47 protein-coding genes, 2 pseudogenes and 1 riboswitch (1 of these 50 only partly in view) are annotated in these 57,671 nt (G+C 73.2%); of the genes and pseudogenes, 34 read left to right on the top strand and 15 right to left on the bottom strand.

Annotation, left to right across the window (positions count from 1 at the left end; genetic code table 11):
* Positions 1-151 precede the first annotated feature (151 nt).
* On the bottom strand, positions 152-1,372 hold the full coding sequence (locus tag AB0G84_RS28345; protein WP_361326657.1) for a glycosyltransferase family 4 protein: 1,221 nt from the start codon (positions 1,370-1,372) through the stop codon (positions 152-154).
* 237 nt (positions 1,373-1,609) lie between these two features.
* On the opposite strand from AB0G84_RS28345, the gene AB0G84_RS28340 reads away from it, so the two are divergent.
* Positions 1,610-2,368: a response regulator transcription factor gene (locus tag AB0G84_RS28340; protein WP_361326654.1), complete on the top strand. Its 759-nt coding sequence runs from the start codon at positions 1,610-1,612 to the stop codon at positions 2,366-2,368.
* 1 nt (position 2,369) lies between these two features.
* A complete protein-coding gene (locus AB0G84_RS28335) occupies positions 2,370-3,899 on the top strand; it encodes a HAMP domain-containing sensor histidine kinase (protein ID WP_361326651.1) in 1,530 nt (509 codons plus the stop codon).
* A gap of 217 nt (positions 3,900-4,116) precedes the next feature.
* Here the strand turns inward: AB0G84_RS28335 and AB0G84_RS28330 are convergent, their stop codons facing one another.
* Together AB0G84_RS28330 and AB0G84_RS28325 are read right to left on the bottom strand one after the other, a co-directional pair.
* Positions 4,117-5,079 (bottom strand): M56 family metallopeptidase, encoded by a 963-nt coding sequence (locus tag AB0G84_RS28330; RefSeq protein WP_361326648.1) that lies wholly within the window; start codon positions 5,077-5,079, stop codon positions 4,117-4,119.
* A complete protein-coding gene (locus tag AB0G84_RS28325; protein WP_361326645.1) occupies positions 5,076-5,504 on the bottom strand; it encodes a BlaI/MecI/CopY family transcriptional regulator in 429 nt (142 codons plus the stop codon). The genes AB0G84_RS28330 and AB0G84_RS28325 overlap by 4 nt, the downstream gene beginning before the upstream one ends.
* Positions 5,505-5,657: 153 nt before the next feature.
* Here AB0G84_RS28325 and AB0G84_RS28320 point away from each other — a divergent pair.
* The 4 genes and pseudogenes from AB0G84_RS28320 to AB0G84_RS28305 form a co-directional block, all read left to right on the top strand.
* A pseudogene (locus AB0G84_RS28320) lies at positions 5,658-6,281 on the top strand (DedA family protein); the annotation flags it as partial.
* A 505-nt stretch (positions 6,282-6,786) separates the two neighbouring features.
* Positions 6,787-7,392: a phosphatase PAP2 family protein gene (locus AB0G84_RS28315; RefSeq protein ID WP_361326642.1), complete on the top strand. Its 606-nt coding sequence runs from the start codon at positions 6,787-6,789 to the stop codon at positions 7,390-7,392.
* Entirely contained in the window at positions 7,389-8,159 is a 771-nt protein-coding gene (locus tag AB0G84_RS28310) for a phosphatase PAP2 family protein (RefSeq protein WP_361326639.1), read from the top strand. Before AB0G84_RS28315 ends, AB0G84_RS28310 begins: the two co-directional genes overlap by 4 nt.
* 350 nt (positions 8,160-8,509) lie before the next feature.
* Entirely contained in the window at positions 8,510-8,833 is a 324-nt protein-coding gene (locus AB0G84_RS28305) for a hypothetical protein (protein WP_361326636.1), read from the top strand.
* A 124-nt stretch (positions 8,834-8,957) separates the two neighbouring features.
* Here the strand turns inward: AB0G84_RS28305 and AB0G84_RS28300 are convergent.
* The 6 genes and pseudogenes from AB0G84_RS28300 to gcvT form a co-directional block, all read right to left on the bottom strand.
* Positions 8,958-9,062 (bottom strand): annotated as a pseudogene (locus AB0G84_RS28300) (DNA-binding protein); the annotation flags it as partial.
* A 125-nt stretch (positions 9,063-9,187) separates the two neighbouring features.
* Positions 9,188-10,570, bottom strand: a complete 1,383-nt coding sequence (locus AB0G84_RS28295) for an L-serine ammonia-lyase (protein ID WP_361326633.1) — start codon at positions 10,568-10,570, stop codon at positions 9,188-9,190.
* Positions 10,571-10,673: 103 nt separating this feature from the next.
* The gene (locus AB0G84_RS28290) at positions 10,674-12,326 is read right to left on the bottom strand and encodes an APC family permease (RefSeq protein ID WP_361326630.1); all 1,653 of its coding nucleotides are present in this window, start codon (positions 12,324-12,326) and stop codon (positions 10,674-10,676) included.
* 237 nt (positions 12,327-12,563) lie between these two features.
* Positions 12,564-13,823, bottom strand: coding sequence for a serine hydroxymethyltransferase (gene glyA / locus AB0G84_RS28285; protein WP_361326627.1), 1,260 nt, complete (start codon positions 13,821-13,823; stop codon positions 12,564-12,566).
* Positions 13,824-13,892: 69 nt separating this feature from the next.
* Positions 13,893-14,270, bottom strand: a complete 378-nt coding sequence (gcvH, locus tag AB0G84_RS28280; protein WP_361326624.1) for a glycine cleavage system protein GcvH — start codon at positions 14,268-14,270, stop codon at positions 13,893-13,895.
* Positions 14,271-14,400: 130 nt separating this feature from the next.
* Positions 14,401-15,528, bottom strand: a complete 1,128-nt coding sequence (gene gcvT / locus AB0G84_RS28275; RefSeq protein WP_361326621.1) for a glycine cleavage system aminomethyltransferase GcvT — start codon at positions 15,526-15,528, stop codon at positions 14,401-14,403.
* Between the two features lie 151 nt (positions 15,529-15,679).
* Positions 15,680-15,775, bottom strand: a riboswitch (glycine riboswitch).
* A gap of 269 nt (positions 15,776-16,044) precedes the next feature.
* On the opposite strand from gcvT, the gene AB0G84_RS28270 reads away from it, so the two are divergent.
* From AB0G84_RS28270 to AB0G84_RS28230, 9 genes are all read left to right on the top strand, one after another.
* On the top strand, positions 16,045-16,713 hold the full coding sequence (locus tag AB0G84_RS28270) for an AAA family ATPase (RefSeq protein WP_361326679.1): 669 nt from the start codon (positions 16,045-16,047) through the stop codon (positions 16,711-16,713).
* Between the two features lie 226 nt (positions 16,714-16,939).
* Positions 16,940-17,737 (top strand): enhanced serine sensitivity protein SseB, encoded by a 798-nt coding sequence (locus AB0G84_RS28265; RefSeq protein WP_361326618.1) that lies wholly within the window; start codon positions 16,940-16,942, stop codon positions 17,735-17,737.
* Positions 17,738-17,798: 61 nt separating this feature from the next.
* Positions 17,799-18,599 (top strand): enhanced serine sensitivity protein SseB C-terminal domain-containing protein, encoded by an 801-nt coding sequence (locus tag AB0G84_RS28260; RefSeq protein ID WP_361326615.1) that lies wholly within the window; start codon positions 17,799-17,801, stop codon positions 18,597-18,599.
* 448 nt (positions 18,600-19,047) lie between these two features.
* Positions 19,048-20,046 carry an ABC transporter permease gene (locus AB0G84_RS28255; RefSeq protein WP_361326612.1) on the top strand — a complete coding sequence of 333 codons (999 nt, stop codon included), beginning with the start codon at positions 19,048-19,050 and terminating at the stop codon, positions 20,044-20,046.
* A gap of 125 nt (positions 20,047-20,171) precedes the next feature.
* Positions 20,172-21,923, top strand: coding sequence for an ABC transporter substrate-binding protein (locus AB0G84_RS28250; protein ID WP_361326609.1), 1,752 nt, complete (start codon positions 20,172-20,174; stop codon positions 21,921-21,923).
* Between the two features lie 78 nt (positions 21,924-22,001).
* Complete coding sequence (locus tag AB0G84_RS28245) at positions 22,002-23,012, top strand: ABC transporter permease (protein ID WP_361326606.1); 1,011 nt, start codon at positions 22,002-22,004, stop codon at positions 23,010-23,012.
* An 86-nt stretch (positions 23,013-23,098) separates the two neighbouring features.
* Entirely contained in the window at positions 23,099-24,154 is a 1,056-nt protein-coding gene (locus AB0G84_RS28240; RefSeq protein WP_361326676.1) for an ABC transporter ATP-binding protein, read from the top strand.
* Positions 24,155-24,183: 29 nt separating this feature from the next.
* Positions 24,184-25,335, top strand: a complete 1,152-nt coding sequence (locus tag AB0G84_RS28235; RefSeq protein ID WP_361326673.1) for a dipeptide ABC transporter ATP-binding protein — start codon at positions 24,184-24,186, stop codon at positions 25,333-25,335.
* 109 nt (positions 25,336-25,444) lie between these two features.
* The gene (locus tag AB0G84_RS28230) at positions 25,445-26,854 is read left to right on the top strand and encodes a M1 family metallopeptidase (RefSeq protein ID WP_361326603.1); all 1,410 of its coding nucleotides are present in this window, start codon (positions 25,445-25,447) and stop codon (positions 26,852-26,854) included.
* Between the two features lie 10 nt (positions 26,855-26,864).
* On the opposite strand, the gene AB0G84_RS28225 is transcribed toward AB0G84_RS28230, so the two are convergent.
* On the bottom strand, positions 26,865-27,500 hold the full coding sequence (locus AB0G84_RS28225) for a trimeric intracellular cation channel family protein (RefSeq protein ID WP_361326601.1): 636 nt from the start codon (positions 27,498-27,500) through the stop codon (positions 26,865-26,867).
* Between the two features lie 96 nt (positions 27,501-27,596).
* Between AB0G84_RS28225 and AB0G84_RS28220 the strand changes: the two genes are divergently transcribed.
* The 5 genes from AB0G84_RS28220 to AB0G84_RS28200 all read left to right on the top strand — a co-directional run bounded on the left by AB0G84_RS28220 (position 27,597) and on the right by AB0G84_RS28200 (position 36,381).
* Complete coding sequence (locus AB0G84_RS28220; protein ID WP_361326599.1) at positions 27,597-28,445, top strand: thioesterase family protein; 849 nt, start codon at positions 27,597-27,599, stop codon at positions 28,443-28,445.
* Between the two features lie 137 nt (positions 28,446-28,582).
* Entirely contained in the window at positions 28,583-29,038 is a 456-nt protein-coding gene (locus tag AB0G84_RS28215; RefSeq protein ID WP_361326596.1) for a CU044_2847 family protein, read from the top strand.
* The gene (locus AB0G84_RS28210; RefSeq protein ID WP_361326593.1) at positions 29,035-31,233 is read left to right on the top strand and encodes a trypsin-like peptidase domain-containing protein; all 2,199 of its coding nucleotides are present in this window, start codon (positions 29,035-29,037) and stop codon (positions 31,231-31,233) included. Before AB0G84_RS28215 ends, AB0G84_RS28210 begins: the two co-directional genes overlap by 4 nt.
* A 52-nt stretch (positions 31,234-31,285) precedes the next feature.
* The gene (locus tag AB0G84_RS28205) at positions 31,286-32,299 is read left to right on the top strand and encodes a MoxR family ATPase (RefSeq protein ID WP_361326590.1); all 1,014 of its coding nucleotides are present in this window, start codon (positions 31,286-31,288) and stop codon (positions 32,297-32,299) included.
* Complete coding sequence (locus AB0G84_RS28200; RefSeq protein WP_361326587.1) at positions 32,296-36,381, top strand: SAV_2336 N-terminal domain-related protein; 4,086 nt, start codon at positions 32,296-32,298, stop codon at positions 36,379-36,381. The genes AB0G84_RS28205 and AB0G84_RS28200 overlap by 4 nt, the downstream gene beginning before the upstream one ends.
* On the opposite strand, the gene AB0G84_RS28195 is transcribed toward AB0G84_RS28200, so the two are convergent.
* Positions 36,359-37,246 (bottom strand): alpha/beta hydrolase, encoded by an 888-nt coding sequence (locus tag AB0G84_RS28195; protein WP_361326585.1) that lies wholly within the window; start codon positions 37,244-37,246, stop codon positions 36,359-36,361. The genes AB0G84_RS28200 and AB0G84_RS28195 overlap by 23 nt on opposite strands.
* Positions 37,247-37,425: 179 nt before the next feature.
* Here AB0G84_RS28195 and AB0G84_RS28190 point away from each other — a divergent pair, with 179 nt between their 5' ends.
* Positions 37,426-38,595 carry a cysteine desulfurase family protein gene (locus tag AB0G84_RS28190; RefSeq protein WP_361326582.1) on the top strand — a complete coding sequence of 390 codons (1,170 nt, stop codon included), beginning with the start codon at positions 37,426-37,428 and terminating at the stop codon, positions 38,593-38,595.
* 78 nt (positions 38,596-38,673) lie between these two features.
* Here the strand turns inward: AB0G84_RS28190 and AB0G84_RS28185 are convergent, their stop codons facing one another.
* Both AB0G84_RS28185 and AB0G84_RS28180 read right to left on the bottom strand, forming a co-directional pair.
* Positions 38,674-39,321, bottom strand: coding sequence for a response regulator transcription factor (locus AB0G84_RS28185; RefSeq protein WP_361326579.1), 648 nt, complete (start codon positions 39,319-39,321; stop codon positions 38,674-38,676).
* On the bottom strand, positions 39,306-40,562 hold the full coding sequence (locus AB0G84_RS28180) for a sensor histidine kinase (RefSeq protein WP_361326576.1): 1,257 nt from the start codon (positions 40,560-40,562) through the stop codon (positions 39,306-39,308). Before AB0G84_RS28180 ends, AB0G84_RS28185 begins: the two co-directional genes overlap by 16 nt.
* 230 nt (positions 40,563-40,792) lie before the next feature.
* Between AB0G84_RS28180 and AB0G84_RS28175 the strand changes: the two genes are divergently transcribed.
* Positions 40,793-41,233 carry a hypothetical protein gene (locus AB0G84_RS28175; RefSeq protein ID WP_361326573.1) on the top strand — a complete coding sequence of 147 codons (441 nt, stop codon included), beginning with the start codon at positions 40,793-40,795 and terminating at the stop codon, positions 41,231-41,233.
* A 63-nt stretch (positions 41,234-41,296) separates the two neighbouring features.
* Here the strand turns inward: AB0G84_RS28175 and AB0G84_RS28170 are convergent, their stop codons facing one another.
* Positions 41,297-42,034, bottom strand: a complete 738-nt coding sequence (locus tag AB0G84_RS28170) for an N-acetylmuramoyl-L-alanine amidase (protein WP_361326570.1) — start codon at positions 42,032-42,034, stop codon at positions 41,297-41,299.
* Positions 42,035-42,079: 45 nt separating this feature from the next.
* Between AB0G84_RS28170 and mnmA the strand changes: the two genes are divergently transcribed.
* Together mnmA and AB0G84_RS28160 are read left to right on the top strand one after the other, a co-directional pair.
* The gene (gene mnmA, locus AB0G84_RS28165; protein WP_361326567.1) at positions 42,080-43,207 is read left to right on the top strand and encodes a tRNA 2-thiouridine(34) synthase MnmA; all 1,128 of its coding nucleotides are present in this window, start codon (positions 42,080-42,082) and stop codon (positions 43,205-43,207) included.
* A 236-nt stretch (positions 43,208-43,443) separates the two neighbouring features.
* Positions 43,444-44,199, top strand: coding sequence for a hypothetical protein (locus AB0G84_RS28160; protein WP_361326564.1), 756 nt, complete (start codon positions 43,444-43,446; stop codon positions 44,197-44,199).
* An 85-nt stretch (positions 44,200-44,284) separates the two neighbouring features.
* Here the strand turns inward: AB0G84_RS28160 and AB0G84_RS28155 are convergent, their stop codons facing one another.
* The gene (locus AB0G84_RS28155) at positions 44,285-44,779 is read right to left on the bottom strand and encodes a cupin domain-containing protein (RefSeq protein ID WP_361326562.1); all 495 of its coding nucleotides are present in this window, start codon (positions 44,777-44,779) and stop codon (positions 44,285-44,287) included.
* An 80-nt stretch (positions 44,780-44,859) separates the two neighbouring features.
* Here AB0G84_RS28155 and AB0G84_RS28150 point away from each other — a divergent pair, with 80 nt between their 5' ends.
* The 10 genes from AB0G84_RS28150 to AB0G84_RS28105 form a co-directional block, all read left to right on the top strand.
* Positions 44,860-45,711 carry a LysR family transcriptional regulator gene (locus AB0G84_RS28150; RefSeq protein ID WP_361326559.1) on the top strand — a complete coding sequence of 284 codons (852 nt, stop codon included), beginning with the start codon at positions 44,860-44,862 and terminating at the stop codon, positions 45,709-45,711.
* A 288-nt stretch (positions 45,712-45,999) separates the two neighbouring features.
* Complete coding sequence (locus tag AB0G84_RS28145; RefSeq protein WP_361326556.1) at positions 46,000-46,740, top strand: VC0807 family protein; 741 nt, start codon at positions 46,000-46,002, stop codon at positions 46,738-46,740.
* A gap of 416 nt (positions 46,741-47,156) precedes the next feature.
* Positions 47,157-48,533: an NADP-specific glutamate dehydrogenase gene (gene gdhA, locus AB0G84_RS28140; RefSeq protein WP_361326553.1), complete on the top strand. Its 1,377-nt coding sequence runs from the start codon at positions 47,157-47,159 to the stop codon at positions 48,531-48,533.
* 168 nt (positions 48,534-48,701) lie between these two features.
* A complete protein-coding gene (locus tag AB0G84_RS28135) occupies positions 48,702-49,259 on the top strand; it encodes a TIGR00730 family Rossman fold protein (protein ID WP_361326550.1) in 558 nt (185 codons plus the stop codon).
* A gap of 44 nt (positions 49,260-49,303) precedes the next feature.
* The gene (locus AB0G84_RS28130) at positions 49,304-49,993 is read left to right on the top strand and encodes an SDR family oxidoreductase (RefSeq protein ID WP_361326547.1); all 690 of its coding nucleotides are present in this window, start codon (positions 49,304-49,306) and stop codon (positions 49,991-49,993) included.
* A gap of 37 nt (positions 49,994-50,030) precedes the next feature.
* Positions 50,031-50,471 (top strand): MarR family transcriptional regulator, encoded by a 441-nt coding sequence (locus AB0G84_RS28125; RefSeq protein WP_361326544.1) that lies wholly within the window; start codon positions 50,031-50,033, stop codon positions 50,469-50,471.
* 174 nt (positions 50,472-50,645) lie between these two features.
* On the top strand, positions 50,646-52,067 hold the full coding sequence (locus AB0G84_RS28120) for an MFS transporter (RefSeq protein ID WP_361326541.1): 1,422 nt from the start codon (positions 50,646-50,648) through the stop codon (positions 52,065-52,067).
* A gap of 114 nt (positions 52,068-52,181) precedes the next feature.
* On the top strand, positions 52,182-53,195 hold the full coding sequence (locus tag AB0G84_RS28115; RefSeq protein WP_361326538.1) for a methionine synthase: 1,014 nt from the start codon (positions 52,182-52,184) through the stop codon (positions 53,193-53,195).
* 31 nt (positions 53,196-53,226) lie between these two features.
* Positions 53,227-55,443 (top strand): NAD-dependent DNA ligase LigA, encoded by a 2,217-nt coding sequence (gene ligA / locus AB0G84_RS28110; RefSeq protein ID WP_361326535.1) that lies wholly within the window; start codon positions 53,227-53,229, stop codon positions 55,441-55,443.
* A gap of 156 nt (positions 55,444-55,599) precedes the next feature.
* A protein-coding gene (locus AB0G84_RS28105; protein ID WP_361326532.1) for a bifunctional diguanylate cyclase/phosphodiesterase crosses the window boundary here: on the top strand, positions 55,600-57,671 show its 5' portion. Its footprint extends 37 nt past the window's final position; the window shows 2,072 of its 2,109 coding nt (coding positions 1-2,072); it begins with the start codon at positions 55,600-55,602; its stop codon lies beyond the right edge, outside the window.

Here is a 57,671-nt window from a genome sequence, read left to right as displayed (position 1 = left end):
ACAGGGGGCGAGGCGGGGGCGTACGGGGTGAAGCGGGGTGAAGGGGTGCGGGCCGGGGCGAACGGTGGTGGGCGGGGCAGCCGGGCGTAACGGCGCGGGGCCGGTCCGTCGCCCGGACCGGCCCCGCGCCCCCAGAGGCGTACGGCGTTCGTCAGCGCCGCAGCGCCCGCCGCAGCAGTCGACGGGCCCGGGAGCGGGCGCGGCCCAGGGTGCGCTGCCAGGCGCGGCGGGTGCGGGTGGCGCGCAGCTCCTGGAAGAGCAGGCGGTAGCGCTCGGCGATCGGCTCGGGGTCGTAGCGGTGTGCGCTCTCCAGCGCGGCCTCGGCCATCTTCTGGCGGCGGTGGGGGTCCTCGATCAGGTCGACCAGGCCGGCGGCGAGCGCCTGCCCGTCGCCGGCCGGCACGAGCAGCCCGTTGCGGCCGTCGTCGATGATCTCGGCGGGGCCCAGCGGGCAGTTGGTGCTGACGACCGGTACCCGGCAGCGCATCGCCTCGACGAGCGTCATCCCGAACGACTCGGCGTCCGAGGCCGATGCCACGATCGAGGCCTTGGCGAACTCCGCCTCGATCGGCGACCGCGGACCGGTCAGCTCCGCCCGCTCGTTCAGCCCGAGTCCGTCGATCAGCCCCTGGAGCCGTTCGCGCTCCGCGCCGCCGCCGTGTATCCGCAGCCGCCAGTCCGGGTGCTTGGCGGCGACCGCGGAGAAAGCCTCGATCAGCAGGTCGAAGCGCTTGCCGCGGACCAGCCGCCCGGCCGCGGCGATCACCTTCGCGGTGCCCTCGGACGGCGGCCCGGCCGGCGCCGGCACGATGTTGGGCACCGCCAGGACCCGTACGCCCGGCAGCGGCATCCGCGCCCGGTAGACGGCGGCGTCCGCCTCGGTCGTGGTGACCAGGGCGTCCAGCGTCCGGTAGTGCCGGGCGAGTTCGGCGCGCAGCCGCTTGCCGTGCGCGTCGTGGCGCAGGTGCTCCTGGGCTATCCGCAGCGTCTGCCGGGGGGCGAAGCGGGCCAGGTAGACGTTGATGCCGGGCCGGGTGCCGATCAGCACGTCGGCGTCGGTGCCGCGCAGGAACTCCGCGGCGCGCAGGTCGGTCAGCCGGCTGTACTGGTGGTGCCGCTTCTCGGCGAGCGGGAAGTCCTCGGCGGGCTCGGCGAACAGCGGATGAGCCATGTCCTCGCTGCCCACCCGCGTGTCCACCAGGGGGATCAGCCGCACCCGGGGGTCCGGCGTGAACCGCGGGACCTCACGGTGGCGCATCATCGAGACGATCTCGACGTCGTGCCGGTCGGCGAGCGCGGCCGCGAGGTTGAACGTGGTGCGAACCGTGCCGCCGATGGCGTAGGCGTTGTGCAGCAGGAGGGTGATCTTCATACGGAGTGGTGTTCTTCCCGAGGTGTGCCCGTCGTTCCGACCGGCGGGGACCGCCGCCGTGGCGGGGGTGCCGTGACCGGCCCGTCCGGCACGGGGCAACCGTGGCGGTAAGGGGTAAGCCGCGGGCGTGGTACGGGTGAGAGACCGGTAAGAAGCATGGGTGAGAGCCGGGTAAGAAACCCGGTGGCGGACCGCCCGCCCGCCACCGCCCCCAGATGACCTTGGCAGACTTGCCGGGTGACCCATTCCGTACTGCTGGCCGAGGACGACCGCCCCATCCGCACCGCGCTGGAGCGTGCCCTGACCCTGGAGGGGTACCGGGTCACCGCCGTCGCCGACGGCATCCAGGCGCTGGCCGCCGCGCACCGCGAGCGGCCGGACGTGATCCTGCTGGACGTGATGATGCCCGGCATCGACGGGCTCCAGGTGTGCCAGGTGCTGCGGGCCGAGCAGGACCGCACCCCGATCCTGATGCTGACCGCCCGGGTCGAGACGGCCGACCGGATCGCCGGCCTGGACGCCGGGGCCGACGACTACGTGGTCAAGCCGTTCGAGGTCGAGGAGGTCTTCGCCCGGCTGCGGGCGCTGCTGCGGCGGACCGGGGCGGGCGAGCCCATGACGTCCGGCCCCGGGAACGAGGCCGCCGGTGAGCCGGGGGAGACGGCCGGCGGGTACGACGCCCGGCTGGCCGACAGCGGTGTGGTTGAGGCCGCCGACCTGCGGATCGACGGCCCCTCGCGCCGGGCCTGGCGCGGTGAGCGCGAGCTGGAGCTGACCCGGACCGAGTTCGAACTGCTGGAGCTGCTCGCCCGTAATGCCGGGATCGTCCTGGACCACTCCACGATCTATGACCGGATCTGGGGCTATGACTTCGGGCCCGGCTCGAAGAACCTCGCCGTCTACGTGGGCTATCTGCGGCGCAAGGTCGATGTGCCGGGCAGCCGGCCGCTGATCCACACCGTCCGGGGCGTCGGCTACGTCCTGCGGGAGGACTGAGGTGACCGGGCCGGGTGGCCGCAGCGCAGCCGCCGGGCGCCGCCGGCTGCGCTCCCGGCTCCGCGCCCGGATACGTGCCTGGTGGCGCGGCGGCCGGGCCGCCTGGCTGCGCACCCGCAGGCCCGCCAGTCTGCGCACCGCCTTCGCGGTGGCGTTCGCGGTGGGGGCCGCGGCGGTGACCGTGCTCGTCGGCTTCCTCAGCTACGACGCGGCGGCCCGGCTGGTGCGGGTGGATGAGAAGTCGGTGTTCTCCCAGGTGGTCCGCGATCTGCGGACCCAGGTGCAGGAGAAGCCGTTCCAGCCCGCCGACTATGCGAGCTCCGACCCCGACCACGACGGGCCGCGCGACGACCTCACCCGGCCCACCCGTACGGACGTGCAGATCCTGGGTGCCGGCGGCCGGGTCGTGGAGGCCGGGCGGCCGGCGCTGCCCGCCGGGCCCGAGGAGCGCCGGATCGCCACCGCCCGGCAGGCCGGCCACCACATCGAGCGCGAGGCGGACGTCGGCGACGAGGAGTACCACGTCGCGACCGTCGCGCTCGGCGGCGGGCGCGGGGCGGTCCAGGTCGCCCAGAAGTTCAGCGAGACCGAGGACCTGCTCTCCGCGCTCCAGCAGCGCACCGCCCTGCTCGCCGCCGCGGTCATCGCGCTGTCCGGTGGGGCCGGCTGGTGGCTGGCGCGCCGGATCACCGGCCGGTTGGTGCGGCTGACCTCGGTCGCCGAGAGCGTGGCCGAGCACGGGCGGCTGGACGTACCGGTGCCGGTGGCGGGCCGGGACGAGGTGGCCCGGCTGGGACGGGCCTTCGACGACATGCTGGGGCGGCTGGCCAGCGCCGTCCAGGACCAGCAGCGGCTCGTCCAGGACGCCGGCCATGAGCTGCGCACCCCGCTGACCTCGCTGCGGACGAACATCTCGCTGCTCAAGCGGTTCGACGAGCTGCCGCCGGAGGCCCGCGAGGAGCTGCTCGCCGACCTGGCCGGCGAGGCCAGGGAGCTGAGCGACCTGGTCAACGAGCTGGTCGGGCTGGCGGCCGGGCAGGGCGACGACCCGTTGGCCGAGGTGAGCCTGGCCGAGGTGGCGGAGAAGGCGGCCGCGTCGGCCCGCCGCCGCACCGGCCGGGAGATCACCGTGACGAACGTCCGCCCGGCGGTCGTCGAGGGCCGCCCCGCCGCGCTGAACCGGGCGCTGAACAATCTGCTGGAGAACGCGGCCAAGTTCGACGCGGGCGGCACCGAACCGATCGAGGTGCTGGTCACCGGCGTCCGCATCGAGGTCCTCGACCGCGGCCCCGGCATCGCGGAGGCCGACCTGACCCGGGTCTTCGACCGCTTCTACCGGGCACCGGCCGCACGGGGCCTGCCCGGTTCCGGCCTCGGCCTGGCCATCGTCCGGGAGATCGCCACCGCGCACGGCGGGCACGCCTTCGCCGCCCACCGCCCGGGCGGCGGCGCCACCCTGGGCTTCACCGTGGGCCGGGGCAAGCCCCTGGCAACGGGCCCCGGGGACGACACCGAGCGTCGGCTCGGCTGACCGGCGGCGGGTGTAGGGCTGGCTGGGCGGCGGCGGGTGTAGGGCTGGCTGGGCGGCGCCGGGCGTAGGGCAGGCTGAGCGGCGCTGGGCCTGGCCCCCGCCCGGCCGGCAGTGCGGACCCCGCGGCACCGGTCGACGTCCGTCCCCTCCGGCAACCCGGCGCCCGTCCCCTCCGGCAACGCGACCTCCGCCCCGCCGATGCCGGGCGGGTGCCCGTTCAGTGCGCCGCCGCCTCGCCCTGGGCCACCTCCACCGTCTGGTGCAGATCCGCTGCAGCGTCCAGGGCCGAGGCCGCGGAGAAGCCGACACAGGCGAGCAGGGCCGCGGCGACCAGCCGGCGGCCGCGGAAGCCGCGGTGTGCCGGGGCGTGTTCGGCCGCCCGCTCGGGGGTGAGCAGCGCCGCGACCCGGCGGGGCACCGGACCGGCGGTCGCGCCGAGCACCGCGGCGGGACGGGGCGGAGCCGGGGCATCCGGGCGGGCGGCCAGCGCGGCGCGGCCGATGGCGCGGGCGGTGACCGTCCGGTCGCCCACCCGGGCCGCGGCTACCTCGTCGGCCCAGCGCTCCAGGGCGTACGCCAGCGGTGCACGCAACGCGCGGAGCAGCGGATGGCAGGCCGCGGCCAGGGCGGCGGTGAGCAGGAAGAGGTGGTGGCGGCCCGCCAGATGGGCCCGCTCATGCGCCAGCAGGGCCTCCCGCTCGGCAGCCGGCAGCGCCCGGAGCATCCCGGCCGTGACCACCACCCGGCCCGGCCGGCCGGGCAGGGCGTAGGCGTCGGGTGCGGGGTCGGGCAGCACGCACAGATCGCCGGAGACGGGGTGGGCCGCGGTGCTGCGACGGGCCCGGCGCAGCTCGGCGTGGTGCCGGCCGGTGCGGCGCACCACGGCCACCGCACAGGCGGTGAGCAGGGCGCCGGCCACCGCCGCGGCGGGGACCGAGACGGCCGGGTCGTCGCCGAGCAGGGGGAGCGAGAGGTGCCCCAGCGCGGCCACCGGCGGCAGCCGCAGCGCCCCGGCGGCCACCAGCAGCCCGAGCGCCGCGGTGGTGCAGCCGGCCAGTAGGGCGGCGCAGCCGGTCAGCAGCCAGGCCGCGGCCCGCGGCGGCAGCGCCTCGGCCAGCCGTCGCGCGGCCGGCACCGCGAGCAGCGGCATCAGCAGCGGGATCCATACGGCGATGATCATGGGGCGCCCTCCGGATCGGACGGCGGGTCGGCGTCCGGTGCCCCGGCCGTGTCGTCGCCCGCCGCCTCCAGCAGGGAGCGCAGCAGTTGCTCGTCCTCGGGGGTCAGCTGGGAGATGAAGCGGGCCAGGGCGGTGCCCCGGTCGTCCTGCTTGTCGAGTTCGCTGCGCATCCGCCGGGCGGTCAGCCCCGCGGAGTCCTGTATCGGGGAGTAGACGAAGCCCCGTCCCGCCCTGGAGCGGGACACCGCGCCCTTGTCGTGCAGCCGGGTCAGGATCGTCGTGACGGTCGTACGCGCCAGCCGGCCGCCGAGCGCGCTCTGCACCTCGGCGGGGCTCAGCGGCGCCTGCGCCGCCCAGAGCGCCGCGAGCACGCCGGCCTCCAGCTCGCCCGAGGGGCGCCGCTGCACGGGTGATCTCTCCGACATGGAACGCCCTCCGGCGGTTCGTCGTCTACAGTTCCGTAGACCGTCTACGTGACTGTAGTCGGTCGGGCCGGCCGCCCGGCAGGCCCGCAACCCATTATGGGAGGGCTCACCGACATGGCCGCAGCCGCCGCATATGCGCAGGTGACCTGGGGGATGGTGGGCCTCGGCCAGGCCGTGAACCCGCTCGACGCCGGGTCGCTGCTCGCGGCCTTCGGGGCCCTGGGCATCGCCGCCGTCCTCTTCGCCGAGACCGGACTGCTGGTCGGCTTCTTCCTGCCCGGTGACTCCCTACTCTTCACCGCCGGACTGCTGTGCGCCCCCGGCGCCGGCGGCGCCGTCCACCTGGCCCTGCCGCAGGTCCTGGCCGCGGCGGCGGCCGGCACCCTGGCCGGTTCGCAGACCGGCTACTGGATCGGCCGGCGCGGCGGGCGCGGCCTGCTCGCCCGCAGCCGCGCCCGCAGGCTGCACGAGGGTGCCGCCCGCGCCGAGGAGTACCTGGCCCGCTACGGCCACGCCAAGGCCATCGTCCTCGCCCGTTTCGTACCCGTGGTGCGCACCGTTCTCAACCCGCTGGCCGGCGCGCTGAACGTGCCCGTCCGCACCTTCACCCGCTGGCAGATCACCGGCGGCCTGGTCTGGACGCTCGGCCTCACCCTCGCCGGCTACGCCCTCGGCTCCTCCGTGCCGAACGTCGATCGCTATCTGCTGCCGCTGGTCGCCCTCGTGGTGCTGGTCTCGCTGACCCCGCTCGCCCTCGAAGTCCTCCGCTCCCGCCGCAGCCCGACCCCGGCCCCAACCGGCACCGACACCCCGGCCCCGACCGGCACCGATACGCCGGCCCCGACCGGCACCGACACCCCGGCCCCGACCGGCACCGATACGCCGGCCCCGACCGGCACCGACACCCCAGCCCCGACCGGCACCGATACGCCGGCGCCGACCGGCACCGATACGCCGGCCTCGACCGGCACCGACACCCCAGCCCCGACCGGCACCGATAGGCCGGCCCCGACGGGCACCGATAGGCCGGCGCCGCCGGGCCGTTGACCCGCACCGCGCTGCACGCCGCCCACCGCAGCCGGCCCGCACGCGTCCACCGGATCCGCACCTGCGTCGCACGCCGTACCGGCACCGTGCACCGGACCGCACTGCGCACCGGACCGCACAGCCCACCGGACCCGCACTTCCCACCGCGCACCGGACCCGCACTTCCCACTGCGCACCGGACCCGCACTTCCCACCGCCCAGTGCATCCGCACCGCCCACCGCCAAGGAGCACCCCGTGAACCACCTCGCCTTCGGCGGAGCCTCGATCGACGGCGGGGCCTACACCCGCATCACCGTCCTCGCCCGGGACACCCCCCACGGCCTGGACACCCTCATCGCGTACTTCAGCGACTACGGGCTCGCCCTCTTCGCCGCCCTGATGCTGGTCGCCTGGTGGCGGGCCCGGCACCGTGGCCCGGACGCCATGGCGCGGGCGCTGGCCCTGCCCGTCGTGGTGATCGCCGCCTACCTGCTCAACGACCTCGTCAAGAGCCTCTTCGCCGAGCAGCGGCCCTGCCGGACGCTGTCCGTGTTCACCGTCGAGGCCTGCCCCGGGCCCGGCGACTGGTCCTTCCCCAGCAACCACGCCGCCATAGCCGCGGCCGCCGCGGTCGCCCTCCTCCTGTGCGACCGGCAGCTCGGCCGGATCGCGGTGCCGGCCGCACTGCTGATGGCCGCCTCGCGCATCTGGATCGGGGCGCACTATCCGCACGATGTCGTCGCCGGCCTGCTGACCGGTGCGCTCATCGCTTACGGGCTCACCCCGCTGGCCGGCCGAGCGGCACCCGCCGTCGACCGGATCCGCGCCACCCGCCTGCGCCCTCTGGTGGCCGCACGATGACCGGCGACGAACGGGACCCGGGCCCGGAGCCGGAGCGGGAACCCGGGCCGGAGGCGGGGCGGCGCCAAGGGAGCCCTCCGCAGCCGGTCCACCGCGGCCCCCGCCCCTGCCCGCGCCCCGCCGCCCGCTCTCTACTGGCCCTCGCCGCGGTGTGCACCCTGCTCCTCACCGCCGCCGCGGTCACCGTCTCCGTACGGCACGGCGTCCCGCTCGCCCCCGAACGGGCCGCCCTGCACTGGTCTTTGGCGCACCGTCAGGAACCGCTGGGCTCGGCGGCCCGCGCGCTCACGGCCACCGGGACCGGCCTGATCCCGTACCTGATGGCGGTCCTCGCGGGCCTGCTGGCCGGGCGCGGCACCTTGGGGCGGATCCGCGCGGTGCTCTGCACCGTGGCCGTGCTCGCGGTCGGCCAGGCGGTCCGTTACGGCCTGATGGAGCTGCTCGCCCGTCCCCGCCCTCCGCTCGCCGACTGGGCCGGCCGCGCCTCCGGCCACGCCTTCCCGTCCGGACACGCCACCACCTCGGCGCTCGCGGCCGGCCTCCTGGCCTGGGGCATCTCCCGGCGCGCCGGCCCGGCGGTCACCCGCACCTGCTGCGCGGTGCTCGCCCTCTGGGCCGTCGCGGTCGGCCTCACCCGGGTCTATCTGGGCGTCCACTGGGCCGGCGACGTCCTCGCTGGCTGGTTGCTGGCCGCCGCCGTACTCAGCCTCGCGCGACTCCTGGAGCCGTACGCCGTCCCCGGCTCGGAACGCGACGCACCGCGCTGACGCGGCACTTGCGCTGACTCCGTACGGTGCTGACACCGCGGCGTGCGGAACCCCGCGCCGGGCACAACGGCGCACGCACGCGGCGAGCGCCCTCTACGTGCGCCGTACGCCCCCTTTTGACGCATATTCCCATGAAGAGCTGACGATCGGACCAGGTCTTCCCCAAGGCCGCATGGACGCCTCCCGGGCCGAGCAGTACTGTCCTGGACGCCGGGACCGCACGCCTCTGCGCCGCCGGCACCACCGAGCGCAACCACCGCGCACACCGATCACCAACCACCAACCACTGCGGACGCCGATCGCACACCAGCGACCCACAACCACCGCGCACCACCAGGGGGAACACGCGCATGAACCACATGAACCACTCGCTCGACGCCTCGAAATCGCGCCGGATCGCCGCCGGGGACACCGCCGCACCCGCCACCGCCCGATCCGTCCGCTGCCCGGCCGCCGCCGCCAAGGACCCCGCGCCCTGTGAGGGGCCGCACGACGCCGCCACCCTCATCGACCGGCACGGCAGGGAGATCGCCGGCTGCGTCCTGCACTGCGCCCGCCTGCTGCCCGGCCTCGACGGGGCCCGTGTGCACCCCTTCGTCCCCGCGGGCCAGGCCCTGGAGATCTACTCCCGCGCCCGCGAACTCCCGCCGTTCGCCTGGGAGGTCGGGCGATAGCACCCGGCGGGCACCGGTCCGGTCCGCCTCGCGGGCCTGCCCACCGAAACCCACCCTGCGCCCGTCCGGCACGTTCGCCGTCGACCAGGGGTACCCGCGTTCCCTTGAGCGCGGCCTCGCAGACTCAGACCTTGACGACGCGGACGCCGCCACCGCACAGCATGCGGAGGTCCTCGGGGGCCGACGTCAGGACGGTCACAGGGGCGGGCGAGGCGAGTGCGGTAAAACTCTTGGTATTGGGTGCCGATGAACCCCCAGGTTTCACAGACCCTCTGCTGCGGAAACGAGGCAGGCCCTGGCCAGCGCTCGAAAGGCATGAAAGCGCTGGTCAGGGCCTGTAAACGGGGTGCGGCCTCAGCACTCGATGATGTTCACCGCGAGACCGCCGCGGGCGGTCTCCTTGTACTTGACGCTCATGTCGGCGCCGGTGTCCTTCATGGTCTTGATGACCTTGTCGAGGGAGACGTGGTGGCGGCCGTCGCCGCGCAGCGCCATCCGGGCGGCGGTGACGGCCTTCACCGCGGCCATGCCGTTGCGCTCGATGCACGGGATCTGCACCAGGCCGCCGACGGGGTCGCAGGTCAGGCCCAGGTTGTGCTCCATGCCGATCTCCGCGGCGTTCTCCACCTGCTCACTGGAGCCGCCCAGCACCTCGGCCAGGCCGCCGGCGGCCATGGAGCAGGCCGAGCCGACCTCGCCCTGGCAGCCGACCTCGGCGCCGGAGATGGAGGCGTTCTCCTTGAAGAGCATGCCGATGGCGCCGGCGGCCAGCAGGAAGCGGACCACACCGTCCTCGTCGGCGCCGGGCACGAAGTTGAGGTAGTAGTGCAGGACCGCCGGGATGATGCCGGCCGCACCGTTGGTGGGGGCGGTCACCACCCGACCGCCGGCCGCGTTCTCCTCGTTGACGGCCATCGCGTACAGGGTCGTCCACTCCATGGCGCGGGCCGGCGCGTCGCCCTCGGAGCGCAGGGCGCGGGCGGACTTGGCGGCCCGGCGCCGCACCTTCAGTCCGCCCGGCAGGATCCCCTCCTGGGCCAGCCCGCGGCTGACACAGCCCTGCATGACCTGCCAGATCTCCAGCAGACCGGCGCGGATCTCGTCCTCGGTGCGCCACGCCTTCTCGTTCTCCAGCATCAGCGCGGAGATCGACAGACCGGTCTGCTCGGACAGCCGCAGCAGCTCGTCGCCGGTGCGGAAGGGGTACTTCAGGACGGTGTCGTCGAGCACGATGCGGTCCGCGCCCACCGCGTCCTCGTCGACGACGAAGCCGCCGCCCACCGAGTAGTAGGTCTTCTCCAGCAGCGGGGCGCCGGCGCTGTCGTAGGCGAAGAGCGTCATGCCGTTGGCGTGGTAGGGCAGGGCACGCCGACGGTGCAGGATCAGCTCGCTGTCCTCGTCGAAGTCGATCTCGTGGGCGGTGCCTATCTCCGCCCCGAGCAGCCGCAGCCGCTTGGTGGTGCGGATGCGCTCGACCTCGTCGTCGGCGGTCTCGACGTCGACGGTGCGCGGGGAGTGGCCCTCCAGGCCCAGGAGGACGGCCTTCGGCGTGCCGTGGCCGTGGCCGGTGGCGCCCAGCGAGCCGAACAGCTCGGCGCGGACCGCGGTGGTCTGGGCGAGCAGGCCGTCCTTCTTGAGGCGTCCGACGAACATCCGGGCCGCACGCATGGGGCCGACCGTGTGGGAGCTGGAGGGGCCGATGCCGATGGAGAAGAGGTCGAAGACGGAGATGGCCACGGTGGCGGACTCCCTTGTCTGCTCGTGGTGGACGGTGGAGCTGGGGGGTGTGGGGAGATGCTGCGCCGGTTTTCGAGCGTAACGCGGACCCGGCGTGCTGCCCTTAGACGGAAGCCATCGGGCGGCCGTCGTCGGGGGTAACAGTGGGTTCCGGGCTGGTTTCGGCGGGAGACGGAGCGCCGGTCAGGCCGCGTTCATGGGCCTTGACCCCGGAGCGCACCGCCCAGAAGTAGAAGAGCGGGGCGGTGACGGCGATCAGGACGGTGTCCAGCCCGCTGGGGATGACGCCCCGGCCGCCGAACTCCGGGCCACCCAGCGCGGACACCGCGGCCGTCCACACCAGGAAGAGGATCATCCACCAAGCCGGGGCGAACTGCTGCAGCAGTCGCCGCTCGCCGCGGCGCCACAGCACCAGCGCCGCAACGGGGGCGGCCACCAGCGTCAGCAGGGTGATCTTGCCGGTCTCCGGCCACTTCGACCAGTACAGCGCGCAGGCGGCGAAGGCGAAGGTGACCGGGCACAGCACCCCGGCGGCCGGCAGCCGGAAGGGCCGGGGCAGCTCCGGGCGGGTCCGCCGCAGCGTCCCCACCGCGATCGGGCCGATCAGGTACGAGATGACCATGGCAGCCGACACCACGCCGGCCAGCGCCTGCCAGCTGCGGCCGACGGTGACCAGCAGCAGGACGGAGAAGGCGAGGTTGAGCCACATTGCGGGGCGGGCGGTGCCGTAGCGGGGGTGCACGGCCGCCAGCTTCCGGGGGAAGAACCCGGTCTCGGCGAGGTTGGTGACCATGTACGCGGCCGAGGCGACATTGGCGATGTTGGAGCCGGCCGGCGAGATGAACGCGCCGAACTGCAGCATGGTGACGACCCAGTGCAGCATCAGCAGCCCCGCCAGGTCGGCGAACGGCGAGTTGAGGTTCACGCCCTGCCAGCCGCCGGACCGCGCGAGCAGCTCGGGCGGCACCGACCCCAGGTACGAGATCTGCAGCGCCAGATAGATCACCAGGCCCAGCGCCAGCGCGCCGACCAGGGCGAGCGGGATGGCTCGGCCCGGGTTCTTGGCGGCCCCGCCGAGGTTGACCACGGCCTGGAAGCCGTTGAACGCGAAGACCACACCGCAGGTGGTCACGGCGGTGAGCACGGCCGGCCAGCCGTACGGGGCGAAGCCGCCGTGCGCGGTGAAGTTCGAGGTGTGGAAGCCGGAGCCGACCAGGGCGAGCACCGCCAGCACCGGGATGGCGAACTTGACCAGGGTGAGCACGGTGTTGGCGCGGGCCAGCAGCTGGACCGACCAGTAGCAGGTCAGCCAGAGCGCGAGGGTCAACAGCAGCGCCACCGCCGTGCCGGAGAGGGTCAGCTGGTGGGTGGCCGGATCGACCAGGCCCTTCGCCCAGCCGAAGCTCCAGGACGTCATGTACTGGGTGGCCGCGATCGACTCGATCGGGATCAGCGAGGCGGTCGCGATCCACACCGCCCAGCCGGTGAGGAAGCCCAGGACCGGGCCGTGCGAGAAGTGCCCGTAGCGGGCCATCCCGCCGGGGATCGGGTATGCCGAGCCGACCTCGGCGTACGACATCGCGATCATGCCGATGAAGATCACGCCGATCACCCAGGCGACCAGCGCCGCGGGTCCCGCCACCTGGGCGGCGGAGCCGGCGCCGAAGAGCCAGCCGGAGCCGAAGATCGAGCCGATGCCAATCATGATGAGGGCGAAGAGGCTGAGCCCCTTGCGCTCGCCCGCGCTCATGTCCATGGGAAGTGTCGTCCGTCCTGCTGTTGCCGCATGCCCCCTCGCCGTCGAAGGGTCTGTCGTCTGCCGGCGACCACCTTATTTCCGGCGAATCACCGTCAGCGCCGCCGAGCCGCCGGAACACCGGCTCGGAGGGCCCCTGCAGACCGCGAGCCCGGGGCCAACAGCCCCGGGCTCACGGCCCGTTCGCTCCCGGACCGCCTCCGATGGGCGGTCCGGGAGATCACTGCATGAGACGCGTCACAGCGACGGGTACAGCGGGAACTTCTCCGCGAGCGCGGTGACCCGGGCCTTGAGGGCCTCGGTGTCGGGGGCGGGCTTGAGGGCCTCGGCGATGATGTCGGCGACCTCGCGGAAGTCCTCGGCCTGGAAGCCACGGGTGGCCAGCGCGGGGGTGCCGATGCGCAGGCCCGAGGTGACCATCGGGGGCCGGGGGTCGTTCGGGATCGCGTTGCGGTTGACGGTGATGCCGACCTCGTGCAGAAGGTCCTCGGCCTGCTGGCCGTCCAGCGCGCTGTCGCGCAGGTCGACCAGGACGAGGTGGACGTCGGTGCCGCCGGACAGGACCGAGACGCCGTGCTGCTTGACGTCGTCCTGCACCAGGCGCTCGGCGAGGATCCGGGCGCCCTCAAGGGTGCGCTGCTGGCGCTCCTTGAAGTCCTCGGAGGCGGCGACCTTGAACGAGACCGCCTTGGCCGCGATCACGTGCTCCAGGGGACCGCCCTGCTGGCCAGGGAAGACCGCGGAGTTGATCTTCTTGGCGAGCTCCTGGGTGGACAGGATCACACCGCCGCGCGGGCCGCCCAGGGTCTTGTGCGTGGTGGTGGTGACCACGTGGGCGTGCGGGACCGGGTTGGGGTGCAGCCCCGCGGCGACCAGGCCGGCGAAGTGCGCCATGTCGACCATCAGGTACGCGCCGACCTCGTCGGCGATCCGGCGGAACGCGGCGAAGTCGAGCTGGCGGGGGTAGGCCGACCAGCCGGCCACGATCAGCTTGGGGCGGTGCTCCTTGGCGAGGCGCTCGACCTCCTCCATGTCGACCAGGTTGGTCTTCTCGTCGACGTGGTAGGGCACCACGTTGTAGAGCTTGCCGCTGAAGTTGATCTTCATGCCGTGGGTCAGGTGCCCGCCGTGGGCGAGGTTGAGACCCAGGATGGTGTCGCCCGGCTTGATCAGGGCGAACATCGCGGCGGCGTTGGCCTGCGCACCGGAGTGCGGCTGGACGTTGGCGGCCTCGGCGCCGAACAGCGCCTTGATCCGGTCGATGGCGATCTGCTCGACGACGTCGACGTGCTCACAGCCGCCGTAGTAGCGGCGGCCGGGGTAGCCCTCGGCGTACTTGTTGGTCAGGACGGAGCCCTGGGCCTCCATGACCGCGACGGGGGCGAAGTTCTCCGAGGCGATCATTTCGAGGGTGGACTGCTGGCGGTGCAGCTCGGCGTCGACGGCGGCGGCTACGTCGGGGTCGAGCTCGTGCAGGGAGCTGTTGAGAAGCGACATGAGTCTGTCCTAGGGAAAGAGGCCGGCGCGGGGCGAGCGCCTTCCGGGGGAGGTCGGGTGGCGGGAAGCTCAGCTCTGGATGAAGGCGGCGTACTCGTCGGCCGAGAGCAGTTCGCCCGGCTCACCGCTGATCTTCACCTTGAACAGCCAACCGCCCTCGAACGGGGCGGAGTTCACCAGCGAGGGGTCGGCGACGACCTCCTCGTTGATCTCGACGATCTCGCCGTCGACGGGCGAGTAGAGGTCGCTGACCGACTTCGTCGACTCCAGCTCACCGCAGGACTCGCCCGCCGTGATCGTGGAGCCGACCTCAGGGAGCTGCACGAAGACGACGTCGCCGAGCGCGTTGGCCGCGTGCTCGGTGATGCCGACCGTCGAGACGCCGTCCTCGGCGCCCGACAGCCACTCGTGCTCCTTGCTGTAGCGCAGCTGCTGGGGGTTGCTCATGGCTCGATTCTCCTGTACGCGAGGGTGTGGTCGTGAAGGGGGCCGTCTCCCGGACGGCAGACTCCGGGAGCGTCTTGCACGGTGAGACGCGCGGGAGCGCGCCGCCGCCGGGTCCGCCGAGGCGCGGTCGCTACTTCTGCCGCTTGTAGAAGGGCAGCGCGATGACCTCGTACGGCTCATGGCTTCCACGGATGTCCACGCAGACACCCTCGGTGCCCGGTGTGGCGTAGGCCGCGTCGACATAGGCGATGGCGATCGGCTTGCCGAGCGTGGGGGAGGGGGCGCCGGAGGTGACCTCACCGATGACCGTGCCGTCGGCGGTGGTGACCGAGTAGCCGGCGCGCGGCACCCGGCGGCCCTCGGCGATCAGGCCGACCAGCGTGCGCGGCGGGTTGGCCGCGGCGCGCTCGGCGGCCGCCGCGAGCGCCGCGCGGCCCACGAAGTCGCCGCCGTTGGTCGTCTTCTCGAACTTCACGACCCGGCCCAGGCCCGCGTCGAACGGCGTGGTCGCGGTGGTCAGCTCGTGCCCGTACAGCGGCATGCCGGCCTCCAGGCGCAGCGTGTCGCGGCAGGACAGGCCGCAGGGCACCAGCCCGGCGTCCCGGCCGGCCTCGGTCAGCGCCTCCCAGAGGGCGACCGCGTCGGCCGGCCGGACGAACAGCTCGAAGCCGTCCTCGCCGGTGTATCCGGTACGGGCGATCAGCGCCTCGACGCCGGCGACGGTGCCGGGCAGGCCCGCGTAGTACTTCAGGCCGTCCAGGTCCGCGTCGGTGAGCTTCTTGAGGATGCCGGGGGACTCCGGGCCCTGCACCGCGAGCAGTGCGTAGGCGTCCCGGTCGTCGCGGATCGCGGCGTCGAAGCCGCCGGCACGGGCGGTCAGCGCGTCCAGCACCACCTGGGCGTTGGAGGCGTTGGCCACCACCATGTACTCCTGCTCGGCCAGGCGGTAGACGATCAGGTCGTCCAGGATGCCGCCCTCGGCCTCGCAGATCATGGTGTAGCGGGCGCGGCCGGTCTTGACGCCACCGATGTTGCCGACCAGCGCGTAGTCGAGGAGATCGGCGGCCTGCGGGCCGGTGACGGTGATCTCCCCCATGTGGGAGAGGTCGAAGAGGCCGGCGCGGGTGCGGACGGCGAGGTGCTCGTCCCGCTCGCTGCCGTAGCGCAGCGGCATGTCCCAGCCGGCGAAGTCGGTCATGGTCGCGCCGAGCGCGCGATGGGTGGCGTCCAGCGCGGTACGGCGGGGGGCATCAGTCATGGTTCTGGGCTCCCAGGCAGGGGTGACAAGACGTTCTCCCCATCTGTCATCGGAACCTGAGAGGTTCACCGGGATCCCGCGAACGGACCCGGTTTGCACCTTGGGTGGAGCCGCGCCGTCAACCGGGCGGTGGCTCGCTTTTCAGATCTGCCTCGCCCGCGCGGTATAGGGGCCTGAGAGATTCAAGGGAGGACTTGCTCCTTCGGCGCCCCGCCGTGGCGGCCGGGGACTCTCCCGCGCGGGTTCAAGCGGCCGGTATGCAATTGGCGGTGCACGAGTGAACTGCGATGTGCACGTGGCGGCCACATCATTGCACGGGATCGCCGGATGGAGGAGCCCCTGCCACCGACCCGCTCACGACGTGGGCGGATCGGCCCCGCACCTTGCTGCTCATTACCTTTTCTTGACACTCTGCGGGTAAGGGACGGATCCGGACGGGACGGGGAGGCGAGCACGGTGCACGGAGAAGCGGCCTGCGCGGCCACGTCGGGGGCCGTGCCCCCGGACGCCGCGGCGGTGGTGTCCGCGGCCGGTGCGCTCCCGGCCGGCCGGCCGCCGCGCACGGTCTTCCGCCCGGGGCGCGGCGAGCGGACCGTCGACCTCCGCGGTGCCGGGACGCCCGCCGGGGGCGCCGCCGAGCTGCGGTTCCCGGCCGGTGACCTGGTCGTGGTCTCGGGGCTGCCGGGCAGCGGCAAGAGCACCCTGATGCACCGCGTGGTGCCCCCGCTGGACACCGGCGGCGGCGCGGTGCACCGCATCGACTCCCAGGACGTCCGCGAGCGCTGGGGGCGCGGGCGGCTGCGCCGGCTGCCGTACGGGCTGTACCGCCCGCTGGTCCGGGCCGCCCACTACCTCACGCTCGGCCGGACGCTGCGCTCGGGCGACAGCGTGGTGGTGCACGACTGCGGGACGCTGGCGTGGGTCCGGCGCTGGGTGGCACGGTCGGCCCGGCGCGGCCGGCGCGGGCTGCATCTGGTGCTGCTCGACGTCCCGCCGGAGGTGGCCCGCTCCGGGCAGGAGGCGCGCGGACGCGGGGTCTCGGCGTACGCCTTCGCCCGCCATCGCAGGGCGGTCGGGCGGCTGATCGCCACCGCGGAGTCCGCTGGGCCGCCCCCGGGGTTCGGCTCGGTGGTGCTGCTGGACCGGCGGGCGGCGAGCGCGCTGGAGACGGTCGACTTCCACTGAGGACGCCCCGGAGCCGATCGGCCTCCGTCGAGGGGCCCGGAGCCGGTCGGCTTCCACCGGGAGCCGTGGAGCCGGTCGGCCTGCATCGGGGCGCCCTGGAGCCCGCCGGCTTCCGCTGGGCGGAGAACGGCTTCCGGCGTGCTGTGCACCCGCACCCCGTACGTCCCACCTCGGCCCTTCTCGTCTAGGGTCGGGGCCGACAGCGGTTTGGAACGGGTGGGTGCAGATGAACTTTCCGGAGCAGGGGATACCGCAACTGGCGTGGCCGGCCAACGAACTGGAAGAGGTGCTGGCCGCCTCGGTCGGGCATCCCAGCGCCGGTGGCCGGATCGTCGAGGTACTGGGCCGCAGCCCGGTGTGGGTGCCGCTGCCCGAAGGCGGCGGTCCGGACAGCGCCGGCCCCGGTGCCCGCGGCCTGGACCTGCCCACCGTGGAGATAGCCGGGCTGGCCTACGTCCCCGTCTACAGCTCCGAGCAGGAGTTCCTGCGGGTGGTCGGCTCGCACATGTCCTTCACCGTCGCACCGGCCCGGGAGTTCGCCCGCGGGCTGCCGCCGAAGATAGGCATCGCGGTCAACCCCGAGGGCACGGTCGGCGTTCCGCTGCCGCCGCCCGCGGTGGCCGCCCTGTGCCGCTCGGGCCACCACGAGGCGGAGGGGCTGCCCAGCGGCGGGCGGGTCCGGCTTTTCGAACCGGACTGGCAGGACGAGCCGGTGGACTTCCTGGCCGCCGCCGGACTGGAGTTCTCCGGTGCCGGAATTGTCCTGACTGCCCGACGTGCCCTGGCTAGTGTCGAGGGCGACACGCCCGCGCTGTTCGTCGGTGTGCAGATCGAGGCGCCCCCCGCCGCGCTGCATGACGGCACCGCCCGTGGGACGGTGCTCACGGCCCTGGGACGTGCGCTCGGCGCGGTGCCGGTGCCCTGGCCCGTCCAGTTGGTGATGCTCGATCTCGCCCAGGGTGACCCGGTCGCCGACTGGCTGCTGGAGCGCGTGCGGCCCTTCTACTCCCGGGACCACTCGTAAGCTGGAGGGACGACGCGCGGGCGCACCCACACGTGCCCTGCCGAGAGAAGGGACGGACCACGTGAGCGCGGGTGCGCATCAGGGGCCGGCGGCGGCCGGAGCGCTGGAGCAGTTGCTGCAGCAGGTCTCGCCAGGCCGTTACGACGCCTATGAGGCGCTGCTGCACGCGCTCGCCGCGGGCCAGGTCTGGATGCTGCTCTGGCACGGCCGGGCCGGCTCGCCCGATGCCCAGTACGGCAACATGGAGGTCGACGGCCTCGGTTACGCGCCGTGCGTGACCTCGGCGGCGGAGCTCGCGGCGTCCGGCTGGAACCGTGACCACGAGGCGGTCGGCGGCCTGGAGATCGCCGGTTCGCTCTTCCCCGACCGCTGGGGCCTGTGGTTGAACCCGCACGCCCCCGGCGGCGGGGTCGGCATCCCCTGGCCGGACCTGCGCCGGATCGCCGTGGGCCTGGACCGGCTGCCCGCCGGACCGCTGCGGATCTCGGAACCGGTCATCGACATCCCGCAGTTCTACGCCCTGCTCGCGCAGAACGCGCACCGTACGCCCGCCGTCCGGTCGTTGCGCCGGGCCTGGGTGCAGCCTGCCCTCGGCGCCCCGTATCTGGCGATCGGACTGGACCTGTACGACACCGGCCAACAGGCGGTGGATTCGGCGCGGTTGATGATCCAGCAGTCGATCGGCGCGGTTCCGGACGGCCTGCCGGTCTCCACCGTCGCCATGAACGACGAGTACGACCCGGTCGGGATGTGGATGCGGGCCTCGGCGCGCCCCTTCTTCGACCGCGACGGCTACGCCCAGCCGCAGGGGCAGCCGGCGCCGGCGCCCTCGTACGGCTACGGCTACCCGCGCCCCTACTGACGGGCGCACCGCCCTGCCGGAGCGGATCGCTCCGGCAGGGATCCGGCGTGAATGCGCCCTGTACGACCCGCGGTCGAGGAGCTCTCCCGCGGCCTTCCACCCCGCTCAGCTCGCACTGTTGTCCGAATAACGGAATGTCGTGGGCCACATCACAGTTGCGCATCCTTTCCCTACCGGGGCTAGTGACTGATCGCGAGGGCGATGAAGACTCCGCACACAACAGGGCTCCGGCCCTGCGTATGAGCGTCATCGAGCGTCACCCTCCCTACGGCGTCGCGTGAATTTCTGACTCCCGCAGTGCGAACTGCCGCGACGTCCAGCGGACTTGCACGGAACTGCACCTGTACGGCATTGCACCAGTACGGAATCGCACCAGTGATGTGAATCAAGCCGCTCATGCGGCGGGGCAGGGGCCGGCCACCATCGGCCGAGAGGGGTCGAAGGCACCGTGACCGCACCGATCGAGACCACCGGGGCCGCTGCCGAGGCGCAGCCGGAAGCGGTGCTGCAGGGCCTGGACGGCAAGCGCATCGAAGGGCGCTCGCTCGGCCAGATCGCCTGGCTGCGCTTCCGGCGGGACAAGGTCGCGGTGGCCGGCGCCCTCGTCGTCGTCCTGCTCATCGCCGTCGCCGCGCTCTCCCGGCCGCTCCAGGCGCTGCTCGGCCTGGACCCCAACAGCCCCGACCCGTCGCTGATCGACGCCAACACCACGCTTCCCAAGGGGGACTGGGGCGGGATGAGCGCGGACCATCCGCTCGGGGTGGACCCCAAGTTCGGCCGCGACCTGCTCGCCCGGATCCTGGAGGGCTCCTGGGTGTCGCTGATCGTGGCGTTCGGCGCGACGCTGCTGTCGGTCGCCATCGGCACCGTCCTCGGCGTGATCGCCGGCTTCTACCGCGGACGGGTGGACGCCTTCATCAGCCGGATGATGGACGTCTTCCTCGCCTTCCCGCTGTTGCTGTTCGCCATCGCGATCTCCGCCTCGCTGCAGGGCGGCGCCTTCGGGCTGGACGGTCTGCCGCTGCACATCTCGGTCCTGATCTTCGTGATCGGCTTCTTCAACTGGCCGTACATGGGGCGGATCGTGCGGGCCCAGACGCTGTCGCTGCGCGAGCGGGAGTTCGTGGACGCCGCCCGCGGCATGGGCGCCCGGGGGCCGTTCATCCTGTTCCGGGAGCTGCTGCCGAACCTGGTGGGGCCGGTCATCGTCTACTCGACGCTGCTGATCCCCTCCAACATCCTCTTCGAGGCGGCGCTGAGCTTCCTGGGCGTCGGCATCCAGCCCCCGCAGGCGTCCTGGGGCGGCATGCTCAACCAGGCGGTCAAGTACTACGAGGTCGACCCCCAGTACATGATCGTGCCCGGCCTCGCGATCTTCGTCACCGTGCTCGCCTTCAACCTGCTCGGTGACGGTCTGCGGGACGCGTTGGACCCGCGTAGCCGCTGACGGCCCGGCCGGGCGCGCGCGCCCGGACTCCTCAACTGCATGTGACGTTCTAACCGTTGTGAGTTTCTCGACGAAAAAACACGAATTAGTCCGAAGGAAGACGAATGAAGGGGAGACCGACCATCATGCGAAGGTCAGTTCCGGTCGCGGCGATAGCGGCCATCACCAGTGCGGGCCTTGTGCTGGCCGGCTGCAGCGGGGGCAAGGGCTCCTCGGACGCCTCGGGCGAGGCCAACGCCGCCACCAAGGGCGTGGTCAACGCCTCGGACGCGAAGGGCGGCACGCTCACCTACGCGATCAGTGACGCCCCCGAGTCCTTCGACCCGGGCAACACCTACTACGCCTTCATCTACAACTTCAGCCGGCTCTACGCCCGCCCGCTCACCACCTTCAAGCCGGGCCCGGGCGCCAAGGGCAACGAGCTGGTCCCGGACCTCGCCGAGTCCATGGGCAAGCCCAGCGACGGCGGCAGGACCTGGACGTACAAGCTCCGCAAGGGCGTCAAGTACGAGGACGGCACCACCGTCACCTCGCAGGACGTCAAGTACGCCGTCGAGCGCTCCAACTTCGCCCGCGACACCCTCTCGCTGGGCCCGAACTACTTCCAGCAGTTCCTCAAGGACAACGACGGCGGCTACAAGGGCCCGTACAAGGACAAGAGCAAGGCCGGGCTGAAGTCCATCGAGACGCCGGACGAGCAGACGGTCGTCTTCCACCTCAAGAAGCCGTTCGCGGAGTTCGACTACCTGGTCAGCGCCCCGCAGACGGCCCCGGTCCCGCAGGCCAAGGACAAGGGCGCGGACTACACCAAGTCCGTGCTGTCCACCGGCTCGTACAAGTACCAGAGCTACCAGGAGGGCAAGCAGCTCACCCTGGTCCGCAATCCGCAGTGGTCGGCCAAGACCGACCCGCTGCGCAAGCAGCTGCCGGACAAGATCGTCCTGAACCTGAAGGTCGCCCAGTCGACCATCGACAAGGACCTCCAGTCCGGCAACACCCTGGTCGACCTGGCCGGGCGCGGGGTGGACGGCCAGACCCAGGCCCAGCTCACCACCGATCCCAAGGAGAAGGCCAACACCGACAACGCGCTCGGTCAGCGGCTGGTCTACACGGCCATCGACACCAAGGTGAAGCCGTTCGACAACCTCGAGTGCCGCAAGGCCGTCGAGTACGCCATCGACAAGAAGGCGGTGCAGACCGCGCTCGGCGGGCCGATCCGCGGTGCGCTGGCCTCCACGGTCCTGCCGACCGACATCGACGGCTACCAGAAGTACGACCTGTACCCGCAGAAGTACGACGGCGACAAGCTGGACCTGGCCGAGGCCAAGAAGCACTGGGACAAGTGCGGGGCCGGCAAGGCCTCCACCACGATCCTGGCCCGCAGCGACCGGCAGGACGAGGTCGACGCGGCCACCTCGGTGATCGACTCACTGAAGAAGATCGGGGTCACCGCCAAGCTCCAGCAGTACCCGACCAGCAAGTACTTCTCGGACTACGCCGGTGTGCCGAAGTTCAACAAGAAGAACAACGTCGGCCTGATCATGATGCAGTGGGGCTCGGACTTCCCGACCGGCTACGGCTACCTCCAGCAGATCCTCAACGGCAAGGCGATCAGCCAGTCCGGCAACACCAACCTCTCCGAGCTGGACGACCCGGAGATCAACAAGCTGCTCGACACCGCCATCGCCAACACCGACAAGGCGGCCCGCGAGAAGGCCTACGCCGAGATCGACAAGAAGACGATGGAGCAGGCGGCGCTGGTCCCGCTCACCTACTTCAAGGTCCTGATGTACCGCTCGCCCAAGGCCACCAACCTGGTGTCCACCTCGGCCTTCAGCGGTCAGTACGACTACCTCAACATCGGCGTCAAGAAGTAGCAGCCCTGGAAGGCAGGTGAAGGCATTGGAGTCCGCGGGCCGGTCCCGGCCGGCCCGCGGCGCCGACGCCGCATCCCCGTGGTCTCGTACATCATCCGCAGGTTGATCAGCGCAGTGGTCCTGCTGCTGATCGTCAGCGCGGTCACCTTCGGCATCTTCTTCCTGCTGCCGAAGCTGGCCGGGCAGAGCACCGACCAGCTGGCCCAGCAGTACATCGGGAAGGCGCCCACGCCCGCGGACATCGCCGCGGTCAAGAAGAACCTCGGCCTGGACAAGCCCGTGTTCGAGCAGTACTGGGACTTCCTCAAGGGCATCTTCGTCGGCGTCGACTACAAGTTCGGCCCGGAGGCGGCCACCTGCCACATGCCGTGCTTCGGCTACTCCTTCAAGACCCACATCGAGGTCTGGCCGGAGATCCAGTCCCGGCTCCCGGTCACCCTCTCGCTGGCCGCCGGCGCGGCGGTGCTGTGGGTCGTCTCCGGCGTCGCCACCGGGGTGCTCTCCGCGCTGCGCCCCGGCTCGCTCTTCGACCGGATGGCGATGGGCGTCGCGCTGGCCGGTGTCTCCCTCCCGATGTTCTTCACCGGCGCCCTGGCGCTGGCCCTGTTCACCTACCAGTGGCCGATCTTCGAACGCAGCGACTACGTGCCGCTGACGGAGGACCCGTTCCTGTGGGCCCGGACCCTGGTCCTGCCCTGGGTCACCCTGGCCTTCCTCTACTCGGCGCTCTACGCCCGGCTCACCAGGGCCGGCATGCTGGAGACACTGGGCGAGGACTACATCCGTACGGCCCGCGCCAAGGGCCTGCGCGAGCGCAAGGTGGTCGTACGGCACGGTCTGCGGGCCGCGCTCACCCCGATCATCACGGTCTTCGGCATGGACCTGGGGCTGCTGCTCGGCGGTGCGCTCATCACCGAACAGGTCTTCTCCCTCAAGGGAGTCGGCGCCTTCGCGGTGGAGGCGATCAACGCCAACGACCTGCCGAACATCCTCGGCGTCACGCTGCTCGCCGCCTTCTTCATCGTCCTCTGCAACCTGGTGGTGGACGTTCTGTACGCCGCCGTCGACCCGCGGGTGAGGCTCTCGTGACCGACTCCTCCGAGGACAGGACCACCCAGCCGGCGCCGGCGGCCGTGGCCGGGACCGCCGCGGCCGCCGCCGGGGCGCCGTCCGCCGTGCCCCCTGCCCCCGCCACACCCCCGTTCCTCCAGGTGCGGGACCTGAAGGTGCACTTCCCCACGGACGACGGCCTGGTCAAGTCCGTCGACGGGCTGAGCTTCAGCCTGGAGAAGGGCAGGACGCTCGGCATCGTCGGCGAGTCCGGGTCCGGCAAGTCCGTGACCTCGCTCGCCGTGATGGGCCTGCACCGCGCCTCGCGCCAACAGCGCAGCAGGGTACGGATGTCCGGCGAGATCCGGCTGGACGGCACGGAGTTGGTCTCCGCCGATCCGGACGAGGTGCGCCGGCTGCGCGGGCGCCGGATGGCGATGATCTTCCAGGACCCGCTCTCCGCGCTGCACCCCTTCTACACGGTCGGCAACCAGATCGTGGAGGCCTACCGCGTCCACCACGACGTGGACAAGAAGACCGCGCGCAAGCGGGCGATCGAGATGCTCGACCGGGTCGGCATCCCGCAGCCGGACAAGCGGGTGGACGACCATCCGCACCAGTTCTCCGGCGGGATGCGCCAGCGCGCCATGATCGCGATGGCGCTGGTCAACAACCCCGAGCTGCTGATCGCCGACGAGCCGACCACCGCCCTGGACGTCACCGTCCAGGCGCAGATCCTGGACCTGATCCGGGACCTGCAGAAGGAGTTTGGCTCGGCGGTCATCATCATCACCCACGACCTGGGCGTGGTCGCCGAGCTCGCCGACGACCTGCTGGTGATGTACGGCGGGCGGTGCGTCGAGCGCGGTCCGGCCGAGCAGGTCTTCTCCGCGCCCCAACACCCCTACACCTGGGGCCTGCTGGGCTCCATGCCGCGGATCGACCGCGAGCAGACCGAGCGGCTGATCCCGGTCAAGGGTTCCCCGCCCAGCCTGATCAACGTCCCGTCCGGCTGTGCCTTCAACCCCCGCTGCCCGTACGCGGAGGTGCCGGGGGACAACCTCACCCGTACGGTCCGCCCCGAGCTGCGCGAGGCCGGCGACGGGCACTTCTCCGCCTGCCACATGGCGCCGGAGGAGCGGGAGCGTATCTGGACCGAAGAGATTGCGCCGAAGCTGTGACCGAGACGACTGACGAACCGAACAAGAAGATCCCGCCGCAGCAGGAGGCACCGGGCGCGGCCGGCCGTGCCCCGGCCTCCGCGGCCGGCGAGCCGCTGCTGAAGGTCCGCGGGCTGGTCCGGCACTTCCCGATCACCAAGGGCCTGCTCAAGCGGCAGGTCGGGGCGGTGCAGGCGGTCGACGGCATCGACTTCGACGTCCGCCCCGGGGAGACGCTGGGCGTGGTCGGCGAGTCCGGCTGCGGCAAGTCGACGATGGGCCGGCTGATCACCCGGCTCGACGAACCGACCGGCGGCACCATCGAGTTCCAGGGCCGGGACATCACCCACCTGTCCCCGGGCCGGCTGCGGCCGATGCGCCGCGACGTCCAGATGATCTTCCAGGACCCGTACGGCTCGCTGAACCCGCGGCACACCATCGGCGGGATCGTCTCCACCCCCTTCCGCCTCCAGGGCGTCGAGCCCGAGGGCGGGGTGAAGAAGGAGGTGCAGCGGCTGCTGGAGCTGGTGGGGCTCAGCCCGGAGCACTACAACCGCTATCCGCACGAGTTCTCCGGCGGCCAGCGGCAGCGCATCGGCATCGCCCGGGCGCTGGCGCTCAAGCCGAAGCTGGTGGTCGCCGACGAGCCGGTCTCCGCGCTGGACGTCTCCATCCAGGCGCAGGTGGTCAACCTGATGGACGACCTCCAGGAGGAGCTGGGGCTGACCTACGTCATCATCGCCCACGACCTGTCGGTGATCCGGCACGTCTCGGACCGGATCGCGGTGATGTACCTCGGCAAGATCGTGGAGCTGGCCGACCGGGCGGCGCTCTACGGGGCACCGATGCACCCGTACACCAAGGCGCTGCTGTCCGCGGTGCCGGTGCCGGACCCCAAGCGGCGCACCCAGCGCGACCGGATCCTGCTGACGGGCGATGTGCCCTCGCCGATCGACCCGCCCTCCGGGTGCCGGTTCCGCACCCGTTGCTGGAAGGCAACGCAGGTGTGTTCCGCCACCGAGCCCCCGCTGGTCGCCCTGCGGACGGGGCATCAAGTGGCCTGCCACCACCCGGAGGACGCCGAGCGGCCCGCCCCGGCGGCCACGGCGTCGGCGCCCGGGGAGGCCGTAGGGGAGAGGGCGGGAGAGGCCGCAGGGGAAGCGCCGGGCGAAGCGCCCGGTTTGCCGTCAAGTGCGCAGTGATCCCTGACGACTTGGCAAAATAAGAGGCGAAAGAGCGCGGGAGAGTGCAGAGTTCAGCACGATTGTTCGATCTTTGATCGGTCTTCGTCCGTGTCCGAAGGGAAGACTTATGGCACTCTCCCGCTCTGCGCGCCGCACCTCCCGGTGGCTGGCGCTGGCCACCGCGGTGGCCTCCGCGGCCACCATCGCCGCGGCGCCCCAGCCGTCCCCCGGCGCCTCGGGCGCCGGCGACCCGTACTTCCCCAAGATGGGCAACGGCGGCTACGACGCCCTGCACTACGACCTCGGCGTGAGCTACCAGCCCGGCAGTGGTCGCCTCGACGGCCGCACCACGCTCACCGCCAAGGCCACCCAGAACCTCTCCTCCTTCGACCTGGACCTGCAAAAGCTCCACGTCGACGCGGTCCGGGTGAACGGCCGGCGGGCGCACTTCGCCAGATCCGGTGACGAGATAACCGTCCGGCCCGACTTCCCGCTGCACCGGGGCGCGCGGTTCCAGGTCACCGTCACCTACCACGGCGTCCCCAAGCCGCTCGGCGGGCCGATCATCTTCGGCTCCCCCTACGGCTGGATGAAGACCAAGGACGGCGTCTTCGTCGCCTGTGAGCCGAACGCCGCCTCGACGTGGTTCCCCTCCAGCGACCACCCCAGCGACAAGGCCACCTACGACATCCGCATCGACGCCCCCAAGGGCCTGACCGGGGTCTCCAACGGGCGGCTGGTCGGCTCCGGCGAGGCGCACGGCCGCTCCTGGGCCCACTGGCGCGAGAAGCGCCCGATGGCGACCTACCTCGCCACCGCCACCATCGGGAAGTTCGACGTCCGTACCGGCACCACGCCCGGCGGCATCCCCATCTACGTCGCCACCGACCCGACCCTGCCCACCGGCAAGGTCGACGTCTACGGCATCACCGCCGAGGCCACCGACTACTGGTCGAAGGTCTTTGGGCGGTACCCCTTCGAGGAGACCGGCGCGGTCGTCGACGACATGCCGCAGGCCGGATTCTCGCTGGAGGTGCAGTCCAAGCCGGTGTACTCGGCGGTGCGCAGCGAGAGCACCATCGTCCACGAACTGGCGCACCAGTGGTTCGGCGACTCGGTCTCGGTCAAGCAGTGGAAGAACATCTGGCTCAACGAGGGCTTCGCCAGCTACGCGCAGTGGCTCTGGGACGAGCACAAGGGCCGCCGGAGCGCCCATGACGCCTTCCGGAAGGCCTACGGCGACCTCCCCGCTGACGCCCCCTTCTGGAAGCTGAAGATCGGCGACCCGAAGCGGGACACCATGTTCGACAGCGCGGTCTACCAGCGGGGTGCGATGACGCTCCAGGTGCTGCGCGAGCGGATCGGCGACAAGGCGTTCTTCAAGCTGCTGCCGGCCTGGACCTCCGCGCACCGCTACGGCAACGCGGAGACCTCCCAGTTCATCGCGCTCGCCGAGAAGATCTCCGGGCAGAAGCTGGGCGACCTCTTCGACACCTGGCTGAACACCGGGAGCCGGCCGGCGCTGCCGGGGAAGTGAGCCCGGGCGGTCACTCCAGGTCCTGCCGCCCCGGACGGGGACGCAGCTGCTGCGGCCGGGGCAGGTGCAGGCCCAGGTAGACCGCGCCCATACGGAGGGCGAAGACCACCCCCGCCGAGATGGCGGCGGCGGGGGTGGCGCCCGTACCGAGGTGGTGCAGCAGCAGGTAGCAGCCGCCGCCGGCCAGCGCGGCGATGGCGTAGACGTCCTCCCGCAACAGCAGCGGGGGGAACTCGCCGCACAGCACATCGCGGATCACCTCGCCGGCGACGCCGGTCAGCACGGCCAGGATGATCACCGCGAGCGGGGTGGCGCCGGCGTCGATGGCCGCGCGGGCCCCGATCACCGTGACCACGCTCAGCCCGATCGCGTCGACCACCAGCAGCGATTTGTGCGGGAGCGACCAGAACCGCAGATAGAGGATGGTGCCCACGCCGACGCAGATGATCACCGTGAGCAGCACCCAGTCGTGCGTCCAGTACAGCGGCCGCCGGTCGAGGATGAGATCGCGCAGGGTGCCGCCGGAGATGGACGCGGCGAAGGCGAGCACCAGGCCGCCGAAGGGGTCCATGTTGGCGCGGTAGGCGGCCAGCACCCCGCTCGCCGCGAAGGCCGCGACGCCGGCCAGGTAGAGCACGTGAAGCATGGCGTCATCATGGCAGGCCCGGAACAACCGGTTCCGGGTCGGGCGGGCACAATTTGACACTACCGGTCGGTAATAAAAGCGTGTACCGTCCACGCCATGTCTCTGGTGACCATCGGCAACAGTGAGTTCGACCGTGACACGGCCGTCACCCGCCGTTCCCCCGGCGTCTACGACGCCCACCTCTCCGCGGGCTGGACGATCATCCAGGCGGTCAACGGCGGTTACCTCCTCGCCCTCATGGGGCGTGCCCTGGGCGATGCCCTGCCGCACCCCGACCCGCTGTCGGTCTCCGCGCACTACCTCACCGCCTCCGTCCCCGGCCCCGCCGTGGTCCGCACCGACGTGGTGCGCGCCGGGCGCACGATGTCCACCGGGACCGCCCGCCTGATCCAGTTCGCCGAGGACGGCAGTGAAGTGGAGCGGCTGCGGGTGCTCGCCACCTACGGCGACCTCGGTGCGCTGCCCGACGACGTCCGCACCACCGCCAAGCCGCCGGCCATCCCGCCGTACGAGCACTGCCTGGGCACCGACAGCGCGCCCGGCGGACGCCCCGCGATCCCCGGTAGCACCGCCATCGCCGAGCGGCTCGACCTCCGCCTGGACCCGGCCACCGCCGGCTGGGCGGTCGGCGCGCCGTCCGGGAAGGGCGAGATGCGCGCGTGGTTCGGCCTCGCCGACGGCCGGGACCCCGACCCGCTCTCCCTGCTGCTGACCGTCGACGCGCTGCCGCCCACCGCCTTCGAGATGGGCCTGCTCGGCTGGGTCCCCACCGTCGAGCTGACCACGCACGTCCGCTGCCGCCCGGCGCCCGGTCCGCTGCGCGTCGCCATCACCACCCGCAATCTGGCGGGGGGTTTCCTGGAGGAGGACGCGGAGGTCTGGGACTCCCAGGACCGACTGGTGGCGCAATCACGCCAGTTGGCGCGGGCGCTGCTGGAGGGGTGAGGCGGCGCGCCCTTCCGCGGTCTACCGTGCTGCCCCCGGGGGAGACCCCTTTTCGCAGGTGGCCACCGGTGTGGGAGGGCGAAGAGTGACGCAAAACCGCGCGCGGGAGGCCGGAACCTCGTGTCAGACTGATCGACATGGGGGACGTGCCGCTGAGGATGGAAGACGGAACTGTCGTCTGGCTGCGCGCCACCGCGCCCGGTGAGCCCGGCCCGGACGGTGGCCGGTATCAACACCCTGCGGTTGACGGCGAGGCCGGCGGGGACGGCGAGTTGGAGCTGCCCGATGCCTTCGGCTCCGCCCAACCGGTCAGCGTGGACAGCCGGGCGGCCCGGGCACTGACCCGCGGCGGGGAGGTGCTGGAGGAGGCGCTGCGTCCGCTCGGCGGCGTGCTCGGCCAGATCCACCGCTCGATCGCCCGCGGCAGCCACCGGCCCGACGAGGTCACCGTGGAGTTCGGCGTGACGCTCGGCTCCGATCTGCGCCTGGGGGTGTTCTCCGGGAACGGCGAGGCGAGCTTCAAGGTCTCCGCCACCTGGAACCTCGGCGCGGAGCGGAGGGACGCGGACGGATCGGGCGGGGCCGCGCCATGATCACAGGCGTTGGTCCGGACACCCCGCTCCAGCAGTCCTTCGCCTCCGTACGGCACGGCGAGCGGGCCGTCGGCGCGGGCGTACTGGTCGCCGAGCGGCTCGTCCTGACCTGCGCCCACGTCGTCAACAGCGCACTGGGCAGGGCCCGTTTCGATCAGGACACGCCGGGCCCGGCCGACACCGTCACGCTCCGGCTGCCCCATGTCGCCGCCGGCGTCGACCTCACCGCCCGGGTCGTGCGGGAGATGTGGCGGCCGCCGCGGGCCGCGGCCGCCGGATCCGGCCCCGTCGACCCCGGGCGGGTCCCCTACCACGGCGACCTCGCCGTACTGGAGCTGACCGCCCCGCCGCCCCAGGGCGCCGAGCCCGCGCCGTTCCTCCAGCACACCTACGCCGGCGAGACCATCGCGTTATGGGCCAGCGGCAATCCGCTGCCCACGCTGCGCGCCGTGCCCCGGGTCTCGGCGCCGCCCTGGTTCGCCCTGGACGTGCTCGGCGGCGCCCAGGTCACCGAGGGCTTCAGCGGCGGCCCGCTCTGGGACCGCGCACGGCAGGCCGTGGTCGGCCTGGTCGTGGCCGTGCACCGGGCCCCCGAGACGGCGGCCTGCGGGTCCCTGCCGGCGACGATGTACGCCCTGAGCGTCCCTGCCGTCGAGGCCGAACTCCCCACCCTCCCGCCGCCGTCGGTGCCCACCGCCCGCCGCGGCGTCCAGCAGCTGCTGCACGCCCTCGAACGGGTCCTGACCGGCCGGGAGGCGGTACTGGACTGCGAACGGCGGCTGGCCGCCCGGCTCGGCCGTCCCTCGGTCGGCCCGGCCGCCGACCTCGATCGGCTCGTCGGCCTCGCGGTGGGCGTCCGCCGCGGCATCCCCGAACTCCTCGACTTGGCGGGGGAGTACGTCCACCCGGCGCACGCGGACCCGTACGAGCTCCGCCCCCTGCCCGGGCTCCACACTGCCCGCGAGGACCGGGAGCGGCTGCGCCGGGCGGCCCGTACGGTCCGCCCCGGCGAGTACCTGACCACCCGCCAGCGCCGCGACCTCTCCGGCCTGCTGGCCCACTGCACCCGCACCGACCCCCGCGTCCTCCTGGAAACGGTGCTGCCGCACGCCCCCGAACTCCCCGCCGTCACCGGCCTGGCCGACGCCATGGACGCCCTGGAGGGGTTCGGCTCCACCGCCGGGGCCCCGGTCGCCCCACTGCTGCAGGGCGTGGTGCGGATCAGCGTCGCGGAGCGCGCGACCGGTGCCTGCTACCCGGCCGAGGACCTGGACGCCTGGGTCGAGCGGGTGGCCGCCCGGTCGGGGGTGGACGCCGCGGCGGTCCACCAGTTCCGCGCCGATGTGGAGGCCGCCGCCGCACCGGCCCGCGGCAACGGTGGGTTGGGCGGGGCCGTGCACCCCGTCCCCGTCGGCGCCGTCCGCCCGGCCGCCCCACGGGTCCAAGTGGAGCTGCTGCCGGCCCCCACCGGCCGGCGCTTCACGTACCAGATCTGGACCCTCGCCGACGGTCAGGCGCACCGCCTCGCCCTGGTCCGGGACGCGGAGGCGGGCAGTGAGCAGGTGGTCGACGACATCCGCCGGGTGCTGCGCACCGAGGTCCGGGAGGACCCGGAGACCGCCCTGGTGGAGTACTTCCTGCCGGCCGCCTGGCTCGGTCTGGACGTCGACGCCTGGGAGTCGCCCGACAGCGACGAGGACGGGCCGTTCGCGCCGGGCATCACCCGCCGGGTGGTGGTGCGCACCACCGAGCGCTCCCGGGAGAGCTACGCCGGCTGGAAGCAGCGCACCGCCGCCCTGCCGGCCGCCAAGCGCCTCGTCCTGGACCATCGCCACACCGACCGCAAGGTCGCCCGCGCCCAGCTGGAGGTGCACCGCGACGCCGGCACGGTCATCGTCTGCTGCGACCCGCACCACCACGGCATGCTGCTGCGCCAGTGTGTCCAGGCGGGTGTGCACACCGTGTTGTGGCACCGCGCCGAACACGGCGAGCGCCTCGTGAAGGACCTGCTCGCCCTGGTCGATGGCGCGAACCACACCGAGGTCCCCGAGGTCGTCCGGCTCGAACGGGCCAAGGCGATGGCCGAGCCCGAGAGCGCCGCCCACCCCGGCCGCCGGCTGTCCCTGCTCTACGACGCACCGGACCACCGGCCCCCGCAACTCGCCCCGGACGCCTGGGTGTTGACGCAACCATGAACGACCGTGGATGCCGCAGCGCGGCCACGGACAGCAACGAGGAGTACGCGCGGTGACCGGACAGAGTGCAGCAGGCGCACACGACGACGCCGGCTCAGGGCCGGAGGACTGGTGGGTCTTCCGCGGTCCCGCCCAGCTGCCCGCCCCACCGCCCTGGCGGCGCCTCCCCGCCGCCCGGGGCGCCGCGCCCCGGGCGCCGTACCTCCTGGAGCGCAACGAGATCTCGGTCGTCAACGCCGCCCTGCACCTGCACCGCCCGCTGCTGGTCACCGGCCGCCCCGGCGCCGGCAAGAGCTCGCTGGCCCGCGCGGTCGCGGAGGAACTGGGCCTCGGCGAGGTGCTGCGCTGGTCGGTCAACAGCCGCTCCACGCTCCAGGACGCCCTCTACCGCTACGACGCGGTGGGCCGGCTGCGCGAGGCGTCGCTGCGCCGTGAGCACGAGGCGCACCGGGGGAGCGCGCGACGGCCCCGGGTGCGACGCCCCGGCGCGGCCGGCGACATCGGCCAGTACCTCCGCCTCGGCCCGCTGGGCAGTGCGCTGGCCGCCGACCGCCCCCGGGTCCTGCTCGTCGACGAGCTCGACAAGGCGGACATCGACCTGCCCAACGACCTGCTGGTGGTCCTGGAGGAGGGCGAGTTCGAGATCCCCGAGCTGGCCCGGCTCCCCGAACACCAGCAGGAGGTGCAGGTCCTGCTGAGCGGCAGCCGGGAGCGGGTCACGGTCCGCCGCGGGGTGGTGCGCTGCGCCCACTTCCCGATCGTCATCATGACCAGCAACGGCGAACGGGACTTCCCGCCGGCCTTCATGCGCCGCTGCGTACGGCTCGACCTGCCGGAACCGACCGGCGACCGGCTGCGCAGGATCATCGAGCACAACCTGGGCGAGGAGGCCGTCGCCGCCGCCGAGGACCTGATCGAGGTCTTCCACCAGCGCGCGAAGACCCAGACCCTGGCCACCGACCAGCTGCTGGCCGCCGTCCATCTACGGATCAGCGGCGCCGACCTCGGCAAGGAAGAGCTGCTCGCCGCCGTCCTGCACCGCCTCGACGCCTCGCTGTCGCCATGATGGACCGACTGCGGCAGACGCTGGCGGCCGCCGGGTACGACCTCGCGGCCACCGAACTCCTCGACGTGCTGTGGCTGGCGCGGGCCATGGAGGGGGAGGGCCGGACGGGGGCGGCGGCCCGGCCGCTGGGGGAGGAGCCGGAGGGCGGAGCGGGGGCGCCCGGGGTCCTTGGGGATCCGGGAAACCCCGGGGCGTCGGCGACCGGTGCCGGCGATGCGGGCGATGTGGGCGATGCCAGCGATGCTTCCGGGGCTGATGTGGCCGCCGGTGCCACCTGGTCCGAAGTGGGCGCCACCGCCCCGGAGCCTCCCGCCGGGGCCGCCGGTCCTGATGGGCCGGAGGCCCCCGCCGGGCCCGCCGACCCCCTCGCCCCCGCAGGCCCGCCCCGCCGCGCCCTGTACGCCATGGGCAGCCAGGGCGGCGGGCCGGGCGGCGGACGGGCCCGCCCCGCGCGGGTGCCCGGCGGGCGGGCACTGCCCGAAGCCCGACAACTGGGCGGCGCGCTGCGCCCGTTGCGGCAGAACCGCGAGCATCCGCACCGTACGGTCCCCGACATCGACGCCACCGTCCGGTTCACCGCCGAGACCGGCTTCTTCGATGTCGTCTCCCGGCCCGACCGGGAACGGCGCTGGTCGGCCGAGCTGTTGGTGGACACCTCCCCGGCCATGCAGGTGTGGGGCCCGCTCGCCGCCGAGCTGCGCGCGCTGCTGGTCCGGAGTGCGGTCTTCCGTTCCGTCCGGGTCCGGGCGATCGACCCCCGCGCTCCGCTGCCCTGCCGTGGGTCCGGGGGTGCGACGGTCACCTTCGTCCTCACCGACGGTACGGACCCGGGCTGGCGCAGCCGCGAGGCCGTGCGGGCCCTGACCGCCTGCGGAGGGGGCGGGCCGGTGGCGGTGATCAACCCCCTGCCGCGGCGGCTGTGGCGGGGCACGGCTCTCGACGCGCGCCCCCAACTCCTGGCCGCACCGGGTGAGTTCGACCCGCCCGGGCGGCTGGTGGTGTGCGACCCGCTCAGCGGCGAGCGCGACCCGGAGGCGGCCGGGCTGTTCGCGCTGCCCGTGCTGCACCCCACCGCGTCCGCGGTGGAGCAGTGGGTCGGCCTGCTCACCCGCCCCGGGGTGCCGCACCTGGTCGACACCGCGCTGCTGGCCGGGACGCCGCAGGCCCCGCCGACCCCGCCGCACGGCAGCGCCAAGGAGCTGCTCACCCACTTCCGCGGCGCGTTCTCGCCGGAGGCCTACCGCCTCGCCGTCCGGCTCTCCGCGATCCGCCCGCTGACCACCGAGCTGATGCAGCTGGTGCGGGCGGCCACGATGCCCGACGCCAGCCCCACCCATGTCGCGGAGATCCTGCTCGGCGGCCTGCTGGAGCGCACAGACCGGGCCGTGGACGCGGCCGCCGTCCGGACCCTGGACCGGGCCCTGGGCGCACCCTCGCCGGGCCGGCCGGCGCAGCCGGTCTACGACTTCCGGCCGGGCGTACGGGAGCTGCTGTTCAGCGGGCTCGGCACCGAACAGGCCGTAGACGTCGTCGAGGCCGTCGGCCGCTCCCTGGAGCCGTACCTGGGGCGGCTGCCGGACTTCCCCGTCCTCATGGGCGACGACGGCGGCGAGCTGCGGCTGCACGCCTCGGCACGGGCGTTCGCCGTGCTCGCGAGCCCGGTGCTGGAGCGGATGGGCGGCACGGTGCCGGAACAGCGCACCGGCGGCGACCCCCCGGAGCCGGTGCGCTGTTCGGGCACCGTGCCGCCCGCCCCGCCGGCCGCGGAGCTGCGCTTCACGGTCCTCGGGCCGGTACGGGCCCGGCGCGGACGGACCGCCCTCGCGCTCGGCTCCCCGCACCAGCGCGCCCTGCTCGCCGCCCTGCTGCTCCGCCGGGGGCGCCGGGCCACCACCTCCGAACTGGTCGCCGGCCTCTGGGGGGACGAGCGCCCGCCCCGTGCGCGCGCGACGCTGCGCACCTATGCCGCACGGCTGCGCCGGGCGCTCGGCGCGGACGGGGGGCTCCTCGTCAGTGAGCGGGGCGGCTATGCGCTGCGCGGCCCCGACGGCAGTCCGCCCGCCCTCGATCTCGACGAGGCCGAGCAGCTGATCGCGCGGGCGCGCGCCGCCCGGGATCCCCAGGAGGCCCGCCGACTGCGCGATACCGCCCTGGAGTTGTGGGACGGTGAACCGCTCGCCGGGCTGCCCGGGCCGTACGCGGCGGCGCAGCGGGTCCGGCTCGCGCGGTGGTGGAGCGAGCTCCTCGCGGAGGCGTACCCGCCGCAGGCGTCCGCGCCCGCTGCCGGGGCGGCTTCGGAGGCGTCCGCGGTGCGGTCCGCGCTCCGCGGGCTCGACGACCGGCTCACCCCGGACGCGCGACGGGCCCTGCGGCTGCTGTCCGTACCGGAGGGCCCGGACCTCTCGGCCGGTGCCGCGGCGGCCCTGCTCGAGGTGCCGGCGGAGCGCGGCCGGGCGCTGCTGGACGCGCTGCTGGCGGCCGGCGCGCTGTCGGAGGCGGCCCCCGGCCGCTACCGCCGCTCCTATGAACTCACGCCGCTCGTCTGGGAGTTGCGGGCCGAGCTGTCCGAGGAGGCGCGGGCCGAGGCGCTGTCCCGGCTGCTGACCTGGTACCTGGCCCTGGGGCGGCAGGTGCACACCCTCCGCTACCCGGGCGAGCGGATGCCGCAGGACCTCGTCCGCGTCCCGGCCTCCGGCCTGCCGCCGCTGCGGGACGCCGCCCGGGCCCTGGCCGTGTGGACCGAGGAGACGCCGGCGGCGCTCGCGCTCGTCCGGCAGGCCGTGGCGGACGCCCCGAAGCTGGTCCGGAGCGCCGCCGACCTGCTGCTGCTCGCGCAGGTGACGGCGGACTGCGGGGCACCCGCCGCCGCGTTCGAACCGGCCGCGCGGGCGGTGGCGGACCGGGCGGCCACGGCCGGTGACGCCCGCGCCGAGGCCCGGGCCCGGGTCGCGCTCGCCGAGTGCTCGGCCGCAGTCGGACGGTTCACCCGCGCCGAACCGGAGGCCCGGCAGGCGGTCCGCCTCGCCCGGGTGGCGAACGACCCGCTCGCGCTCTTCCGCGCCCCGCTGGCCGCCGGGGCCATCGCCCTCCACCAGCGGCGGTACGACGACGCCGAGCGGCACCTCACCGCCGCCTGGGAGCACTGCCGCGACCGCAAGGACCGGCTGGGCGAGGCCGCCGTGCTGGGTGCGCTCGCCCGGGCCTGGGCGGCGGCCGGCAGTAGCGACGCCGTGCTGTTCGCCGAGCGGGGCGTGGGCCTGTGCCGCGCTGCCGGCGACGGCTCCCCGGGCCTCGCGCACGCCCGGTACGCCCTGGCGGAGGCGCTCTCGGCGGCTGGCCGGCGCGTCGACGCACTGCGCGAACTCTTCCGGGCGCTGCCGCTCTTCGAGGAGGACCGCCAGCGCCTGTGGGCCGGCCGCACCCGCACCCGGATGGCCGCCGAGATGGTCGCGCTGATCCGGCCGGGCGAGGCGGCGGCCGCCGCCCAGGACGCCGCCCAGCGGCTGCTGGTGCCGGGCGGTGAGCGCTGGCGTGCCGATGCGCTGACCGCGCTCGGGAAGGCCGAGACCGCGCTGGGCCGCAAGCAGAGCGCCCGCGGGCACTGGCGCGAGGCGCTCGCCGTCTACGAGGAGTTCGGCGCCCCGGAGGCCGGTGAGGTGCGCGCCCTGCTGCGGGAGAGAGCGTCCGTGCCGGCGCTGTCAGGGACGGGCGGGGCGCGCCCCTCGGCCGTGTCGCGCACCGCGGACGCCGCAAGCACCGGCACGGCGCTGCGCGAGCTGACCGCGGCCGTCCGCACCCTCCGTGACCAGCTCCGCTTCCTGGGTGCCGACGCCCCGGACGCGCCGGAAAACGGTGCTGCGGCCGCTTCTCCCGGGTACCGCGAGCTTGCGGACCTCGAAGCCGAACTCGCGCTCCGGGTCGCGGATTTCGAGCGTACGGGCCGGGTGCGGCGGGCCGAGCTCAGCCTGCTGCGCGCCGAGCTGGAGTCGGCGGTGTCCGCCGCGGCGCTGGGGGAGCGGGGCGCCGGCGCCGCCGATGCGGCCGGCGCGGTCCGCGAACTCAGCCGGCGTCTGGCGCCGTAGTCGGGCCGCCCGGACGCAGGAAGTCCGCCAGCGCCGCGGTGAGCTCGGCGGGCGCGTCCTCCTGGACGAGGTGGCCCGCGCCCTCGATGAGGCGCAGCCGCGCGCCGGGGATGCGGGCGGCCAGCTCCCGCCCCTTCGCGGCCGGGATCCAGCTGTCCTGGGCGCCCCAGCAGATCAGCGTCGGCAGGTCGAGCTCGCCGTAACGGTCCTGGACCTCGTCGGTGAACCGCTGGTCGTTCTGCTGGATCTGCCGGTAGAACGCCGGCCGGCCCGCCTCCGAGCACCAGGGCTCGACCAGCCGGTCCAGGACGCCCGGAGGCAGGCCCGGGGCGCTCGCCGAGGAGACGTACTCCCGTACCAACGCCCGGTGGAGCGGCGGCGGCAGCTGCCCGAACACCTCGGGGTGGGCGCCCAGCAGCCGGTACGTGGGCGAGCCCCAGGGCGCCAGCGCCACCGGGTCGACCAGCGCCAGCCGGGCGTAGCGCGCCCCGTGCAGCAGATGGGCCCGCAGCGCGACGCAGCCGCCGATGTCGTGGGCGACGACGGCCGGCGGGGACGCCGGATCCAGCTCGCCGGTGGCCTCCCAGTGCGCCAGCAGCTCCCCGAACACCCGGGCCTGCGCCGCGAGCGAGACGTCCTGCCCGTCCCGCATCTCCGAGGCGCCGAATCCCGGCATGTCCCAGACGAACACCCGGTGCCACGGGGCGAGCGCACGGGCGACGGCCCGCCACACATGCGACGAGAACGGCGTGCCGTGCAGCAGCACCACCGGCGGTGCCCCGGCGCGACGCGCCCCGAGGGCGGCCCAGCGCACCGCGTCACCCGACGCGGCACGGAACGTACGGTCCAGCGTCCAGTCTGTCATGAGCGTAAGGCTAGTGACTCCTTACATCCGGTGTCGAGGGGTGGGGGCGGCGGTCGGCGGCCGGTGCCGACGGAGCCGCTGGGTGCCGCGGGCATCGCCGGCCCGGCGCGCGGCCGCTCCCGCGCGCCGCGGATGCGCCCCCGGCCCCGGGCACGTCAGCTCGTAGAATCGTGCGCACCATGGTTTACCTCGACCACGCCGCCACCACCCCGATGCTCCCGGAGGCGGTGCAGGCGATGACCGCCCAGCTGACCGTCACCGGCAATGCGTCCTCGCTGCACGCCGACGGCCGGCGGGCCCGGCGCACCGTCGAGGAGGCGCGGGAGTCCCTCGCCGCCTCGCTCGGCGCCCGCCCCAGCGAGATCGTCTTCACCTCGGGCGGTACCGAGGCCGACAACCTCGCGGTCAAGGGCCTGTACTGGGCGCGCCGGGCGGCCGATCCGGCCCGGACCCGGGTGCTCGCCAGCCCCGTCGAGCACCACGCCGTGCTCGACGCCGTGGAGTGGCTCGCCGAGCAGGAGGGCGCCCGCGTCGAGTGGCTGCCGGTCGACGCCTACGGCAGGGTGCCCGCCGAGGCGCTGCGCGAGGCCCTCGCCCGTAACCCCGCCGATGTCGCGCTGGCCACCGTCATGTGGGCCAACAACGAGATCGGCACCATCCAGCCGGTCCGTGAACTCGCCGAGGTGGCACGGGAGTTCGAGGTCCCGCTGCACGCGGACGCGGTGCAGGCGGTCGGCCAGCTGGAGGTGGACTTCGCCGCCTCCGGGCTCGCCGCGATGACGGTCTCCGGTCACAAGATCGGCGGCCCCTACGGCGTCGGCGCGCTGCTGCTGGGCCGGGAGTACGCCCCGGTCCCGGTGCTGCACGGCGGCGGCCAGGAGCGGCAGGTGCGCTCCGGCACCCTGGACACCCCCGCCATCGCCGCCTTCGCCGCGGCCGGCCGCTACGCCGTCGCGCACCGCGAGGAGTTCGCCCGCGACATCGGCGCACTGCGCGACGACCTGATCAAGGCGGTGCACGCCGCCGCCCCGGACGCGGTCCTGGGCGGCGACCCGGACCCGGCCGGCCGGCTCCCCGCCAATGCGCACTTCTCCTTCCCCGGGTGCGAGGGCGACTCCCTGCTGCTCCTCCTGGACGCCCAGGGCATCGCCTGCTCCACCGGCTCGGCCTGCACCGCCGGCGTCGCCCAGCCCAGCCACGTCCTGCTCGCCGCCGGCATGTCCCCCGACCTGGCCCGCGGCACCCTGCGCTTCTCCCTGGGGCACACCTCCACCTCGGCGGACGTGGCCGCGCTGGCCGAGGCCATCGGCCCGGCGGTGGAACGGGCACGCAGCGCGGGCCTGAGCTGAGCGCCCCCGGGACTACGCGTGTACGTGGCATGACCACCGCCACCGCGGGGCCCGCCCTACGCGGGCCCGCACGGCGGGTCAGGGCTTATTGAGGTAGGCCAGCACGGCGAGCACACGGCGGTTGGTGTTGCCGTCATCGGTGATGCCGAGCTTGCCGAACATGGCGGTGGTGTACTTGCCGATGGCGCTCTCGCTGAGGAACAGCCGCTGGCCGATGGCCTGGTTGGACAGCCCCTCGGCCATCAGGGCGAGCACCGCGTGCTCGCGTTCGGTGAGCCCTTCGAGCCGCCGGTTCGAGGGCCCGGTGGAGAGCAGTTTGGCGATGACGGCGGGGTCCATGGCGGTCCCGCCCCCGGCGACCCGCTCCAGGGCGTCGATGAACTGATCCGCGTCGAAGACGCTCTCCTTGAGGAAGTAGCCGATGCCACCGGCGCCGTCGGCCAGGAGCTCGCGCGCATAGAGCTGTTCGACGTGCTGGGAGAGGATCAGCACCGGCAGCCCGGGCAGTTCGCGGCGGGCGGCGAGGGCGGCCCGCAGCCCCTCGTCCGACTGGGTCGGCGGCATGCGGACGTCGACGACGGACACATCCGGCCGCCACCTCAGGAGTACGTCGAGCGTCTCGGGCCCGGTGGTCGCCGTCGCCACCACCTGGTGCCCGAAGGCCTCGACGAGGCGGACCAGTCCGTCCCGCAGGAGGTAGAGGTCCTCGGCTACAACGATGCGCATGGCACCACCATTCGTGCGTGGGTCGGTCCGCCTGCCGGACTGGTGAGCTCCAGGGTGCCGTCGAAGACCGCGAGGCGGCGGCGGAGCCCCGCAAGTCCACCGCCGGCGCGCACCTCGGCCCCGCCGCGCCCGTCGTCCTCCACCTCGACGACGAGGCCGGTGGCGTCCCGGGTGAGGGAGACCCGCGCCCGGGTCGCACGGGCGTGCTTGGCCGCATTGGTCAGCAGTTCGGCGACCCCGAAGTACACGGCGGACTCGATCGGCGGGTCCAGACGGAGCCGGAGGCCGGCGCTGACCGTCACCTGGAGCGGGCTGTCCAGGGCCAGCGCACGCACGGCATCGATGAGGCCCCGCTCGCTCAGCACCGGCGGGTTGATGCCCTGGACCAGTTCACGCAGCTCGGTCAGCGAGGTGGCGGCGCCGGTCCGCGCCTCCCGCAGCAGCGCCCTGGCCCGGTCGGGGTCGGTCTCCATCAGCTTCTCCGCGGTCGCCAGCGAGATCCCGAGCGCGACCAGGCGCGCCTGCGCCCCGTCGTGCAGGTCCCGCTCGATCCGGCGGATCTCGGCGGCCTGCGCGACCGTCGCGTCCGCCCGTTGGGCCGTCAGCTCGTCCACCCGGTCCGCCAGCGCCCTCGCCGGCGAGGCGCGCAGGAAGCGGACGGCGATCGGCGGAGCGGACCGCCAGGCGTACGGCGCACTGGCGAGGGCCACGACCAGCCCGAGCACCCCGACGGCGCCTCCAAAGAGCGTCGACCGGCTGAACCCCAGGACCGCTCCCACGACTCCGGCCGGCGGCACCGCGGCGAGCACGCCCGCGGTGAACGGCGCGAGCGCCGCGAACCGCAGATCGCGCCAGGTCGCCGGATCGCCCCACCACAGCCGCACCCGCTGCTCCCGCCGGGCGTCCTGACTGCTGCGCGTGTAGGAGAACCCGTTCCACCAATAGCCGGTGGACATCCGCACCACCGGGTCGGCCTGCCGGTATCCGCCGGGGATGACGGTGGCCGTCCACCTCGCGACGAGGAAGCGCACCATCCGGCAGACCGGGCGGGCCAGGGCGAGCGTGCCCAGGCACGCCCACACGAACAGCCCGATCCACAGCCACGGGTCCCCCGACCACCAGATCCCCAGCGCCACCGCCCCGGCCCACACGGCCGGGACCGGCATGCTGACGACCACCACCACGCACGCCCGCACCAGCCCCACGCCGGCACTCTTCAGCCACGACACCAGCTGTCGCATACGCCTTCCCCCTCATGTGATGACCACTGCCGGGGCATCCGCGGTGCGGCGCCGCCCGGCCGGGCCGGTTCGACCCGGTGCCTCCACTGTCCGCTGCCCGGAGCGCGATTCCCGCCGGATCGGCCCGGGAGTGGGGCTGGCCCCACCCACTCGTACGTCCAGGCCCATACCGCGCCCCCGGTGCGCTTTCTAGCGTCGAGACCACGATGACGACACGAGGGAAAGCAGCCATGGAAACCAGCAACCGCACCACCGCCGACGCGGCCCCGCTCCACCTTCCCGGCGCCCAACGGGCCTTCGGCACCGCGAAGATACTCGTCGCGGCCTACGGGGTACTCAGCGCCGCCGTCCTCCTCACGGTCGCCGTCCTCGCGATCACCGGCCACCCGGTCACCTCGTTCATGTGGGGCCGCTCGGCCGGACTGCTCGCGAGCGCCGCGGTGGTCCACTGGCTGACCGTGCTCGCCGCACGGGGCAGGCGGTGGGCCTACCGGCGGGTGCGCATCCTCTCCGTGGTGATGCCGGTGGCGATCATCGCTGTCGACCTGATCCCGGGGATCTGCCCGGGGTGGTTCGCGCTGGCACAGGCCGTCAGCGCCCTCCCCCTCGCCGCCACCGCCTTCCTCAGCAACGGACCCGGCCTGCGCGCGGCGTTCGCCGAGGGGTCCTGAGGGGCCTGAGGGGTCCTGAGGGGTTGAGGGGCCTGAGGGACTCCGGGACATTCCTGGACGTTCCTAGACGGAGTGCCGACCCCGGCGCGCGTCCAGCGCGGCCCGCACCAGGCGCAGATAGCGGTCCCAGTCCCAGTGCGGCCCCGGGTCGGTGTGATCCGTCCCGGGGACCTGCGCATGCCCGACGATGTGCTCCCGGTCGGCCGGGAAGCCGTACCGGCGGCAGATGTCGGCGGTCAGCCGCGCCGACGACGCGTACATGGCGTCCGTGAACGCCCCCGGCCGGTCCACGAAGCCCTCGTGCTCGATGCCCACGCTCCGCTCGTTGACCCCGCGGTTGCCGGCGTGGAACGCGACGTCCAGCTCCCGCACGGCCTGCGCGATGTGCCCGTCCTTGCGGACGACGTAGTGCGCGGCGGCCTCGTGGAACGGGTCTTGGAACACATCCAGCGCGGTGGCGTAGCTGCCCTGGACGACGTGGACGACCACCCGGTCGACCTGGTAGTCGGCGGGCCGGTCCGCCCGCCGGTAGTTCGCCGGGGAGGCCGGCACCCACTGCGCGCCCCGGTGGTCGACCTCGCCCGCCCTGCGCGGCATGTCGTTGCCCGGCAGCTGCCACCACCAGTGCCGCAGCTCGTCCCGCGCAGCCAGCGCCACCGCGCCGGCGGCCAGTGCCCCGCCGCCCCCGATCCACAGCGCCCGCCGCCGGGTGACCCCGGCCGCGGTCCCCTCGGCGCCGCTGTGGGCACTCGTGCCGTCCACCCCGGGCCTCTCCCCGGCCTTCTTCCCCATGCGCTGCATAACGCTTTCCGCCCGGTCAGCGGTTCCGTCTACCCTGGACGGGCTATGACTGATGACGCCCCCCGCCGCCTCCGCGTACTCGCCGCCATGTCCGGCGGCGTCGACTCTGCCGTCGCCGCGGCCCGCGCCGCCGAGGCCGGCCACGATGTGACCGGCGTGCATCTCGCGCTGTCCGAGAACCCCAAGTCGTTCCGTACCGGCGCCCGTGGCTGCTGCACGATCGAGGACTCGCACGACGCCCGCCGTGCCGCCGACGTCATCGGCATCCCCTTCTACGTCTGGGACCTCGCCGAACGGTTCCGCGCCGACGTCGTCGATGACTTCGTCGCCGAGTACGAGGCCGGTCGCACCCCGAACCCCTGCCTGCGCTGCAACGAGAAGATCAAGTTCGCCGCCCTGCTGGACAAGGCCCTGGCCCTGGGCTTCGACGCGGTGTGCACGGGCCACTACGCCACGGTGGTGCTGCGCGAGGACGGCACCCGAGAGCTGCACCGCGCCTCCGACATGGCCAAGGACCAGTCCTACGTCCTCGGCGTGCTGGACGACCGCCAGCTGGCGCACGCCATGTTCCCGCTCGGCGACACCCGCACGACCAAGGCCGAGATCCGCGAGGAGGCCGCCCGCCGCGGCCTGTTCGTCGCCAAGAAGCCGGACAGCCACGACATCTGCTTCATCGCCGACGGCGACACCCAGGGCTTCCTCGCCAAGCGGCTGGGCGCGGCCCCCGGTGACATCGTCGACGAGGACGGCAACCGCCTGGGCTCCCACGAAGGCGCGTACGGCTTCACCATCGGCCAGCGCAAGGGCCTGCGCATCGGCCACCCGGCACCCGACGGCAAGCCCCGCTACGTCCTGGACATCTCCCCGGTGAACAACACCGTCACCGTCGGCCCCGTCGAGGCCCTGGACGTCACGGCCCTCACCGCCATCCGCCCCCGCTGGTGCGGCCGGCCCCCGACATCTGGCCCGGCGACGTACACCGCCCAGCTCCGTGCCCACGGCGACGAGACCGAAGTCACCGCCGAGCTGACCGACGACGAGCTCCGGGTGACCTTCGCCGAGCCCGCCCGCGGCGTCGCCCCCGGCCAGGCGATCGTCCTCTACGACGGCACCCGAGTGGTCGGCTCCGCCACCATCGCCACCACGGAGCGGCGGGCACGGGCGGGGGCGTAGCGGCTTCGCGACGGGGGCCGCGCGGACGAGGGCAGGTCCCCCAAGGGCGAGCGCGGCACCTTCGGTGCGTTGGCGGCCGTGACCTGGTCTTTCGGGCGCTCGTGGCGCCAACTGCCGCTCCTCCTCCCCGTGTTAGCCGGACGTTAGCGGAGGGGCAGCCTTGCGATAGTGGCCCCGACCAGAGTGGGTGACGTACCGAGGAGACAACGACACCGACTGTCCTGGGGGGACCCGAAATGAGCTCCAGCACCACCGTCCGCACCGCTCGTCGCCGCACTCTGCGCATGGCCGCCGCGGCCCTGACCGCAGCCGCCGCCCTCACCCTGACCGCCTGCTCCGGCTCGGACGACGCCGGCCCGAAGCCCGCGGGCCACACGGGCGCGGGCGGGGCCGCCGCCCAGTCCAGCGGCGGGCCCACCGCCGAGTCCAGCGGCGCGGGTTCCTCCGCCGGAGCGCAGGGCTCCGATGCCAAGGCGGGCCCCGGTGCCAAGGCGGGCTCCGGTGCCGAGACCGACGCCAAGACGGGCGCTGCGGGCAAGCAGTCGGGCAGCGCGCACGCCGCCGCCGGTGGCAGGGCGGCATCCCCGGTCCGCACTCAGCGCCTGGCGGACGGCATCAGCAAGGCCGAGATCTACAAGGTCGGCGACCAGCACTACCGCGCCAAGATCGTCGCCCACGGTTCGGTCCTGGCCACGCTGGAGACGAAGAACCACGACGACGGGCTCGACGCCAACGACATGTTCGTCGTGCTCACGCTGGACGGCCAGGTCCATTCCTGGACGGGCGGCGGACACCAGGCACCGGGCACCTTCAAGCTCGCGGGCGGCTGGACGGCCAAGGTCACGAAGATCGGCGACCTCCACTACCGCGCGCAGATCCTCGGCGGCGAGGCGGACACCACGGTGGAAGCGAACCAGCACGACATCGGCTTCAACGCCAACGGCATATACATCGTGCTCAGCGCCGGCGGTGTGATCAGCGCCCACGGTTAACAGCCAGCCAGCCAGCCAGCCAGCCAGCCCGTCCGCCCGCTCGCCCGCGGCGGTGGAGCCGCCCGTGGGGGGCGGCTCGCCGACCTCAGGCGAAGTCGGTAGCGGGCTCGGTGGCGTAGCGGCTCATCGTGTCGATGCTGTCCTGGGGCGTCAGCGGCCTGCCGTCGGCGGTCATGCCCTGGAGGTCCCGGAAGTACTGCACATACAGGTCGGGGGTGAACATGCTGAGCATGACGGCGGGTTGGTCGGTCAGGTTGGCGAAGGTGTGCGGGGCGCCGGGCGGGACCACCACAAGTGTGCCCGCGGTCGCGTCGTGGTCCTTGTCCCCGACGGTGAACCGCACCGTGCCGGAGAGGACGTAGAAGCCCTCGTCGTGCTCGGCGTGGCGGTGCTGCGGCGGTCCGGGGGTGTGCGGGGCGAGGACGGACTCGGCGATCCCCAGGCGGTGCCCGGTGTGGCTGCCGTCTTCGAGGACGCGCATGCGCGTGGTGCCGAGGACGAGCGTCTCGCCGTCGTCGGGGCCGACCACCGATACGTCGGGGATGGCCTGCGGTTCACTGGTCTTCGCTTCGTCGGTCATGTTCCGAGTGCATCGCTAGGTCCCTGCGCGTGTCCAAGACCCGTTCCGCCACGCCGATACCTTGTGGGTATCGTTGCAGCGTGGAGCTACGTACCCTGCGCTACTTCGTGGCGGTCGCCGAGGAACTCCACTTCGGCCGGGCCGCCGCCCGGCTGCACATGAGCCAGCCGCCGCTGAGCCGGGCGATCAAGCGGCTGGAGACGGAGATCGGTGCCCTGCTGTTCGCCCGCTCGCCCGCCGGCGTCACGCTCACCCCGGTGGGGGCGGTGCTGCTCGACGAAGCGCGGGCCCTGCTCGACCAGGCCGACCGGGTCCGCGTCCGCGTGGCCGCGGCGGCCGGCACCGCGACCCTCACCCTCGGCATCCTGGGCGACGGCACCGACCCCGGCAGCACCAGGCTGGCGGCCGCCTTCCGTCGAACCCACCCGGGCGTCGACATCCACATCCGCGACACCGACCTGACCGACCCGACCTGCGGGCTGCGCGCCGGACTGGTCGACGTCGCCCTGACCCGTGCGCCGTTCGACGACACCGCCCTGACGGTGCGTGAGCTGCGCACCGATCCGGTCGGTGCGGTACTGCGTGCCGACGACCCGCTGGCCCGTCGCGACCCTCTGAAGCTGGCCGACCTGGCCGGCCGCCGCTGGTTCCAGTTCCCGCCGGGAACCGACCCGGTCTGGCAGGCGTACTGGAACGGCGGCACGCCGCGCGAGGGCCCGGTGGTGCGGGTCGTCCAGGAATGCCTGCAGGCCGTGCTCTGGAACGGCACGGTCGGCCTGGCCCCACTGGGACACGACCTGCCCGAGAACCTGGCCGCGGTTCCGTTGGTCGACATGGCGCCGAGCCGCGTGGTCGCGGTGTGGAACGCCGGCGACACCAACCCGTTGATCCGCTCGTTCGTCGAGATCGCGAGGGCCGCGTACCGCCACTGAGCACGGCTCCCGCCGGGCATGCCCCAAGTGCCGCGTGAGCCGGCCGTGCGCGGCACTTCCCTTCGGGGCCTCGCTCGCGGTCGTGCCGGTCGGCCTCGGGGTTTCCCGAGCGGGCGAGCCGTGCTGCGGCAGGCCCGCCGGCCGCCGTGCACGCCCGGTACTGACAAATGTCATCCCGAACCCAGGACAGTCGCAACTGCCGCGGACCATGGGCCGTGGACGAAGCTGAGGACGTCGCAGAACGCGGCAGCCGAGCAGCAGTTCACCGTCCGACCGGGGGAGTACGTCGTGAGTGAGCACCAGACCGTCGCCGAGGGCGCACCGGGCAACCCGCTGGTGAAGAGCCTCGTCCCGCTCGTCGTCGACGCCGGCATCCCGATCGCGTCGTACTACGTCCTCAGCGACGGCTTCGGACTCAGCACGGTCGCCGCGCTGGGCTGGAGCAGCGTGGTGCCGGCGCTGCGCACGGTGTGGGACCTGGTCCGGGGCCGCGGCCTCAACGGGCTGGCGCTGCTGATGCTGATCGTCAACGCCGCCGGGCTGGCGCTGAGCGCGGTGGCCGGCGACGCACGGCTGATGCTGGCCAAGGACAGCGCGGTGAGCAGCGTGGTGGGCATCACGATCCTGGTCTCGGTGCGCGGCCGGCAGCCGCTGATGACCGCGGGCCTCAAGCCGTGGGTGACGAAGGGGAGCGCGGCCGGGAACGCCGCCTGGGACCGGCTGCGGGCCGGCTCGGAGCCGTTCCGGCGGGCCGAGCGGCGGTTCTCGACGATCTGGGGGGCCACGCTGCTGACCGAGTGCGTCCTGAAGGTCGTCGGTGCCTACACCCTGCCGGTGCACACCATGGTCTGGCTGGGCACGGTGCTGACCGTGGTGGCCGTCCTGCTGGCGATGGTCGTCGCCGGCGGAAGCTCCGCCGAGCCGATGGAGAAGATGGTCAAGGCCGAGATCGAGCGGGGCGCGGGGGACGAGGAGCGCGCGGCGGGGGCGGGCGCGCCCGCCGTCGCGGCGGCCGGTGCGGGCGGCTGACGCCGCCTTACGGCCGTGAGCCGGGGGCCGGGCCGCGGCGTACCGGCTCGGCCCCCGGCGTCGGTACCGGGTACCGCGCCCGCCGTACCCGGGCCGCGGCGAAGCTGTGAGGTGCCGCACAACATCCGCCGGGCGCCAGGAGCTCCGGCGGATGGCGGCACCGTGCTGACCTGCGGTCCCGCCGGGCGGGAGGCGCGGGCGCCGGTGACCGGCCGGACGCGCGCAGACGGGTGAGGTGTCGCCCATCCCACAGTCGGTGGGCCGGACCGGCACATAGGGTCGGCGCAGTGATGAACGGCGGAAGCAGCTGCACACCGGACCCGTGAGGCCCGGCCCGCAGAGCTGGCGGGCGGATGGACGAGGCGTCACGGTCCGCGGTGCGGCCGGCCTTCCTGGGCACGAAGGGAACGCGAAACATGGCGACGGTGCAATCTGAGGTCACGTCCGGCGTGCATACCGCCGGGCCGGCATCCCTCTACGCGGAGCTGGTCCGGCGCAATCCCGGAGAGCCCGAGTTCCACCAGGCGGCTCTCGAGGTGCTGGAGACGTTGGCCCCGGTGCTGGCCGCCCGTCCGGAGTTCGCCGAGGCCAGGATCCTGGAGCGGATCTGTGAGCCGGAGCGGCAGATCATGTTCCGGGTCCCCTGGCAGGACGACGCAGGAAAGATCCACGTCAACCGCGGCTTCCGGGTGGAGTTCAACAGCGCCCTCGGCCCGTACAAGGGCGGCCTGCGCTTCCACGCGTCCGTGAACCTCGGCATCGTGAAGTTCCTCGGCTTCGAGCAGATCTTCAAGAACGCGCTGACCGGGCTGAACATCGGCGGCGGCAAGGGCGGCAGCGACTTCAACCCGCACGGCAGGTCGGACGCCGAGGTGATGCGCTTCTGCCAGTCGTTCATGACCGAGCTGCACCGCCACCTCGGGGAGCACACCGATGTGCCGGCCGGCGACATCGGCGTCGGCGGACGGGAGATCGGCTACCTCTTCGGCCAGTACCGGCGGATCACCAACCGCTGGGAGGCCGGGGTGCTCACCGGCAAGGGACTGTCCTGGGGCGGCTCCAAGGCCCGTACGGAGGCCACCGGTTACGGCAATGTGCTCTTCACCGAGGAGATGCTCAAGCAGCGCGGCGAGGAGCTGGACGGGCAGCAGGTCGTGGTCTCCGGCTCCGGCAACGTCGCCCTCTACAGCATCGAGAAGGCGCAGGCGCTCGGCGCGCACGTACTGACCTGCTCCGACTCCGGCGGCTATGTCGTCGATGAGAAGGGCATCGACCTGGCGCTGCTGCGGCAGATCAAGGAGGTCGAGCGCGGCCGGGTCAGCACCTACGCCGAGCGGCGCGGGGTGTCGGCCAAGTACGTGCCCGGTGGGCGGGTGTGGGACGTGGCCTGCGAGGTGGCCCTGCCGTCGGCGACCCAGAACGAACTGGACGCGGACGCCGCCCGGATCCTGGTCCGCAACGGTGTCAAGGCGGTCTCCGAGGGCGCCAACATGCCCACTACGCCGGAGGCGGTGGCCCTGTTCAAGGAGGCCGGAGTGGCCTTCGGCCCGGGCAAGGCGGCCAACGCGGGCGGCGTGGCGACCAGCGCCCTGGAGATGCGGCAGAACTCCGCGCGCGAGGCATGGTCGTTCGAGCGGACCGAGGGCGAGCTGGCGACGATCATGCGCGCCATCCACCGCACCTGCTACGAGACCGCCGAACGCTTCGGCCTGCCCGGTGACTACGTGGCGGGCGCCAACATCGCTGGCTTCGAGCGGGTCGCGGACGCGATGCTGGACCAGGGCCTGATCTGACCGGCCCTGATCTGCCCGGGCCCGAGCTGTGACCGGGGGCCCGATCTGACCGTGGGCAGGTCGCCGCGGTCGGCGTGCACCGTGGCGGCCGGTCCGCGGGCCGCGGACCGGCCGGATCGTGGCTCGATCCGGCCGGTCCGGCGCCCGCCGACTCGTAGGGTGAGCTGCATGAACATCTGTGTCTTTTGTTCCGCCGCCGACCTCGACGACCGCTATGTCGTGCCCGCCCGTGAATTCGCCGAGCTGATCGGCAAGGGCGGGCACGCGCTCGTCTGGGGCGGTTCGGACACCGGGCTGATGAAGGTGATGGCCGACGGGGTGCAGGAGGCCGGCGGCAAGCTGATCGGCGTCTCGGTGGAGTTCCTGGCGCACAAGGCGCGCGCGGGCGCCGACGAGATGGTCGTCACCAAGGACCTCGCCGAGCGGAAGGCGCAGATGCTGGCCCGCGCCGACGCCGTCGTGATCATGGTCGGTGGGACCGGCACGCTGGACGAGGCCACCGACATCCTGGAGCTGCGCAAGCACCGGATGCACGACAAGCCCGTGGTGCTGCTGAACACCGCCGGCTTCTACGACGGGCTGCGGCAGCAGTTCCAGCGGATGGAGGCCGAGGGGTTCCTGCCGCTGCCGCTGGCCGACCTGGTGTTCTTCGCCGCGGACGGCATCAGCGCGCTGGCGTACCTGGAGGCGAAGGCGGGCGTCCGGGGCGCGGTCGGGGAGCGCTGAGCCGCCGCCCCTCTTCCGGCCACCGGCTCGTTAGGATCGGCGCCATGGGTACGCACTTCATCACGGGCGCAGGGTCGGGCATCGGAGCGGCGGTCGCACAGCGGCTGGCGGACCGCGGGGAGGACCTGTGGCTGCTGGCGCGCAACGCCGTCCGGGCGAAGGAGCTGGCCGAGCGGTTCCCCGGCGCGCGCACGGTCGTGGGCGACCTCGGCACCCCGGAGAAGCTGTCCTGGGCCCTCGGCCAGCAGCCGCTGCCGGACCGGATCGACTCGCTCCAGCACATCGCCGGCGTCATCGAACTGGGCGCGGTGGGCGATCTGCCGGCCAAGGCCTGGCAGCGGCAGCTCGCCGCCAACCTCGTCGCCCCCGCCGAACTCACCCGGCTGCTGCTGCCGCTGGTGCGGGTCGCCAAGGGGCACGTCGTCTTCGTCAACTCCGGTGCGGGGCTGAACGCCCACGCCAACTGGAGCGCGTACGCGGCGAGCAAGCACGGCCTGAAGGCGCTGGCCGACTCGCTGCGCGCCGAGGAGCACGGCAACGGCGTCCGGGTCACCTCGGTCTACCCGGGGCGCACCGCCACGCCGATGCAGGAGAGCACCCACCAGCAGGAGGGCAAGGAGTACGACGCGTCCCGCTGGATCGACCCCGAGTCGGTCGCCACGGCCCTGCTCACCGCCATCGACCTGCCGCGGGACGCGGAGATCAACGATGTGTCGGTGCGGCCCGGGCGCTGAATCCGGGTCTCCCGTCGCGGCGACGTACGCTGCACGAGTGACCACTGAAGCGAAGTCGACCGCGGCGGCCGGGTGTGGGTTCCGGGAGATCCGGGGGCTGGTGACCGAGCTGAGCCGCCGGCTGGACGCCCATCAGCGCAGTCGGATCGCCGAGCTGGACCTGACGCCGACCCAGGCCAAGGCGCTGGAGGAGCTCGGCGAGCCGAAGACCGCGCGGGAGCTGGCCGCGGTGCTGTGCTGCGAGCCGCCGAACGTCACCTACGTCATCTCCAAGCTGGAGAAGCAGGGCATGGTCGTCCGCCGGCCGCACCCGCTCGACGGGCGGGCCAAACAGCTCGTACTAACCGAGCAGGGGCGGGAGTTGCGGCTCGACCTGCTGCGGCGGATGGGGACCGCGTCGCCGCTCGACCATCTCTCGCACGGCGAGCGTGCCGCGCTGCGCGACGCTCTGCTGAAGGCGCTGGGCCGGGGCGCCTGAGCCGCCCCCCCGCACCACCGCCCCGCCCCACTCCAGCTCACCCGCCTCACCCCGCCTCACCGCATTGCACCTCACTCGACGGGCACCAGGGAGTGCCCGGGGAAAGGTATGCCCTCAGTAAAGTTATAGCTGTAACGATTGCGTGAGGTAATGGGTACAGCTTTAACTAAATCCATGATCGAAAAGCAGGCGGCGCCGCGCGCCACAGCCCCCGGCCCTCCCAAGGCGCCGGCCCCCGGACGGCCCCGGCAGCAGAACCGTGGCGGGCTCCAACTCCTCGTCCTGGCCCTCGGGTTCGTGATGGCGAGCCTGGACACCGGCATCATGAACGTCGCCGCGAGCGACCTGCGCGCCCGGCTCGGGCTGAGCATGTCCGGCCTCACCTGGGTCGTCGACGGCTATGTGCTCGCCTTCGCCGCCCTGCTGCTGCTCGCCGGCTCGCTGGCCAGGCGCTACGGCGCACGGCGGATCTACCTGGTCGGCCTCGCCGTGTTCACCGCCGCCTCGCTGCTCGGCGCGGTCGCCCCGGGCGGTACGGTCCTGGTGGCCGCCCGCTTCGCGCAGGGCGTGGGTGCGGCGCTGTTCATGCCCAGCTCGCTGTCGCTGTTGATGCACGCCTTCCCCGAGCCGGCGCGCCGGGCACGGGTCCTGGGCCTCTGGTCGGCGATCGTCTCGCTGTCCGTGGCGCTCGCGCCCACGCTCGGCGGCCTCCTGGTGGGCACCCTCGGCTGGCGCTCCCTCTTCCTGGTCAACCTCCCGGTCGGCCTGGTGGGCCTGGCGCTGACCCGGCGGACCGTCGCGGCGGTCCCGGCCCAGGGGGCCGCGCTCGGGGGCAGCGGGCACGTCCTCGGCCTGCTCGCCCTGGGGGCGCTGAGCTTTGCGCTCATCGAGGGCCCGGACCAGGGCTGGTCCGGGCCGGCGGTCCTGGCGGCGTCCGGGGTGGCGGTGGCCGCGGCGGCTGGGTTCGTCGTCCGCGAACGGGTCTCCCGCACCCCGGTCCTGCCGGTCGCGCTCTTCGCCGACCGCCGCTTCGCCGCGGCCAACGCCGTCGGCTTCCTCTTCAACCTCGCCTTCTACGGGGCGCTGTTCGTCCTGGGGCTCTTCCTGCAGACGGCGCGCGGCGCGGACCCGGCCGCGGCCGGGCTGCAGATGCTGCCCGCGGTCCTGGTGCTCCCGCTCGGCAATGTGCTCTACGCCCGGATCGGGCCGCGGATCGGCAACCGGGCCGCCCTCGTCGGCTCCCTGGCGCTCTCCGCCGCCGGGTATGCGCTGCTGTTCCTGCTGCTCACACCGGAGTTGCCGTACGGGGTGATCGCGGTGGTCCTCGCCGTCGCGCACCTCGGCGGCGGGGTCAGCTCACCGGCGATGACCGGGGTGTTGATGGAGGCCGCCGGACGGGAGCACGCCGACCTCGCCGGCGCCACGCTCAACGCCAACCGGCAGATCGGGTCCCTGGTCGGCATCGCCGGCATGGGCGCGGTGCTCACCGGGGCGGGCGGCGGTCACCAGGGCGCGGGGTACGCCTTCGCGCTGGCCGCGCTCGCACTGGCGGCCGCGGCGCTGGCTGCCCTGTTCGGCGTCCGCACCCGGGGGTGAGGGGGTGGTGTCCCGGGGGGGGGCGACGGGCGCCGTGCCCCGGGGGTCACGGGTGCTGTGCCGCAGGGGTAACGGGGTGGCCGCACCCCGCCCCGGGCCGCATACCCTTCCTGGGTGAGCGAGAACAGCACGCAGAAGTGGGGCGCGGGCGCGGCGACCGGGATCGGGTCGATGCCGGGTGGGGACGCGCGCGAGGCCGCAAAGACCGTCACCGGGTCGCTGGAGACCTTTCCGTACCTGCCCGAACTCCCGGCCCGGGGGCCCGGCGCCGACATGATCGGGCGGACCCTCGGGATGCTCGTCGAGGTCTACGGCCATGTGGAGCCCAGCGGCTGGCGGATCAGCGACCGGCCCGGCCGCGACACCCGGCGCGCGCACTCCTGGCTGGGCGAGGACCTCGACGCCCTGGAGGAGTTCACCCAGGGCTACCAGGGGCCACTGAAGGTCTCCGCGGTCGGCCCGTGGACCCTGGCCGCCGCGCTGGAGCTGCGCAACGGCGAGGCGGCGCTCGGCGACGCCGGCGCCTGCCGGGACCTCGCGGCGTCCCTCGCGGAGGGGCTGCGCGGCCATCTCGCCGACGTCCGGCGGCGGGTGCCCGGGGCCCGGGTCGTGCTGCAGCTCGACGAGCCGTCGCTGACCGCGGTGCTCCAGGGGCGGGTGAGGACCGCGAGCGGCTACCGGACCCACCGGGCCGTGGACCGGGCGGTGGTCGAGGACGCGCTGCGTGACCTCGTCGCGGTGGCGGACGGCGGGCCCGTCGTCGTCCACTCGTGCGCGCCCGAGGTGCCGTTCGGACTGCTGCGGCGGGCCGGCGTCACGGGCATCTCGTTCGATTTCGCCCTGCTCACCGAGCGTGAGGAGGAGGCGATCGGTGCGGCGGTCGAGGGCGGTACGACGCTGTTCGCGGGCGTGGTGCCGGGCGTGGACGGCCGGTTGTCAGACCCTGCCGGTAGCGTCATGGGTGTCAGGACGCTGTGGCGCAGGCTGGGGCTGTCGCCGGGGACTCTGAGCGAGTCCGTGGTGGTCACCCCGTCGTGCGGACTGGCGGGTGCTTCGCCCGCATATGCCCGTTCGGTGCTCGCCCACTGCGTCCGGGCGGCGAGATCACTCGCAGACAACCCTGAGTGACCGCACTCAAGGACCACGGGAGGACGAGACGGTGGCTGGCGAACAGCACGCGGCGCAGAGCACGGTGCCGGCGGCGGCGCGGGAGCAGCATGCGCAGCTCGCTGAGCAGATCGAGGAGCACCGCTTCCGGTATTACGTGAAGGACGCCCCGGTCATCAGCGACGCGGAGTTCGACCGGCTGCTGCGCTCGCTTGAGGCCCTGGAGGACGAGCACCCCGAGCTGCGCACCCCGGATTCCCCGACCCAGAAGGTCGCCGGAGCGTACGCCACGGAGTTCACCGAGGTCGCGCACCGCGAGCGGATGCTCTCGCTGGACAACGCCTTCGACGACGAGGAACTGTCCGCCTGGGCCGAGCGGATCGCCGCCGAGCTGGGCGGCGACCCCCGGAGCGCCGGCTACCACTTCCTGTGCGAGCTGAAGGTCGACGGCCTGGCGGTGAACCTCACCTACGAGCAGGGCCGGCTCACCCGCGCCGCCACCCGCGGCGACGGCCGCACCGGCGAGGACATTACGCCCAACGTCCGGACGATCGCCGAGATCCCGCACCGCCTCACCGGCGACCGGGTCCCGGACCTGGTCGAGGTGCGCGGCGAGGTCTACTTCCCGATGGAGAAGTTCCTCGAACTCAACGAGCGGCTGGTCGCCGAGGGCAAGCCGCCGTTCGCCAACCCCCGTAACGCCGCGGCCGGTTCGCTGCGCCAGAAGGACCCCAAGGTCACCGCCGGCCGCCCGCTGCACATGGTCGTCCACGGCCTCGGCGCCCGCGAGGGACTGGAGATCGACCGCCTCTCGCAGGCGTATGACCTCCTCAAGGAGTGGGGCCTGCCGACCGCCGCCCACAACACCGTCGTGGACTCCCTGCAGGGGGTGCGGGACTTCATCGCGCATTACGGCGACCCCGACACCCGTCGTACGGCCGTCGAGCACGAGATCGACGGCGTGGTCGTCAAGCTGGACGAGATCCGGCTCCAGGGGCGGCTGGGCTCCACCTCCCGGGCGCCGCGCTGGGCGATCGCCTGGAAGTACCCGCCGGAGGAGGTCAACACCAAGCTGGTCGACATCCGCGTCGGCGTCGGCCGCACCGGCCGGGTCACCCCGTACGCGGTGGTCGAGCCGGTGACGGTGGCCGGCTCCGAGGTGGAGTTCGCCACCCTGCACAACCAGGACGTGGTCAAGGCCAAGGGGGTGCTGATCGGGGACACCGTCGTGATCCGCAAGGCCGGCGACGTCATCCCCGAGATCCTGGGGCCGGTCGTCGACCTGCGGGACGGCGGCGAGCAGGAGTTTGTGATGCCGGCCGAGTGCCCCGAGTGCGGGACGGCGCTGCAGCCCGCCAAGGAGGGCGATATCGACCTGCGCTGCCCCAACGCCCGTTCCTGCCCGGCCCAGATCCGCGAGCGGCTTTTCTACCTGGCCGGCCGCAAGTGCCTGGACATCGAGAACTTCGGCTATGTGGCCGCCACCGCGCTCAGCCAGCCGCTGGAGCCCGCGGAGCCGCCGCTGAAGGACGAGGGCGACCTCTTCGGCCTCTCCGTCGAGCAGTTGCTGCCGATCAAGTCCTATGTCCTCGACCCCGATTCGGGCCTGCCCAAGCGCGACCCGAAGACCGGCGAGGAGAAGATCGTCACCTTCTTCGCGACCCAGAAGGGCGAGCCGAAGAAGAACACCCTGGCCATGCTGGAGAACATCCAGGCCGCCAAGGAGCGCCCGCTCGCCCGGATCCTCACCGGACTGTCCATCCGGCACGTGGGCCCGGTGGCGGCCGAGGCGCTGGCGCGGGAGTTCCGCTCCATCGACCGGATCCGGGACGCCGAGGAGGCGGAGCTGGCCGCCGTGGACGGCGTCGGGCCCACCATCGCCGCCTCGTTGAAGCAGTGGTTCGCCGTGGACTGGCACCGGGACATCATCGAGAAGTGGCGGGCCGCCGGCGTCCGGATGGAGGAGGAGCAATCGGGTGAGGAGGGGCCGCGTCCGCTGGAAGGCGTCACCGTCGTCGTAACGGGCACACTTCAGTCACACACCAGAGATGGCGCGAAAGAAGCCCTCCAGAAGCTCGGAGCGAAGGTGACCGGTTCCGTTTCTAAGAAGACCGGTTTTGTAGTGGTGGGCGACAACCCTGGTTCGAAGTACGACAAGGCCATGCAGTTGAAGGTCCCCGTCCTGGACGATGACGGCTTCGCAGTGCTGCTGGAACAGGGTCCGGAGGCGGCACGAGCGGTGGCTGTCACGCCACCTGAGGAGGAGTGAGGTGTCACCCCATCGGCGCATACCAGATTGATCCCGGACGCCGGGTCGCATTCGGGCAACCGTCGCCGATCGCTGCCCGTAGCGGCCGTCCGCGGCCTACTGTTGAGGAGTGCGCCTGCCGTGGCGCGGGCACAGCCGGCTGTGAGAGGGATCGGAATGAAACCGACCGACAGCGTCGCTCCGGCGTCGCGGCTCCGGCGGCTCGTCGTGCCCGGACTGCCCGCGACCCTCACCACCGTGGCGGGCCTCGCGCTCGCCACGGGCGTGATCCGGGCCCTCAAAAGAGGTGAACCGCTCTTCCCCGGCGCCTCCGTAGGCTGGTCGCTGGCGATCCTCACCGGTGTCATCGTCGGCCACCTCGTCGCCCTCGGGCGCGACCGCTGGTGGGGCGGCACCGGCTCCGGAGCCGCCCTGGCACTCGCCGTCCTGCTCCTGTACGGCTGGGTGCCGGCCACCCTCGTCAGCCTCTCCGTCGTCGTCCTGGTCGGCGCGGCACGCCGGCACCGCTGGCGACAGGCGGTGGTGCACGGCGCCGTGGACATCCTCGGCATCGGCGCCGCCGCGCTCGGCCTCGCCCTGTTCGGCGTGGTCTCCAGCGTCCGGCACCCCTGGAGCCCCCGGGCCTGGGACCTGGCGGTGCTGCCCGAGGTCCTGGTCACCGCCGCCGGCTACCTCGTCGTCAGCCGCGGCCTGCTCTGGGTCAGCCTCACCTCCCGCAGTGGCACCCTGCCCCCCATCCCCCGAACGGCGGTCGTCCGCCAGGCGCTCGTGGGCATCGCGCTGCTCGGCATCTCCCCGCTGATCGCGGTCTGTGCAGTGCACGCCCCGCTGCTGCTCCCGCTGTTCGCCGTCCCGCTGATCGCGCTGGACTCCACCCTGTGGATCGCCCGCGCCCGCGCCGAGGAGCAGCTGCGCGACCCGCTCACCGGACTCCCCAACCGCCAGTGGCTGCTGGAGCGCACCTGGACCGCGCTGGACGAGGCCGAACGGGTTGGGGTCCGCTCGGCGCTGGTCCTCATCGACCTCGACCGCTTCCGCTCGGTCAACGACACCCTCGGCCACCTCGCCGGTGACCGCCTGCTGCTGCAGATCGCCGAGCGGCTGCGGCACGCCCTCCCGCGCGGCGCCGAGGCGGCCCGGCTCGGCGGCGACGAGTTCGCCGTCCTGCTGCCCGCCACCGACTCCCTCACCAGCTCCCAGCGGGTGGCCCGCAACCTCGTCGCCGCCCTCGGCTCGCCGCTGGACCTCGACGGACTGACCCTGGTGCTGGAGGCGAGTGCGGGCGTCGCGGTCTTCCCCGACCACGCCCTGGACGCCGAAGGCCTGCTGCGCCGCGCCGATGTGGCGATGTACCAGGCCAAGCGGGACCGCAGCGGCGTCGAGCTCTACGAGGCCAAGCGGGACGGCAACACCCCCGACCGGCTCGGCCTGTTGGGCGACCTGCGGCGCGCATTGGACGCCGGTGAGGTCGCACTCCACTACCAACCCAAGGTGGGCTTCGACGGCCATGTCGCCGGGCTGGAGGCGCTGGTCCGCTGGGTGCACCCGGACCGCGGACGGGTCCCCCCGGACGAGTTCATCGCCATCGCCGAGTCCTCCGGGTTGATGCCCCGGCTGACGGAGTACGTCCTGGAGACCGCGCTCGCCCAGGTGGCGCGCTGGCGGGGGATGGGCCTGGAGGTGCCGGTCGCCGTCAATGTCTCCCCGCGCGATGTGCACTCCCCGGGCTTCGCCGGCGCCGTCGCCGCCCGCCTCGCCAGACACCGCGTCCCACCTGGCGCACTCCAACTGGAGATAACCGAGCACGTCCTCCTGGAGGACCCGCAGCGGGCCGCCGACACCCTCGCCGGGCTCACCGCGCACGGCGTGAAGATGTCGCTGGACGACTTCGGGACCGGCTACTCCTCGCTGGTCCACCTGCGGCGCCTCCCGGTCAGCGAGCTGAAGATCGACCGCTCCTTTGTCGCCCGGCTCGCCGTCGACACGGAGGACGCGGAGATCGTCCGCTGCACCCTGGACCTGGCCCACTCCCTCGGCCTCCTGGTCGTCGCCGAAGGGGTCGAGGACGACGAGACCTGGGAACGCCTCCGCGACCTCGGCTGTGACGCCGTACAGGGCTGGCTGGTGGCGGCGGCGATGCCACCGGACGAGACCACGGCCTGGCTGAGAGCCCGCGGTGAACACGGCTGGCGCCGTGAATCGGAGACGGCCGCCCTGGCGGCGGAGAA

The organism is Streptomyces sp. NPDC020742 (assembly GCF_040641675.1).
Taxonomy (GTDB): domain Bacteria; phylum Actinomycetota; class Actinomycetes; order Streptomycetales; family Streptomycetaceae; genus Streptomyces.
The sequence above is the reverse complement of the archived record's forward strand: the minus strand, read 5'-3'. Positions and strand labels throughout refer to the sequence as shown.

Bases quoted from the DNA above. Each gene is read 5' to 3' on its own strand.
- AB0G84_RS28345 (WP_361326657.1), bottom strand. From the start codon at position 1,372: ATGAAGATCACCCTCCTGCTGCACAACGCCTACGCCATCGGCGGCACG.
- AB0G84_RS28330 (WP_361326648.1), bottom strand. From the start codon at position 5,079: ATGATCATCGCCGTATGGATCCCGCTGCTGATGCCGCTGCTCGCGGTG.
- AB0G84_RS28325 (WP_361326645.1), bottom strand. From the start codon at position 5,504: ATGTCGGAGAGATCACCCGTGCAGCGGCGCCCCTCGGGCGAGCTGGAG.
- AB0G84_RS28310 (WP_361326639.1), top strand. From the start codon at position 7,389: ATGACCGGCGACGAACGGGACCCGGGCCCGGAGCCGGAGCGGGAACCC.
- AB0G84_RS28305 (WP_361326636.1), top strand. From the start codon at position 8,510: ATGAACCACATGAACCACTCGCTCGACGCCTCGAAATCGCGCCGGATC.
- AB0G84_RS28290 (WP_361326630.1), bottom strand. From the start codon at position 12,326: ATGGACATGAGCGCGGGCGAGCGCAAGGGGCTCAGCCTCTTCGCCCTC.
- glyA (WP_361326627.1), bottom strand. From the start codon at position 13,823: ATGTCGCTTCTCAACAGCTCCCTGCACGAGCTCGACCCCGACGTAGCC.
- gcvH (WP_361326624.1), bottom strand. From the start codon at position 14,270: ATGAGCAACCCCCAGCAGCTGCGCTACAGCAAGGAGCACGAGTGGCTG.
- gcvT (WP_361326621.1), bottom strand. From the start codon at position 15,528: ATGACTGATGCCCCCCGCCGTACCGCGCTGGACGCCACCCATCGCGCG.
- AB0G84_RS28265 (WP_361326618.1), top strand. From the start codon at position 16,940: ATGAACTTTCCGGAGCAGGGGATACCGCAACTGGCGTGGCCGGCCAAC.
- AB0G84_RS28250 (WP_361326609.1), top strand. From the start codon at position 20,172: ATGCGAAGGTCAGTTCCGGTCGCGGCGATAGCGGCCATCACCAGTGCG.
- AB0G84_RS28230 (WP_361326603.1), top strand. From the start codon at position 25,445: ATGGCACTCTCCCGCTCTGCGCGCCGCACCTCCCGGTGGCTGGCGCTG.
- AB0G84_RS28225 (WP_361326601.1), bottom strand. From the start codon at position 27,500: ATGCTTCACGTGCTCTACCTGGCCGGCGTCGCGGCCTTCGCGGCGAGC.
- AB0G84_RS28220 (WP_361326599.1), top strand. From the start codon at position 27,597: ATGTCTCTGGTGACCATCGGCAACAGTGAGTTCGACCGTGACACGGCC.
- AB0G84_RS28215 (WP_361326596.1), top strand. From the start codon at position 28,583: ATGGGGGACGTGCCGCTGAGGATGGAAGACGGAACTGTCGTCTGGCTG.
- AB0G84_RS28210 (WP_361326593.1), top strand. From the start codon at position 29,035: ATGATCACAGGCGTTGGTCCGGACACCCCGCTCCAGCAGTCCTTCGCC.
- AB0G84_RS28200 (WP_361326587.1), top strand. From the start codon at position 32,296: ATGATGGACCGACTGCGGCAGACGCTGGCGGCCGCCGGGTACGACCTC.
- AB0G84_RS28195 (WP_361326585.1), bottom strand. From the start codon at position 37,246: ATGACAGACTGGACGCTGGACCGTACGTTCCGTGCCGCGTCGGGTGAC.
- AB0G84_RS28190 (WP_361326582.1), top strand. From the start codon at position 37,426: ATGGTTTACCTCGACCACGCCGCCACCACCCCGATGCTCCCGGAGGCG.
- AB0G84_RS28185 (WP_361326579.1), bottom strand. From the start codon at position 39,321: ATGCGCATCGTTGTAGCCGAGGACCTCTACCTCCTGCGGGACGGACTG.
- AB0G84_RS28180 (WP_361326576.1), bottom strand. From the start codon at position 40,562: ATGCGACAGCTGGTGTCGTGGCTGAAGAGTGCCGGCGTGGGGCTGGTG.
- AB0G84_RS28175 (WP_361326573.1), top strand. From the start codon at position 40,793: ATGGAAACCAGCAACCGCACCACCGCCGACGCGGCCCCGCTCCACCTT.
- AB0G84_RS28170 (WP_361326570.1), bottom strand. From the start codon at position 42,034: ATGCAGCGCATGGGGAAGAAGGCCGGGGAGAGGCCCGGGGTGGACGGC.
- mnmA (WP_361326567.1), top strand. From the start codon at position 42,080: ATGACTGATGACGCCCCCCGCCGCCTCCGCGTACTCGCCGCCATGTCC.
- AB0G84_RS28160 (WP_361326564.1), top strand. From the start codon at position 43,444: ATGAGCTCCAGCACCACCGTCCGCACCGCTCGTCGCCGCACTCTGCGC.
- AB0G84_RS28155 (WP_361326562.1), bottom strand. From the start codon at position 44,779: ATGACCGACGAAGCGAAGACCAGTGAACCGCAGGCCATCCCCGACGTA.
- gdhA (WP_361326553.1), top strand. From the start codon at position 47,157: ATGGCGACGGTGCAATCTGAGGTCACGTCCGGCGTGCATACCGCCGGG.
- AB0G84_RS28135 (WP_361326550.1), top strand. From the start codon at position 48,702: ATGAACATCTGTGTCTTTTGTTCCGCCGCCGACCTCGACGACCGCTAT.
- AB0G84_RS28130 (WP_361326547.1), top strand. From the start codon at position 49,304: ATGGGTACGCACTTCATCACGGGCGCAGGGTCGGGCATCGGAGCGGCG.
- AB0G84_RS28120 (WP_361326541.1), top strand. From the start codon at position 50,646: ATGATCGAAAAGCAGGCGGCGCCGCGCGCCACAGCCCCCGGCCCTCCC.